Origin of the sequence: Pseudomonas fluorescens (assembly GCF_019212185.1) — a bacterium.
In the GTDB taxonomy this organism is placed as follows: domain Bacteria; phylum Pseudomonadota; class Gammaproteobacteria; order Pseudomonadales; family Pseudomonadaceae; genus Aquipseudomonas.
Window position 1 is genome coordinate 2,625,540 of record NZ_CP078138.1, and the last position, 57,671, is coordinate 2,683,210.

The 57,671-nt window shown below is 62.0% G+C and carries 47 protein-coding genes, 3 pseudogenes and 2 riboswitches (2 of these 52 cut by a window edge); of the genes and pseudogenes, 29 read left to right on the forward strand and 21 right to left on the reverse strand.

The genetic code is table 11. The features are described from left to right. On the forward strand, nucleotides 1-516 hold the 3' portion of the coding sequence (locus KW062_RS12010; RefSeq protein WP_027620380.1) for a YeiH family protein. 495 nt of this gene lie to the left of the window's left edge; only the last 516 of its 1,011 coding nucleotides appear in the window; the start codon falls outside the window, past its left edge; its stop codon occupies nucleotides 514-516. A gap of 1,205 nt (nucleotides 517-1,721) precedes the next feature. On the opposite strand, the gene KW062_RS12015 is transcribed toward KW062_RS12010, so the two are convergent. Then, on the reverse strand, nucleotides 1,722-2,735 hold the full coding sequence (locus KW062_RS12015) for an AraC family transcriptional regulator (RefSeq protein ID WP_027620379.1): 1,014 nt from the start codon (nucleotides 2,733-2,735) through the stop codon (nucleotides 1,722-1,724). A 345-nt stretch (nucleotides 2,736-3,080) separates the two neighbouring features. On the opposite strand from KW062_RS12015, the gene KW062_RS12020 reads away from it, so the two are divergent. The 7 genes from KW062_RS12020 to KW062_RS12050 all read left to right on the forward strand — a co-directional run bounded on the left by KW062_RS12020 (nucleotide 3,081) and on the right by KW062_RS12050 (nucleotide 14,414). Next, nucleotides 3,081-3,647, forward strand: coding sequence for an RBBP9/YdeN family alpha/beta hydrolase (locus KW062_RS12020; protein WP_105755623.1), 567 nt, complete (start codon nucleotides 3,081-3,083; stop codon nucleotides 3,645-3,647). A 126-nt stretch (nucleotides 3,648-3,773) separates the two neighbouring features. Then, the gene (locus tag KW062_RS12025) at nucleotides 3,774-5,777 is read left to right on the forward strand and encodes a DUF1302 domain-containing protein (protein ID WP_027620377.1); all 2,004 of its coding nucleotides are present in this window, start codon (nucleotides 3,774-3,776) and stop codon (nucleotides 5,775-5,777) included. Between the two features lie 42 nt (nucleotides 5,778-5,819). Beyond that, nucleotides 5,820-7,178, forward strand: coding sequence for a DUF1329 domain-containing protein (locus tag KW062_RS12030; RefSeq protein WP_105755622.1), 1,359 nt, complete (start codon nucleotides 5,820-5,822; stop codon nucleotides 7,176-7,178). Nucleotides 7,179-7,333: 155 nt separating this feature from the next. After that, nucleotides 7,334-8,422 carry a WD40/YVTN/BNR-like repeat-containing protein gene (locus KW062_RS12035; RefSeq protein WP_027620375.1) on the forward strand — a complete coding sequence of 363 codons (1,089 nt, stop codon included), beginning with the start codon at nucleotides 7,334-7,336 and terminating at the stop codon, nucleotides 8,420-8,422. A gap of 16 nt (nucleotides 8,423-8,438) precedes the next feature. Then, on the forward strand, nucleotides 8,439-10,958 hold the full coding sequence (locus KW062_RS12040; RefSeq protein WP_105755621.1) for an efflux RND transporter permease subunit: 2,520 nt from the start codon (nucleotides 8,439-8,441) through the stop codon (nucleotides 10,956-10,958). Between the two features lie 7 nt (nucleotides 10,959-10,965). After that, nucleotides 10,966-12,744 (forward strand): acyl-CoA dehydrogenase C-terminal domain-containing protein, encoded by a 1,779-nt coding sequence (locus KW062_RS12045; RefSeq protein ID WP_105755620.1) that lies wholly within the window; start codon nucleotides 10,966-10,968, stop codon nucleotides 12,742-12,744. 23 nt (nucleotides 12,745-12,767) lie between these two features. Next, nucleotides 12,768-14,414 (forward strand): fatty acid--CoA ligase, encoded by a 1,647-nt coding sequence (locus tag KW062_RS12050; protein WP_105755619.1) that lies wholly within the window; start codon nucleotides 12,768-12,770, stop codon nucleotides 14,412-14,414. Between the two features lie 39 nt (nucleotides 14,415-14,453). Here KW062_RS12050 and KW062_RS12055 read toward each other — a convergent pair whose 3' ends face one another. The 9 genes from KW062_RS12055 to KW062_RS12095 form a co-directional block, all read right to left on the reverse strand. Continuing rightward, nucleotides 14,454-15,200, reverse strand: a complete 747-nt coding sequence (locus KW062_RS12055) for a hypothetical protein (RefSeq protein WP_105755618.1) — start codon at nucleotides 15,198-15,200, stop codon at nucleotides 14,454-14,456. A gap of 882 nt (nucleotides 15,201-16,082) precedes the next feature. Beyond that, nucleotides 16,083-16,472, reverse strand: coding sequence for a hypothetical protein (locus KW062_RS12060; RefSeq protein ID WP_027620369.1), 390 nt, complete (start codon nucleotides 16,470-16,472; stop codon nucleotides 16,083-16,085). A gap of 97 nt (nucleotides 16,473-16,569) precedes the next feature. Continuing rightward, nucleotides 16,570-16,929: a hypothetical protein gene (locus tag KW062_RS12065; protein ID WP_256350990.1), complete on the reverse strand. Its 360-nt coding sequence runs from the start codon at nucleotides 16,927-16,929 to the stop codon at nucleotides 16,570-16,572. Nucleotides 16,930-17,394: 465 nt separating this feature from the next. Further along, nucleotides 17,395-17,691, reverse strand: coding sequence for a hypothetical protein (locus KW062_RS12070; RefSeq protein WP_256350991.1), 297 nt, complete (start codon nucleotides 17,689-17,691; stop codon nucleotides 17,395-17,397). A gap of 313 nt (nucleotides 17,692-18,004) precedes the next feature. Then, nucleotides 18,005-18,352 carry a hypothetical protein gene (locus KW062_RS12075; protein ID WP_105755613.1) on the reverse strand — a complete coding sequence of 116 codons (348 nt, stop codon included), beginning with the start codon at nucleotides 18,350-18,352 and terminating at the stop codon, nucleotides 18,005-18,007. Nucleotides 18,353-18,557: 205 nt separating this feature from the next. Then, on the reverse strand, nucleotides 18,558-18,947 hold the full coding sequence (locus KW062_RS12080; RefSeq protein WP_105755612.1) for a hypothetical protein: 390 nt from the start codon (nucleotides 18,945-18,947) through the stop codon (nucleotides 18,558-18,560). A 77-nt stretch (nucleotides 18,948-19,024) separates the two neighbouring features. Then, the gene (locus tag KW062_RS12085; RefSeq protein ID WP_256350993.1) at nucleotides 19,025-19,402 is read right to left on the reverse strand and encodes a hypothetical protein; all 378 of its coding nucleotides are present in this window, start codon (nucleotides 19,400-19,402) and stop codon (nucleotides 19,025-19,027) included. Between the two features lie 8 nt (nucleotides 19,403-19,410). Then, entirely contained in the window at nucleotides 19,411-20,814 is a 1,404-nt protein-coding gene (locus tag KW062_RS12090) for a PAAR domain-containing protein (protein ID WP_105755610.1), read from the reverse strand. 316 nt (nucleotides 20,815-21,130) lie between these two features. After that, nucleotides 21,131-22,018, reverse strand: coding sequence for a LysR family transcriptional regulator (locus KW062_RS12095; protein ID WP_027620365.1), 888 nt, complete (start codon nucleotides 22,016-22,018; stop codon nucleotides 21,131-21,133). Between the two features lie 149 nt (nucleotides 22,019-22,167). On the opposite strand from KW062_RS12095, the gene KW062_RS12100 reads away from it, so the two are divergent. Then, the gene (locus tag KW062_RS12100) at nucleotides 22,168-22,941 is read left to right on the forward strand and encodes a glucose 1-dehydrogenase (RefSeq protein ID WP_027620364.1); all 774 of its coding nucleotides are present in this window, start codon (nucleotides 22,168-22,170) and stop codon (nucleotides 22,939-22,941) included. 41 nt (nucleotides 22,942-22,982) lie between these two features. Continuing rightward, entirely contained in the window at nucleotides 22,983-24,281 is a 1,299-nt protein-coding gene (locus tag KW062_RS12105; protein WP_105755609.1) for an MFS transporter, read from the forward strand. Between the two features lie 52 nt (nucleotides 24,282-24,333). Here the strand turns inward: KW062_RS12105 and KW062_RS12110 are convergent. Further along, a pseudogene (locus KW062_RS12110) lies at nucleotides 24,334-24,537 on the reverse strand (hypothetical protein); the annotation flags it as partial. Nucleotides 24,538-24,715: 178 nt separating this feature from the next. On the opposite strand from KW062_RS12110, the gene KW062_RS12115 reads away from it, so the two are divergent. The 4 genes and pseudogenes from KW062_RS12115 to KW062_RS12130 all read left to right on the forward strand — a co-directional run. Next, a complete protein-coding gene (locus tag KW062_RS12115) occupies nucleotides 24,716-24,928 on the forward strand; it encodes a hypothetical protein (protein WP_105755608.1) in 213 nt (70 codons plus the stop codon). 96 nt (nucleotides 24,929-25,024) lie between these two features. Beyond that, nucleotides 25,025-25,498 carry a hypothetical protein gene (locus KW062_RS12120; protein ID WP_105755607.1) on the forward strand — a complete coding sequence of 158 codons (474 nt, stop codon included), beginning with the start codon at nucleotides 25,025-25,027 and terminating at the stop codon, nucleotides 25,496-25,498. Between the two features lie 73 nt (nucleotides 25,499-25,571). Continuing rightward, entirely contained in the window at nucleotides 25,572-26,468 is an 897-nt protein-coding gene (locus tag KW062_RS12125; RefSeq protein WP_177433273.1) for a hypothetical protein, read from the forward strand. 257 nt (nucleotides 26,469-26,725) lie between these two features. Continuing rightward, nucleotides 26,726-27,067, forward strand: a pseudogene (locus KW062_RS12130) (cupin domain-containing protein); the annotation flags it as partial. Nucleotides 27,068-27,364: 297 nt separating this feature from the next. Here the strand turns inward: KW062_RS12130 and KW062_RS12135 are convergent. Further along, nucleotides 27,365-28,084, reverse strand: coding sequence for an SDR family NAD(P)-dependent oxidoreductase (locus tag KW062_RS12135; RefSeq protein ID WP_105755606.1), 720 nt, complete (start codon nucleotides 28,082-28,084; stop codon nucleotides 27,365-27,367). A gap of 186 nt (nucleotides 28,085-28,270) precedes the next feature. Then, on the reverse strand, nucleotides 28,271-30,163 hold the full coding sequence (locus KW062_RS12140; protein ID WP_027620361.1) for a sigma-54-dependent Fis family transcriptional regulator: 1,893 nt from the start codon (nucleotides 30,161-30,163) through the stop codon (nucleotides 28,271-28,273). Nucleotides 30,164-30,494: 331 nt separating this feature from the next. On the opposite strand from KW062_RS12140, the gene KW062_RS12145 reads away from it, so the two are divergent. The 5 genes from KW062_RS12145 (at nucleotide 30,495) to KW062_RS12165 (ending at nucleotide 35,874) form a co-directional block, all read left to right on the forward strand. Then, the gene (locus tag KW062_RS12145) at nucleotides 30,495-31,571 is read left to right on the forward strand and encodes an ATP-NAD kinase family protein (protein WP_027620360.1); all 1,077 of its coding nucleotides are present in this window, start codon (nucleotides 30,495-30,497) and stop codon (nucleotides 31,569-31,571) included. A 2-nt stretch (nucleotides 31,572-31,573) separates the two neighbouring features. Continuing rightward, nucleotides 31,574-32,551, forward strand: coding sequence for a thiamine pyrophosphate-dependent dehydrogenase E1 component subunit alpha (locus KW062_RS12150; RefSeq protein ID WP_105755605.1), 978 nt, complete (start codon nucleotides 31,574-31,576; stop codon nucleotides 32,549-32,551). 33 nt (nucleotides 32,552-32,584) lie between these two features. Continuing rightward, entirely contained in the window at nucleotides 32,585-33,601 is a 1,017-nt protein-coding gene (locus KW062_RS12155; RefSeq protein WP_027620358.1) for an alpha-ketoacid dehydrogenase subunit beta, read from the forward strand. Continuing rightward, nucleotides 33,601-34,713 (forward strand): acetoin dehydrogenase dihydrolipoyllysine-residue acetyltransferase subunit, encoded by a 1,113-nt coding sequence (locus KW062_RS12160; protein WP_105755604.1) that lies wholly within the window; start codon nucleotides 33,601-33,603, stop codon nucleotides 34,711-34,713. Before KW062_RS12155 ends, KW062_RS12160 begins: the two co-directional genes overlap by 1 nt. A gap of 87 nt (nucleotides 34,714-34,800) precedes the next feature. Then, nucleotides 34,801-35,874 (forward strand): 2,3-butanediol dehydrogenase, encoded by a 1,074-nt coding sequence (locus KW062_RS12165; RefSeq protein ID WP_256351120.1) that lies wholly within the window; start codon nucleotides 34,801-34,803, stop codon nucleotides 35,872-35,874. A gap of 49 nt (nucleotides 35,875-35,923) precedes the next feature. Here the strand turns inward: KW062_RS12165 and pdxR are convergent, their stop codons facing one another. Next, the gene (pdxR, locus tag KW062_RS12170; protein ID WP_105755603.1) at nucleotides 35,924-37,411 is read right to left on the reverse strand and encodes a MocR-like pyridoxine biosynthesis transcription factor PdxR; all 1,488 of its coding nucleotides are present in this window, start codon (nucleotides 37,409-37,411) and stop codon (nucleotides 35,924-35,926) included. Between the two features lie 127 nt (nucleotides 37,412-37,538). Here pdxR and KW062_RS12175 point away from each other — a divergent pair. Next, nucleotides 37,539-38,742 (forward strand): annotated as a pseudogene (locus KW062_RS12175) (benzoate/H(+) symporter BenE family transporter). A 121-nt stretch (nucleotides 38,743-38,863) separates the two neighbouring features. Here KW062_RS12175 and KW062_RS12180 read toward each other — a convergent pair. After that, a complete protein-coding gene (locus KW062_RS12180; protein WP_027620353.1) occupies nucleotides 38,864-39,289 on the reverse strand; it encodes a glycine zipper domain-containing protein in 426 nt (141 codons plus the stop codon). Between the two features lie 218 nt (nucleotides 39,290-39,507). Further along, the gene (gene metH / locus KW062_RS12185) at nucleotides 39,508-43,218 is read right to left on the reverse strand and encodes a methionine synthase (protein ID WP_105755720.1); all 3,711 of its coding nucleotides are present in this window, start codon (nucleotides 43,216-43,218) and stop codon (nucleotides 39,508-39,510) included. Between the two features lie 156 nt (nucleotides 43,219-43,374). Between metH and KW062_RS12190 the strand changes: the two genes are divergently transcribed. Further along, complete coding sequence (locus tag KW062_RS12190) at nucleotides 43,375-45,666, forward strand: fatty acid cis/trans isomerase (protein WP_105755721.1); 2,292 nt, start codon at nucleotides 43,375-43,377, stop codon at nucleotides 45,664-45,666. A 103-nt stretch (nucleotides 45,667-45,769) separates the two neighbouring features. Further along, nucleotides 45,770-46,354, forward strand: a complete 585-nt coding sequence (nfuA, locus tag KW062_RS12195) for a Fe-S biogenesis protein NfuA (protein WP_007912592.1) — start codon at nucleotides 45,770-45,772, stop codon at nucleotides 46,352-46,354. Between the two features lie 140 nt (nucleotides 46,355-46,494). On the opposite strand, the gene cobM is transcribed toward nfuA, so the two are convergent. From cobM to KW062_RS12215, 4 genes are all read right to left on the reverse strand, one after another. Further along, nucleotides 46,495-47,241, reverse strand: coding sequence for a precorrin-4 C(11)-methyltransferase (gene cobM / locus KW062_RS12200; RefSeq protein WP_027620350.1), 747 nt, complete (start codon nucleotides 47,239-47,241; stop codon nucleotides 46,495-46,497). Between the two features lie 131 nt (nucleotides 47,242-47,372). Further along, entirely contained in the window at nucleotides 47,373-47,786 is a 414-nt protein-coding gene (locus KW062_RS12205; RefSeq protein ID WP_027620349.1) for a cobalamin biosynthesis protein, read from the reverse strand. Next, a complete protein-coding gene (locus tag KW062_RS12210; protein WP_027620348.1) occupies nucleotides 47,783-48,490 on the reverse strand; it encodes a CbtA family protein in 708 nt (235 codons plus the stop codon). The genes KW062_RS12205 and KW062_RS12210 overlap by 4 nt, the downstream gene beginning before the upstream one ends. Before the next feature lie 11 nt (nucleotides 48,491-48,501). Continuing rightward, complete coding sequence (locus KW062_RS12215) at nucleotides 48,502-48,693, reverse strand: CbtB domain-containing protein (protein WP_027620347.1); 192 nt, start codon at nucleotides 48,691-48,693, stop codon at nucleotides 48,502-48,504. A gap of 97 nt (nucleotides 48,694-48,790) precedes the next feature. After that, nucleotides 48,791-49,016: riboswitch (cobalamin riboswitch) on the reverse strand. Between the two features lie 117 nt (nucleotides 49,017-49,133). Further along, nucleotides 49,134-49,342: riboswitch (cobalamin riboswitch) on the forward strand. Nucleotides 49,343-49,441: 99 nt separating this feature from the next. On the opposite strand from KW062_RS12215, the gene cobW reads away from it, so the two are divergent. The 4 genes from cobW to KW062_RS12235 are packed head-to-tail and all read left to right on the forward strand — an operon-like array spanning nucleotide 49,442 to nucleotide 56,027. Then, nucleotides 49,442-50,509 carry a cobalamin biosynthesis protein CobW gene (gene cobW / locus KW062_RS12220; RefSeq protein WP_027620346.1) on the forward strand — a complete coding sequence of 356 codons (1,068 nt, stop codon included), beginning with the start codon at nucleotides 49,442-49,444 and terminating at the stop codon, nucleotides 50,507-50,509. 3 nt (nucleotides 50,510-50,512) lie between these two features. Then, nucleotides 50,513-54,346 (forward strand): cobaltochelatase subunit CobN, encoded by a 3,834-nt coding sequence (gene cobN / locus KW062_RS12225; RefSeq protein ID WP_105755722.1) that lies wholly within the window; start codon nucleotides 50,513-50,515, stop codon nucleotides 54,344-54,346. Between the two features lie 20 nt (nucleotides 54,347-54,366). Then, complete coding sequence (locus KW062_RS12230; protein ID WP_105755723.1) at nucleotides 54,367-55,374, forward strand: ATP-binding protein; 1,008 nt, start codon at nucleotides 54,367-54,369, stop codon at nucleotides 55,372-55,374. A 53-nt stretch (nucleotides 55,375-55,427) separates the two neighbouring features. Beyond that, nucleotides 55,428-56,027, forward strand: coding sequence for a vWA domain-containing protein (locus KW062_RS12235; protein WP_027620343.1), 600 nt, complete (start codon nucleotides 55,428-55,430; stop codon nucleotides 56,025-56,027). A gap of 14 nt (nucleotides 56,028-56,041) precedes the next feature. Here the strand turns inward: KW062_RS12235 and KW062_RS12240 are convergent, their stop codons facing one another. Continuing rightward, nucleotides 56,042-56,293: a DUF2790 domain-containing protein gene (locus KW062_RS12240; protein WP_027620342.1), complete on the reverse strand. Its 252-nt coding sequence runs from the start codon at nucleotides 56,291-56,293 to the stop codon at nucleotides 56,042-56,044. A 179-nt stretch (nucleotides 56,294-56,472) separates the two neighbouring features. Here KW062_RS12240 and KW062_RS12245 point away from each other — a divergent pair, with 179 nt between their 5' ends. The 3 genes in view from KW062_RS12245 to KW062_RS12255 are tightly spaced (at most 24 nt apart) and all read left to right on the forward strand, a layout consistent with a single transcriptional unit that may run on beyond the window. Then, nucleotides 56,473-56,862 (forward strand): RidA family protein, encoded by a 390-nt coding sequence (locus KW062_RS12245; protein ID WP_027620341.1) that lies wholly within the window; start codon nucleotides 56,473-56,475, stop codon nucleotides 56,860-56,862. A gap of 7 nt (nucleotides 56,863-56,869) precedes the next feature. Continuing rightward, nucleotides 56,870-57,634, forward strand: coding sequence for an IclR family transcriptional regulator (locus KW062_RS12250; protein WP_105755724.1), 765 nt, complete (start codon nucleotides 56,870-56,872; stop codon nucleotides 57,632-57,634). 24 nt (nucleotides 57,635-57,658) lie between these two features. Further along, a protein-coding gene (locus KW062_RS12255; RefSeq protein WP_105755725.1) for an amino acid deaminase crosses the window boundary here: on the forward strand, nucleotides 57,659-57,671 show its start. It continues 1,202 nt past the right edge of the window; the window shows 13 of its 1,215 coding nt (coding positions 1-13); its start codon is at nucleotides 57,659-57,661; its stop codon lies beyond the right edge, outside the window.

Below are 57,671 nucleotides of genomic sequence, written 5' to 3' on the forward strand. Positions count from 1 at the left end.
GCGCTGTCGACCATGGCGATGATCGTCTATCCGATGATCGCCAACTGGCTGCACCTGTCGCCGCAGGTCGCCGGGGTGTTTCTTGGAGCGACCATTCACGACGTGGCCCAAGTGGTGGGTGCCGGCTACAGCATGTCGACCGAGACTGGCGATACGGCCACGGTGGTCAAGCTGATGCGGGTGGCGATGCTGGTGCCGGTGATCGTCACCGCCGCAATGATCACCCGCATGCAGGGCGCCGACCCGACGGGCAAGCGTCCGCCGTTGCTGCCGTGGTTCGCCGTGGGCTTCCTGATTCTCGCCTGCATCAACAGCACCGGCTGGGTTGCACCGGCGGTGCAGGGCTCGATCAACGAACTGTCGCGCTGGTGCCTGGTGATCTCCATCAGCGCCCTGGGCATGAAGACTCGCCTCAAGGAACTGGCCTCGGTGGGTATCAAGCCGATTCTGTTGATGGTGGGGGAGACGGTGTTCCTGGTGGTGTTGGTGCTGTTGTTGCTGCGCTGGGGGTTCTGAGGGCTTTGCCTGTGTATGGCAGGGCTGCACGGTGTTGACTCCTCACGCCGTGCGGTGACGACTGGTGTTACAAGCACCCGTTTTTTATACGGCGACCGTACCAGCGGTTGCCGTTTTTTTTTGGTTTTTTTTGGGAGGGCGCGAGTTAATTCTGTGGGAGCTGGCTTGTCGGGCCGCCGCCCCGCAGCGATGGCGATCTGTTTGTGTACCTATCCATCCCTGCGGTAACGGCCACCTATGGTTTCGCCCTTACGGCGAGTCCCTTTTCCAAACGCCGAAAAGGAACCAAAAGGCTTTGCCCCAACGTCCGGCCCCTCGCCTAGGCTCGGGGTCCCTTCGCTCCAGTATCCATCCGTGGGTCATCGCCTCCGGTTGGCTTCGCTGGCACCTCCTCTCGATGACTGCGGCTGCGCCGCAGCGCGCTACGCGCTCCCCGCGGATGAATACCTGCGCTCAGCCTCCCGACGGGGCCTGTGAATCAAGATCAAAAGCGGCAGGCGAGCTAACGCTCGGCCTGTTGAGTGGTAACGACGAACGAGGCGGCCTGCCAGCCGACCTGATTGTTTGCGCCGTTCACCCCCTGTAGGAGCGAGCCTGCTCGCGAAAAACCTGAGGTCGCCGCGTGCATTCTGGATGCACGCGTTATCGTTAACGATCTTCGCGAGCAGGCTCGCTCCCACAATTTCCGTGGCCGATCGCAAAATCTGCATGCACCGCAGATCCACTGTAGGAGCGAGCCTGCTCGCGAAGAGCCTGAGGGCGCCGCGCGCATTCAGGCAGTACGCGTCATCGTTCACGACCATCGCGAGCAGGCTCGCTCCTACAGTAGAACTGCGGGCAACCTGCCAGATCAGGCCGCCTCGGCGGCTTTTGATTTTGATTCACCGGCCCCATTACCGACGGCTGAGTGGAGGCATTCATCCAAGGGGAGCGCGTAGCGCGCTGCGGCGAAGCCGCAGACATCGAGAGGAGGTGCAGCGAAGCCAACCGGAGGTGATGACCCTGGGATGGATGCCGGAGCGAAGGTACCCCGAGCCTAAGCGAGGGGGCCGGACACTGAGGGGCTTGTAAAAAAGGGAGGCGCCGTAAGGGCGCAACCATAAGCGGCCGTTACCGCAGGAATGGATATGTACTCCGTTATGACGTCATCGCTGGCAAGCCAGCCCACAGTGAAGTATGTACACCGACAGGCGACCGCCACCCCCTTACAACTTCCCCGCACCATGTTTCTGCGCCCGCCACGTCGCCGGCGGCATCCCAAACTGAGTAATAAACCACCGCGTAAACGAACTCGCCATCGAATACCCCAGCATGTCGGCAATCCGCCCCAGCGAGTAATTCGGATTGTCCAGATACCGCAGCACCAGATCCCGGCGCACGTCATTGATCACGTCGTTGAACGCGCATCCATCATCCTTGAGCCGACGCTGCAAGGTGCGCACGTTCATGCCCTGACTCTGGGCGACCTGTTCGATGGTGGCGCGGCCCATGGGCAGCAGCAGATAGATGGCCTTGCGCACTTCGAACAGCATCGAAGCGCCTTCGTTGCTCTGCAACGAGTCGAGGTAGCTTTGGGCGTAGCGGGCCATGGCCGGGTCGGCATTGGGGTTGGTCATGTCGAGGCTGGCGTCGGAGCAGACGATGCCGTTGAACTCGCTGCCGAACTCCAGGTTGCAGCCGAACAGGCGTCGGTGCAGTTGTAGATTGTCCGGTGCCTGGTGCATGAAATTGACGCTGTAGGGGTGCCAGTGCGCACCGAGCAGGGCAGAGCAGAGGCGGAACATTACCCCGATCGCCAGCTCCATGGCCTGCCGGCTGGGCATCGGCGACTCGGTGACCACCTCTTCACGAATGATCACCATCTTGCCGGCTTCTTCGATGAAAATCGCCAAAGAGTCATTCATCAGGTGACGGTAATGCACCACCACCTGCAGCGCGTCGCGCAGGGTTCGTTGATGGCTGAGCAGCAGGCTGACCACGCCAAAGTCTGAGAGCTGGCGCGACTCGGCCATGCTCAGGCCGAAGGTCTGGCAGCCGCTGGCGGCAGCGGAATCTTCCAGCAGGCGCACGGCGGCATCGATCGGGATGCGATGTTCCGGGGTTTGCAATTGAGCCCTGCTCAAGCCGACACCGGCCAACACATCGCGCGGATTGAATCCCAGGTACTGAGTGACCTCCAGGTAGTTGGTCAACACGGCGGCGCGGACAAGCTTGGGCATGCGTAATTTCTTCTTATTGGCCGATGGCAGATGGCAAGTGCGAGGCGACTATATCCAGCGTTTCGAGCGTTGAACAGTTGTCTGTTGGTCGATGAATGGCGTCGTCAGCAACGCTCGCTCATCCGGCCATTTCGCGTCATGCGTTGATTACAGTGAGCTCGCGGCGAGTCGTATGGATTCTAGACCAGCGGTCGGCCCTTGGCCTTGTCGGACAATTTGTCATCAAAAGAAAAGTGCCTGACGTCCAATGTAAAGCACCCCTGGCCGCCGCTCTTTAATGTCGACACAACAAAAAGAGTCTGGCGAAAGAGCCAGTCGAGTCATCGAGAAAGTGAAGGTGTTGACGTGGATAAACTGCAAACAGCCGCCACCGTGCTGATCGTCCCAGGCCTGCGCGAGCACGTTGCCGAACATTGGCAGACATTGCTTGAATCCAGGCTGGCCAAGGTCCGCAGCGTCCCACCGCTGGAAACCGACAAGCTCGACTGCAACGCCAGGGTCCGCGCCATCCAGCACCAGCTGGAACAGATCGACGGCCCGGTAATCCTCGTCGCCCACAGTGCCGGCGTGCTGATGGTCGCCCATTGGGCGGCGCAGCACAGCGCGCAGATCAAGGGCGCCCTGCTGGCCGCGCCGCCGGACCTCGACGCCGAATGGCCACCGGCCTATCCGTCTTCCACAACCCTTGCCAGCCACGGCTGGACACCACTGCCGCAAACAGCGCTGCCCTTTCGCAGCATCGTCGCCGGCAGCCGAAACGATCACCTTGCCAGTTTTACTGCCGTGACTCGCATGGCCGAAAGCTGGGGCGCCGAATTGCTCGATCTGGGCGATGTCGGCCATCTCAATCCGGCCGCAGGATTTGGCCATTGGCAGCAAGCCGAGGCACTCATCCTGCAGCTGGACAGCTAGTACAGGAGCCGGCCTGACAGCTCGTCAGCCGGTATTTGCCCTCACTCCTGAAACCGCAGCCCCGAAGAGGTCTGCGCGAGGGCGGCTGCGCTTAAAACAACTACAAAAAGGCGGAGAAACAACGCAATGCACAACAACAAAAGTCACGGGTTCACCACCTTCCACTACAGCCTGCTGGCCTCGGCCATCCTCGCGGCCACGGCGCCGATGGCCCATGGGGTCGAGATAGATACGGGCAACCCGGACTGGAACGTCCGCCTGGACAACACCGTCAAGTACAACTACGGCGTGCGCACCGAAAGTGCCGACACGCGCATGTTGGCGACGCCGAACAACAACGACGGCGACTACAACTTCCGCAAGGCCGGGACCAACATCACCAACCGCATCGACCTGTTGACCGAAATGGATGTGGTTTACAAGAACAACATGGGCTTTCGCGTCAGCGCCGCCAGTTGGTACGACAAGGCCTACGAGAACGCCGGCTCCAACTCCAACCCGTTCGTCAACGGCAACGATGCGCGCTCCGGGCTGGTGGCCAACGACCCACGCCTGGCCGGCGTCACCGGCGACAACGTTGGCAATGGCAGCCCGCACCTGAGCAACTATGCCCAGCGTTACTACACCGGTCCGTCCGGGGAAATCCTCGATGCTTTCGTGTTCTACAGCACCGAAGTCGGCGACGAGTCGATCCTCAGCCTCAAGGCCGGCCAGCACAACGTGTTCTGGGGCGAGACCATTCTCAACCCGGTGCACTCGATCAGCTACGGCCAGTCGGGCCTGGACCTGGCGAAGCTGGCGGCATCTCCTGGCACCGAGGCCAAGGAGCTGTTCGTCCCGCGTAACCAGCTGTCGATGACCTTCACCGTCAACCCGGAGCTGACCGTCGGCGCCCAGTACTTTCTCGACTGGAATGCTGCTCGCCTGCCTGAGGCCGGCACCTATTACGGCGGCTCCGACCTGGTCGGTTTCGGTGCGCAATCGTTCCTCCTTGGCAATACCAACGCTGTTGTGCCTGGCAGCCCTCTGGGTTGCGGCCTGGCACCGTGCAATGCACTGACCAACGTGCGTCGCGGGCATGACCTGACGCCGGACAAAAGCGGTGACTGGGGCGTCATGGCCAAGTGGTCGCCGGCGTGGCTGGACGGCACCCTTGGCGTCTACTACCGCGAAACCTCGGAAATCCTCCCGCAGGCGTACCTCGATGCGCGCGGCTTGACCTCGGCCAACCCCAACGGCACCCGTCCGGCCGGGCAAGTGCCGGCGGTGATCAACACCCTCAACTCCCTGAGCACCGCCACCTACCAGATGGCCTACGCGGACAACATCAAGATCGTCGGCCTGAGCCTGTCCAAGGAGATCGGCGGGGTCAGCGTCGGTTCCGATTTGAACGTGCGCCACAACATGCCGCTGGCGAGTATTCCGGCGATTGTCAGCACCAACAGCCCGCTGGGTCTGGGCCAGGGCCTGGGCCTGTTGCCAGCGCGCAGCGCGGCCTCCGGGGTGGTCTATGACACCCCGCAGAAGGGCGACAGCATGGCCGCCACCGGCGACACCCTGCACTGGACCCTCAACGGCCTGATGACCCTGGCCAAGACCCCGGTGTTCGACTCGGCGACCCTGCTCGGCGAGCTGTACTACAGCAACCTGCTCAAACTCGATAGCCATAACGAAGCGCTGTACAAGGGCAAGTCGACCTATCACGGGATCGACGCGCCGACCCGCGACAACTGGGGCGTGGCGGTCAACTTCACGCCGACCTGGTACCAGGTATTCCCCGGCGTCGACCTCAATGCGCCGATGTCGGTCAACGTCGGCCTCGACGGTGTGTCGCCGGTCTCCGGTGGCGGTGCCAAGGACACCGGCAACTACGCGGTCGGCGTCGGTGCGGTGGTTTACAACAAATACTTTGTCGACCTGAAGTACGTCGACTCTTTCGGCCAGACCGACAAGTGCAATGTCAGCGGAGTGAGTACCGGTGCGACCGGTGGTGACGGATCCACGCCAAATGCCTTCAGCGGCAACGAAAACTACGCCTGTTATGGCGGCGGCTATTCGTCCTTCTCCGGTGGCGGAGCCACGACCGAGGACCGTGGCGCGCTGTACCTGACGATGAAAACCACTTTCTGATTCAAACACTGATTTGCTCAACGCAAGCAGGAGAATAACCCCATGACTTTCATTAAAACCGTGTTGGCCGCATCCCTGGCCATGGTCCTCGCCGCCCAGGCGCAGGCCGCCGTTTCCCCCCAGGAAGCGGCCAATCTGGGCAGCAGCCTGACCCAGGTCGGCGCCGAAAAAGCCGGCAACGCCGACGGCTCGATCCCTGCCTACAGCGGCGGCTTGACCACCCCGCCTGCCAGCTACAAGGCCGGCGACAGCATGCGTCCGGACCCGTTCGCCAACGAGAAGCCGCTGCTGGTAATCGACGGCAAGAACGTCGACCAATACAAGAACCTGCTCAGCGCCACCACCGTCGAACTGGCCAAGCGGTTCCCCAGCTTCCGGGTTGACGTCTACCCGACGCACCGCACCGTTTCCCTGCCGCAAGCCGTGCTCGATAACGGCGTGAAAAATGCCAGCGGCGCCAAGTCCCTGGAAGGTGGCCTGGCCATCGACAACGTGCTGCCGGGCGTGCCATTTCCGATTCCGCAGTCGGGCAACGAAGCCATGTGGAACTTCCTGCTGCGCTACCAGGGCGTCAGCATCAATTCCAAGTACGACTCGTGGAACGTCGACTCGGCCGGCGTGGCGAGCCTGGCAACCACCGGGCAGGCCTTCATCTCTTACCCGATCTACGAGAACCTCACACAGCCGATCAGCAGCGCCGACGTCTACTACCAGATGAAACTGGCCTACACCGGTCCTGCACGTCGCGCCGGCGAGGCGATCATGCTCAAGGACGCGGCCAACCCGCTGCAGCAACCACGCCGCGCCTGGCAGTACCTGCCAGGTCAACGTCGAGTGAAACTGGCGCCTAGCCTGGCCTACGACACGCCAAACCCGGGTACCGCCGGTGCGGGTACCTACGATGACGTGTTCGTCTTCAACGGTGCGCTGGACCGCTACGACTGGAAGCTGGTGGGCAAGCAGGAAATGATCGTGCCCTACAACACCTACAAGCTGACCTACGTGCAGGATCCGAAGTCGATCACCACGCCTAACCACCTGGCTCCGGACTTCGTGCGCTGGGAAAAACACCGCGTGTGGGTCGTCGAAGGCACGCTTAAGGCGGGCGCTCGTCACATCTACCAGAAGCGTCGCTTCTACCTCGATGAAGACAGCTGGACCGCTCTGGCATCCGACCAGTACGACGCCCGTGGCCAACTCTACCGTGGTTCGTTCGCCTTCCTCAGCCAGAGCTACGACAAGCAGGTGCCGGATTCCACGCCGTTCATGATCTACGACCTGGTGGGGGGGGCCTACAACATCAACGGCGTCGTCGGCCCGTACGGCGGCATCAAGTACATCGACCCGCTCTCCAAGGCCCAATGGTCCTCGGAATCCCTGGCTGGCAGCGGCATTCGCTAAACCCACCGCAAAAAATCGTGGGCAGAAGAAACCCTGTAGGAGCGAGCCTGCTCGCGAAAAACGTCAACGATAACGCAGGCTGTCTGGATGCCCGCGTCATCGTTCACGACCATCGCGAGCAGGCTCGCTCCTACAGTGTGTTGAGAGGACGCGGTATGGGTTCGAACAAAAAATATCTGAATCTGGCACTCGGTGTCGTGCTCGGTCTGTCGCAAGGCATCAGCCTTGCGGCCGATTACGTCGACGTGCTGGACCTGCCTGCCCGGGTCAGTGCCCTGGCGAGCAACAGCCCGTTGTCCGGCATGACCCGCGCCGGTGAGCGCGTGGTGACCGTTGGCCAGCGTGGCCATATTCTGTTTTCCGACGACAACGGCCAGCACTGGCAACAGGCGAGTGTGCCGGTCAGTGCCGACCTTACGGCGGTAAATTTCCCGACCATCACCCAGGGCTGGGCGGTGGGCAATGACGGCGTGGTGCTGCACAGCAGCGACGCCGGCGCGACCTGGAGCAAGCAGCTTGACGGTCGGCAGATCGGCGCCTTGCTGGTCGAGCATTACGCGGCGTTGGCCAAGGCCGAGCCGGACAACGAACAGTGGGCGTTGCTGGCCGAAGAGGGCCAGCGCCTGGTGGAGCAGGGCGCCGACAAGCCGCTGCTGGATGTGTGGTTTGCCAATGAGCAGACCGGCTACGTGGTTGGCGTGTTCAACCTGATCCTGCGCACCGACGACGGCGGCCAGAGCTGGACGCCCATGCAGGACCGCACCGACAACCCCCAGGGCTTCCACCTCAACGCCATCGCCTCTACCGGTGACGCGCTGTACATCGCCGGCGAGCAGGGCCTGTTGCGCAAGTGGGACACCGCCAGCCAGCGGTTTGCCGCGCTGCAAACACCCTATCAGGGCAGCTTTTTCGGCGTGCTCGGCAAGCCCGGCGAAGTGCTGGTCTACGGCCTGCGCGGCAACGTCCTGCGCAGTACCGATGGCGGGCAGAGCTGGACTGCACTGGACAGTGGCCTGCACATCAGCCTCACCGCTGGCCTGATCGATGCCCAGGGCAATTACCGATTGTTCACCCAAGGCGGACAGATGCTGGTCAGCCAGGGCAGCGGCGCGCAACTTAAGCTAATGACGCAACCGGCACCGATTCCGGTGGCCGGCGCGACGCAATCCGCCACGGGCGCGCTTGTGGTCGCGGGCAGCCGTGGCGCGCGCACGTTGGCGATCGATCCAGCCCTCGAACCCTAAGAGCGAGAACCCAGACATGGGCACTATCAAACAAGACGCCATGCCGGTCATTCGCGACCTGCGTGACTTCGATCGTAACTCCGGCAACCGCCTGGAACGCCTGGTGTTCAACTACCGGCCGTTGTTCATGCTGCTGATGGCCGTGGCCACGGTGGTGTTCGCGTTCATGGCGGTGACCCGCCTGGAGCTGCGCCCCAGCTTCGAAAAAATGATCCCGCAGAGCCAGCCGTACATCCAGAATTTCCTGGAAAATCGCGCCTCCCTGCGCGGCCTGGGCAACTCGGTGCGGGTGGTGGTGGAGAACACCCAGGGCGATATTTTCGACCCCGGTTACCTCAACGTGCTCAAGCAGGTCAACGACCAGCTGTTCCTCACCGAAGGCGTCGACCGCGCCTGGATGAAGTCGCTGTGGAGCCCGGCGGTACGCTGGACCGAAGTCACCGAAGAGGGCTTCCAGGGTGGCCCGGTGATGCCCGACACCTACGAGGGCAAGCCGGAACAGATCGAACAACTGCGGCAGAACATTGCCCGCGCCGGCATCGTCGGCAGCCTGGTGGCCAGCGACTTCAAATCGAGCATGTTGATCATCCCGCTACTCGACAAGGCCGCCGCCGGTGGCCAGCCGATCAACTACCACGCCTTCTCGCGGATGCTTGAAGAAGAGCTACGGGACAAGATCGAATTCGCCGGCGACAGCGCCGCGCGCAAGGCCGGGGAGGAGGGCAAGGGGCCGTACAAGGTGCGGGTGATCGGTTTCGCCAAACTGATGGGCGACCTGATCGACGGGCTGATCCAGGTGATGATGTTCTTCGCCCTGGCGGTGGTCACTTCGCTGGTGATCATTTATGCCTACACCCGTTGCGTGCGCAGCACTTTGCTGGTGGTCGGCTGCTCGCTGATCGCGGTGGTCTGGCAGCTGGGCATCGTCGCCTGGCTCGGCTACGTGATCGACCCGTACTCGGTGCTGGTGCCGTTCCTGATCTTCGCCATCGGCGTGTCCCACGCCGCGCAGAAGATGAACGGCATCATGCAGGACATCGCCCGTGGCACCCATAAACTGATCGCCGCGCGCTACACCTTTCGCCGCCTGTTCATCGCCGGAGTCACCGCGCTGCTGGCCGACGCCGTGGGGTTCGCGGTGCTGATGCTGATCGATATCCCGGTGATCCAGGACCTGGCAATCAGCGCCAGCATCGGTGTCGCGGTGCTGATCTTCACCTCGCTGCTGCTGATGCCGGTGGCGCTGTCCTATGTCGGCGTCGGCGCCAAGGCTGCCGAGCGCGCGCTGAAAATCGACAGCCGCGCCGACCACCACAAGGGCTTCGGCAAACTCTGGGACCTGCTCGACCGCTTCACCACCCGCAAGTGGGCCACCGGTGCGGTGCTGGTCGGGCTGTTGATGGGCATCGGCGGCTTCATGGTCAGCCTGCACCTGAAGGTCGGCGACCTGGAAAGCGGTGCTCCCGAGTTGCGCGCCGACTCCCGCTATAACCGCGACAACGCCTACATCACCCAGCACTACGCGCTGTCCAGCGACCTGTTCGCGGTGATGATCAAGACCCCGCCGGAAGGCTGCCTCAACTACCAGACCCTGGTCCTCGCCGACCGCCTGGCCTGGGAACTGCAGCAGTATCCGGGGGTGCAGGCCAGTGCTTCGCTGGTTAACGCGGTACGCCAGATCACCGCCGGCACCTACGAAGGTAACCCCAAACTCAACAGCATCCAGCGCAACCAGGACGTGTTGAACTACGCCGCGCAGCAGGCCTCGGTCAACTCGCCGGAGCTGTTCAACAACAACTGCTCGCTGATGCCGGTGATCACTTTCCTCAAGGACCACAAGGCCGAAACCCTCGACGCCGTGGTCGCCATCGCCGACAAGTTCGCCAAGGAGAACAGCAGCCCGGACCGCCAGTTCCTGCTGGCCGCCGGCAGCGCCGGGATCGAAGCTGCGACGAACATCGTCGTGCGCGAGGCCAACCGCAGCATGCTGTTGTACGTGTATGCGGCGGTGACCCTGTTCTGCCTGATCACCTTCCGCAGCTGGCGCGCGACCCTGGTGGCGCTGCTGCCGCTGGTACTGACCTCGATCCTCTGCGAAGCGCTGATGGTCGCTATGGGCATCGGCGTCAAAGTCGCCACACTGCCGGTGATCGCCCTCGGCGTCGGCATTGGCGTCGACTACGCGCTGTACCTGCTCAGCGTGCAACTGCACTTCCAGCGGCAGGGCCTGCCGTTGTCCGAGGCCTACCGCAATGCGGTGTCGTTCACCGGGCGGGTGGTCGGGCTGGTGGGCATCACCCTGGCCGCTGGCGTGGTGTGCTGGGTGTGGTCGCCGATCAAGTTCCAGGCCGACATGGGCATCCTGCTGACCTTCATGTTCCTGTGGAACATGCTCGGCGCGCTGATCCTGATTCCGGCGCTGTCGTACTTCCTGTTGCGCGAGCGCGTGCCTGCCGTGGCCCCCGTCACGCCCGCCGTCTTCACCGAAACCACTGAACGTCCTGGCGTGCCCCATGCCATGACCACTTCCGAGTAAGCCAACAATGTCTGACTACAAAGCTCCCCTGCGCGACATGCGCTTCGTACTCAACGAGGTTTTCCAGGTGTCCCGGCTGTGGGCCGGTTTGCCCGGGCTGGCCGAGGTGATTGATGAAGAGACCGCTGCGGCGATTCTCGAAGAGGCCGGCAAGCTCAGCGCCGAAGTCATCGCCCCGCTGAACCGCGCCGGCGACGAACAGGGTTGCACCTGGAACAACGGCCAGGTGACCACCGCCGACGGTTACGTGGCGGCCTACCAGGCGTTCGCCGAGGGCGGCTGGGGCGGTGTCGGCGGTGATCCGCAATACGGCGGCATGGGCATGCCCAAGGCGATTTCGGCCCAGGTCGAAGAGATGGTCAATGGTGCGAGCCTGGCCTTCGGCCTGTTCCCGATGCTCACCGCCGGGGCCTGCCTGTCGCTCAATGCCCACGCCAGCGAAGCGCTGAAAGCCAAGTACCTGCCGAACATGTACGCCGGCACCTGGAGTGGTTCCATGTGCCTGACCGAGGCCCACGCCGGCACCGACCTGGGCATGATCCGCACGCGCGCCGAACCCCAGGTCGATGGCAGCTACAAGATCAGCGGCAGCAAGATCTTCATCACCGGCGGCGAACACGACCTCAGCGAAAACATCATTCACCTGGTGCTGGCGCGCCTGCCGGATGCGCCGGCGGGGCCCAAGGGCATCTCGCTGTTCCTGGTGCCCAAGGTGCTGGTCAACGATGACGGCTCGCTGGGCGAACGCAACGCGCTATCCTGCGGCTCCCTCGAGCACAAGATGGGGATCAAGGCATCGCCCACCTGCGTGATGAACTTCGACGGCGCCACCGGCTGGATCGTCGACGCGCCGAACAAGGGCCTGGCGGCCATGTTCACCATGATGAACTACGAACGCCTGGGCGTCGGCATCCAGGGCCTGGCCCAGGGCGAGCGCTCCTATCAGAGTGCCGTCGAATACGCTCGCGAGCGCCTGCAAAGCCGTGCACCGACCGGCGCGCAGAACAAGGACAAGGCGGCCGACCCGATCATCGTCCACCTGGATGTGCGGCGCATGTTGCTGACCATGAAGGCCTTGAACGAAGGCGGTCGCGCGTTCTCCAGCTATGTCGCCCTGCAACTGGACATCGCCAAATTCAGCGAGGAGGTCGATATCCGCAGTCGCGCTCAGGATCTGGTGGCGCTGCTGACTCCGGTGGCCAAGGCATTTCTCACCGACATGGGCCTGGAAACCACCCTGCACGGGCAGATGATTTTCGGCGGCCACGGCTACATCCGCGAGTGGGGTCAGGAGCAACTGGTGCGTGATGTGCGCATCACCCAGATCTACGAGGGCACCAACGGCATCCAGTCGCTGGATCTGGTCGGGCGCAAAATCGTCGGCAGCGGCGGGGTGCTCTATCGCCGTTTTGCTGCGGAAATTCGCCACTTCAGCGCCACCGCCTGCGCCGACCTCAAGGAATTTACCCAGCCGTTGAATGCCGCGGTCGATACCCTCGACGAACTGACCGACTGGCTGCTGGACCGGGCGCAAAACGACCCGAACGAAATCGGCGCGGCCTCGGTCGAGTACCTGCAGGTCTTCGGCTACACCGCCTATGCCTACATGTGGGCGCGCATGGCCAAGGCGGCCCTGGGTGGCCCGATCGAGGACGATTTCTACAGCGCCAAACTGGCCACTGCGCGCTTCTATTTCGCCCGTCTGCTGCCGCGCATCCATTCGTTGAGTGCCTCGGCCAAGGCCGGCAGCCAGTGCCTGTTCGGTCTGGACGCAGCGCAGTTTTGAGTGCCAGGACAAGGAACCCCCGCATGATCACCACCAAAATCATTCCGCCGGCCGAGGGCGCCTACGCCTACCCGTTGCTGATCAAGCAATTGCTGCTGTCCGGCGTGCGCTACGAGCCGGGCCGCGAGATCGTCTACGCCGACAAACTGCGCTACAGCTACCAGACCCTCAACCAGCGCATCCGCAAACTGGCCAACGCCCTGACCGCCGCCGGGGTCAAGGCCGGCGACACCGTGGCCATGCTCGACTGGGACAGCCATCGTTATCTGGAGTGCTTCTTCGCCGTGCCGATGATCGGCGCGGTGCTGCACACGGTGAACATTCGCCTGTCAGCGGAGCAGGTGCTCTACACCATGAACCACGCCGAGGACGACCTGGTGCTGGTGCATGATGACTTCCTGCCGCTGATGGAGCAGATCCAGGACCGCCTGACCACGGTCAAAGGCTTCGTGCAACTGAGCGACGACCCGCAGCCGACCCGCACGGCGCTGCCGGTGCTCGGTGAGTACGAGCAACGGCTGGACGCCGCGGTCGACCAGTACGACTTCCCCGACTTCGACGAAAATTCGGTGGCGACTCTGTTCTACACCACCGGCACTACTGGCGACCCGAAGGGCGTGTACTTCAGCCATCGGCAACTGGTGCTGCACACCCTGAACGCCGTCGGCACCCTGGGTGCCTATCAGGGCCAGCCGCTGCTGCGCTCCGACGACGTGTACATGCCGATCACCCCGATGTTCCATGTGCACGCCTGGGGCGTGCCCTACGTCGCCACGCTGATGGGGCTGAAACAGGTCTATCCGGGCCGCTACGAACCCAACCGCCTGGTGCAGTTGTACCGCGAGGAAAAGGTCAGCTTCTCCCACTGCGTGCCGACCATCCTGCAGATGATCCTGCACTGCGACGAGGGCAAGCAGGCCCGTTTCGACGGCTGGAAAATGCTCCTCGGCGGCAGCGCCTTGCCCTTGGGCATCGCCAGCGAAGCCAGCGCCAAGGGCATACGGGTGCACGCCGGCTACGGCATGTCGGAGACCTGTCCGCTGCTGTGCCTGACCCACCTGCGCGACGCCGACCGGGCGTTGTCCATGGAGGAGCAACTGCCGACGCGGATCAAGACCGGCACCACGGTGCCCATGGTCGACCTGAAAATCATCGACGCCAATGGCAACGATGTGGTCCACGACGGTGAGTCACTCGGCGAAATCGTCGTCCGTGCCCCCTGGTTGACCCAGGGCTATTTGAAGGCGCCGGACAAGGGCGCCGAACTCTGGCAGGGCGGCTGGCTGCACACCGGCGACATGGCCTCGATCGATGCCTTGGGCGGGGTGGAAATCAAGGACCGGATCAAGGACGTGATCAAGACCGGCGGCGAATGGATCAGCTCCCTGGAACTGGAAAGCCTGATCAGCGAGCACGCAGCGGTGCTGTCGGTGGCGGTGGTGGGGATTGCCGACGATCAGTGGGGCGAACGGCCGATGGCCATGGTGGTGTGTGAACCCGGCCAGTACCTCGACCGCAAGATCCTCGAAACCCACTTGCAGGGCTTCGTCGAATGCGGGCGAATCAACAAGTGGGCGATTCCCAAGCAGTTCAAGTTCGTTGCCGAGATCCCCAAGACCAGTGTTGGCAAGATCAACAAAAAGTTGATTCGCGAAAGCGTGCTGGATTGACAGACCGTGTGGCGAGGTCATCCTCGCCACACGCCAGGTTTAAAAAACTACCCCCAGTTTGCCGCCAATTTCATCACGCACCTGTTTGTCGTAGTCGCTGTGAGTGAACTGCCCGTCAAGGTCATAGTTGAAGCGGTTGTAATACACCATGGCAATGATCGGCAGGTCGCCCTGTTGATTGAACAGCAGGCTGAGTTCGATGTAAGGGTCGGTACTGTCTTTCAAATCCTCGCGTTCATTGTCGACACCGTGGATATTCAGTTGCGCATCACCCTGGATCGACTGGCGAACACCGACTTCCACCCGAAAGGTCGCATCGCTGAACAGGTGGTTGTAACCCGCCGCCGCTTTAACGAAGGGCGTCCGACTGGTGAGATCAATGTCGTATTTGTTATAGCCCGGATCGAAGCGGTTCCACTTGTAACCCGCCCCCAGCAAACCATCGACAAAGTTGCTTGAATCCAGCGCCATTCGCCAGCCCACATCGAGGTCGACCTGACTGTCCTCAACCTTCTGTCCCTGCTTTTCCGAGTACTGCCCGGTGATCTCGGCCAGAAAAAACAGCCCGTCGTGGGCGGTCATCTTGTTGCCGTAATTCAGAAATAACCCGCCTTCTGGCATGCGCTCGGTTTGCGTGCTGCGTTGCCCTTTGAACTCGAGTTCGCTGTAGCTGCCCAGTACACCAAAGGACAGAACCGGATCCGCGGACAGTGCCGCATGACAAGTTGCGGGTGCATTTAAAACAACCAAAATGCAGGCAACAGCAATGGGAATGGATTTGTTCATAAGAACACCATTGACATGCCGCGGGTCCGGTGTGGATTCGCTCTTAAGTCGAATGTAGTTGGTTTCTGTAAGTTGTTTTTTTCGTGCAAGTAAATGGCGACGAACGGTGGTGGTATTCTGGATCCAAGTTGGGTTGGGTGCCTGTTTTTGTTGGGTGTGGACGGTTTATTTATTTTTTGTGGGTGGAGTTAGTTGAGGTGGTTGTGGGAGAGGGGGGTGGTTTTTTATTGGCGTCAGAAAGGGGAAGTGTCTGGTTTTGTGTAACGTGGGTGGTACGTAGGGTGCTCAGAGATATTGCCTCTATGTCGCGAGCCAAGGCGTTCGTCAGACCAGTCTCTGGCCGATGCGAGGGGGGTGTGGAGTTATTTCAGAATTCCTGATTTTCTGAGAAAAAGTAGTACGAACATGCCAATGAGTAAAATGATGAATGTCCAGTGGATGATAATCATTTTGCTTTTTAGTTCCGCTGGGAAGTTTTTTATGTCATCTGCTTGGACGGTGCCATGCTTGATGTACAGATTTGGAAATGTGAGGGCTCCAGAGATTTCACCAATCAACAGAAACTTCCCCCAAGGCCCTATTTCACTTAGTGGAATCAATGTTTTGCTCATTGAGCATTTTTTTAGGTGGTCCAGCATATACTCCAACTTAGTGTATGCCAGGTGTAGGCTAACACCTATCATTATGAAAATACCTCCGAAGTCCAATAGTCCTAAGGTGACGAATATTTTGTCGGCTGTGCTTATAGTCATGTTTTTACCTTGTACAGCGTGAAGTGTTTATCTGTTGAATTCGCGAAAGTGTTGATAGAGTTGGAGGGGTTGAGCGATTTCTGCAATAAGGGTCAGAGAATATAGGTGGTTGATTTTTTCTGGGTGGCTGTCAGAGCTCATAGGCTTCTATTATTTCCGCTAAGCCTACAAACATTGTCAAAGAGGTTAAAAGGGTTAAAGCGCTCCAGTGCAATGCGACGAGTTTTTTCTTTATAGGACTTGGAAGGCGCTCTAAATCTTCGGTACGGATACCTCCGCGCTTAAGGTAAAAGCCAGGGAAGGTCACGATTCCTGAAATTCCTCCGATCAGCAGTAATCTTCCCCATGGGCCGCCGGAGTTGAGAAATGCTCGGTCCCTGATTGCTGAACTATCCCTCAGAAGGTCCAGCAACAAGTCCATCTTGGTGTAAGCCATGTGTAGCGCTATCGCAATCCAAATCCACATTCCAACAATAGCTAGCCCACAGAGCAAACTGACAACAGTCATGGCGGTGGTCATATGATATGCTCATGGATTAGTTCGATCATGTATTTTCATTAGTTTCACTGAGAGTCTCCCTGCAATACTAAGTTATTTTCTGCAAAGGGTTAGGTCGTTAATAGGAAATGGCAAGCATCCAGGCTGCACTTACCATTAGCATCGTTATTTCGATCTTAAGCAGGCGTTTCAAGTGAGGGGGGAAGTTGGATACATCATCGCGGTCAAAATCCCCTAGGCGAATATAAGACGTCGGAAACATGATCATTCCTGCGATTTTATTGATCAGAAGCATGCCTCCGAACCAGCCCTGTTTTCGTAGAGTCTTACCCCAGATATACATGTAGCGGCTGTTGGGGAGGGCGCTAATCATGGAGTCTAGGTGTCGACGGATCAGGTACAGGTTGAACAGGATTTTAAAGGTGAATAAAAAAAATGGTCCGGCTAAAAGCAAGAGTGATAACCATGATGTCTCCATTGTCATGTCTCTGGACTCTATCCTTTCACTATTGGCGGCCCGCATGGGGCAAAAAGCCAAACACCACTGATCACCAGTATGACTGCCTTGATTTTCAAAAGTCGCTTTAGGTGAGTTGGGAGGTTTTTTTCATCATTAGGATCCAGATCCCCCATGCGAATTGAAATGCGGGGCATCATTACCATGCTCGCAATCTTCGCCACGAGCATTAGGCATCCCAACCACCCTTGGTTCCGTAAGCCAGGTCCCCAAATGTAGATGTGACGACTATTCTTCAGAGCCTCCATCATCGTGTCCAGATGACGGCCCAGGTACAGGGAGTACGCGATCCCTAATGTCCCCAACAAAAGCGGTCCTCCGTTGCAGGCGAGGACCGCCCATGTCGGCCAGTTATTACTCATCGAGTAATTTCATCCGAACAATGTGTAAAAGAATGGGTTGATCTCCCGTAAAGTTGTCTAGCGCTCATCTGAACTTAAGTAGAGTAGAGGCCACCAAAAACCAGGCGATACTTCCAATCAGCATCGCTGTATCGATTTTCAGAAGGCGCTTCAGATGGGGAGGGAAGTTGGCAATATCATCTTTGTCAAAGTCGCCAGTGCGGATATTTGACTTCGGAAACACAATCATTCCTGCGATTTTGTTGACCAGAAGCATGCCTCCGAACCAGCCCTGCGTTCGTGCTCCACGCCAAATGTAGATGTAGCGGCTATTTGGGAGGGCGTCCATCATGGCGTCGAGGTGGCGGCGGATCAGGTACATGTTGAATGCGATATTTATATGCATTAACAAGATCGGACCTGCTAATAAGCAGATAAATAACCACGACGTCCAGAATGTCTCCCTTGTCACAACGTAGTCTCCCTATTATTTGACGGCGGCAGTGCGCATGAAGTGAAAGGCCGAAATGACCACTTGTCATCAGCAACTCCACCTTGATTTTAGAAGCTGCTCGATGCGACTCCCATCAATCTTATAGCAATGGTCCTCTCTTGCATGTGAGGGCCACCCATGTCGGTCACTTATAAAACTAATGGGTTGGCCTTTTGCTCAGTTGAAGAGTATAGACTAGTAGTCACTTGAATTTAGATAGTGCATAGCCGGCAAGCATCCACACTGCCGTGCCAATTAGAATTGCACAGTCGATTTTGAGAAGACGTTTCAAGTGGGGCGGGAAGTTAGCAATGTCAGCGCTGTCCACATCACCCAATTTTATATACGCCTTCGGCCACATCACCATGCCACCAATTTTGGAGAGCAGAATCATTCCTCCGTACCAACCCTGTTTCCTCAGGCTCTCGCCCCAAATATAGATATAACGACTATTCGGTAGCGCGTCTATCATGTCGTCCAAATGGCGACGGACTAGATATAAGTTGAATACGAGCTGTATATAAATTAATAAGAGCAGACCTGCGCGCATCCAAAAATTCAGCTAAAAATTCCAATGCTCATCGTCGATCAATTTATTGCTCGCTCGAAATCATTTCACCTGGGTTCTCACTCCGTAATCCGGTATATGCCCCGCGCCACCAGCTTATCTCAGTGACGTAGCAGGCTTCGAGCTCTGCGAAGCCCGCTAAGGTTCTCGTGCGATAAATTTTTGCCATTGCAAAGCAATTTTAAGTTTATTTTAGTATTCCCGATTTTCTGAGAATAAATAGTGTGAACAACCCGATGAGTAGCGTGATACACACCCAATGGAGAACTACTAGTTTTCGCTTGAGTAGCGCAGGAAAGTTCTTTATGTCATCTGCATCGGCGTTTCCGCGCTTGATGTACATCCCTGGGAATGTGAGAACTCCGGAGATGCCACCAACTAACAGGAATTTTCCCCACGGCCCACCTTGATTTAGCGGAGTTAAGGTTTTGATCAGGGAGCAGTTTTTTAGATGCTCCAGCATATAGTCCATCTTGGTGTATGCGAGGTGAAAATTAACACCCATCCAGATGAAAATGCCTCCGAAGTCCAGTAGTCCGGCAGTAAGAAATATTTTGTCGGCAAGACTTATGCTCATTTGAATATCTCGCGAATTACCCTAAATGCCGCAAGCTAGCTTGCTCGTGAACTTCTGAGTTGATCCGATATGGGTTTTTAGATTTCGAACGCTTCTATGATTTCTGCTAAAGCCACAAATATCGTCGTAGAGGTCAGTAATGCGATTACGCTCCAGTGTAGTGCTATAAGTTTTTTCTTCATTGGCAATGGAAGATTAGCTAGATCTTCGGTGCTGATGCCGCCTCGCTTGAGAAAAAAACCAGGAAAGGTAACGATGCTTGATACTCCCCCAATCAATAGCAACTTTCCCCACGGGCCGGAATTGTTGAGAAAGGCACGCTCCCTGACTGCCGAGCTGTTTTTCAGAAGATCCAGAATCAGATCCATCTTCGTGTAGGCCATATGCAGTGCGACGGCTATCCATATCCAAATGCCAAGGACACCCAGACCACAAAGCAGGCTGATGATGGTCATGGCGGTAGTCATTTCACATTCTCATAAATCAGTTCGCCGATTCGCTCTCCAGCCTTTCCGATTGCTTTTCCTCCGACATATGATCCGACGCCCACAGTTACAATTCCACAGACTAGAGTTGCTATACCTACAGTGGGTACGCCGAGCCCTGCACAAATGAAAGCAGTAGTAGTTCCGGTCAAAGCGGCGCCTGCCGCCGCGTTTCCACCGAGACCACCCAGAAAGCTCCCTGTCTCAGTAAACTTCACTTTTTCGCATGCCTCCGCATTCCCGGCAGAGCACACTTCCTGGACCTTTAAGACCGAAGCCCCTCCACCAATAGCCGTACCCACCCAGCCACCGTATTTAACAATCTTGGAAGCTTTCGCCACGCCATCAATATGAGTGGAATACCCCGGAATTTGTCCCGCTCCTCCCGCTTGGGTCCATTGGTGAACCAGGCTGCGGCTGGAGATGCCCAATGCGCTTCGCAAATTCGGGTGATCAGGAAATCCGATGTTTTTACGAATCATGCCGTCGAGGTGCAGATTGAGTTTTCCAAGCAGCTCTTTACGCTCGGCGAAAAACGTTGCAGAGCGCAGGTGCCCGTCTACCTGAAATGAACGTTGATGCAGGGATTCGATATCGCTCAGGATGGTTTTCACATTATTCAGATGGCTGGTGAGCATGGATCCCCTGATACCGATGGCGTCCGAACCCAAGGTTAGAATGGCGGCTATCTCATTTCGATGACTGGCCATGAAATCAGCTTCGTCGGTGCTGAGTGGCGCCAGTGCTTCCCACGCCTGAGCCGACGCCTGCATCAACAACGCCTCCTCCTTTGTGCACTGAAAATTACGCGGATCACTCAGCACAATCATCGACCCCGCCTTCACCTCTCCACGATGAGGATTGAGCGCCTGGAATTTGCGCATCACCACCGGGTCGCGGGTGGGGAAGAGGGTGGCTTCGAGGGCTTCGCGGGTGGTGCTTTTGGGCACGATGTAGAAGCCGGGTTCGGCGCCGGCGAATCCGCTGATGGGCGCGGCGGCGGGTTGGCTCGACAGGGTGAAGCTGGACGGCTGCGGCGTCGGTCGCGGAGCGGATGTCGGGGTGGCTTCGGTGGTGCGGCGCATCGGTTGCGCGGCTGAGGGTTGTTTGACGTATCGCGCGGTGTAGACCGAGGGCGTCAGCGTGGCTTTGCAGGGGCAATTGCTGCGGCTGTCGAGGGTGCCGGCCATCAGCCTGCCGTGGCTCTCCATGTGGGAAATACCGCCGACGATGCGGTAGGTTTTGCCGTTTATCCCGCAGGTCACCCGATCGCCTTCGCAGGCATGCAGCAAGCCGTACAGGTTGATTCGCGGATCACCGTCCAGTACTTCGCCGCCGCAACTGGTTTTATCGCCCAGGCCAATGAAAAATCCTTCACTCATGGATGTTGCTCCCTGTTAAGTGACCGAGTTCAAATTGATTGCGGTCGTGCTTCAAGTTCTATGCAACAGGCATCGATCGACCATTGGCTAGTTCTTGTAGCTACAGGTCGTTGCTGTCGCGGCGTCGGCAAGCAGGGCGCTAACATGGCGATGAATGTATTCGAAGTAAATAGGACGTTTCCGAGACTAATGTAGTCCGCAGGAAATAACTTGCGTAGTGGTGCCTCGGCAATACTTGATTGCGATCTGTCAGTGAAACTATGAGTTATCTGTAAGTTAAATGACGTAATTACTAATCAGAGAGAAAATTCCCACATCAACTATCCGCCGCAAACAAACTACTGATCAAATTGAATGCATTAACTTTCACCGCACTCTCCAACCCCATCCACGCCAACCCGGTGGTCGCCCGATAGTCCCCCAACTCCAGTGGCCGCGAGATGACGTTGGCGGGGAGGGCGCGGCCGGCGTTGGCGGGGAGCAGGCCGACGCCGAGTCCGGCGGAGACCAGGGCGAGCATGGTGGTGAATTCGCCGAGTTCGGCGCCGATTTGCAGTTGTGTGCCCTGGGCGGCCAGGGCCTGCATCAGGCCGTCGTGGAAGCCGGGGGCGTAGCGGCGGGCGAGGATCAGTAGCGGGATGTCGGCCAGATCGCTCGGATGCAGGGTTTCACGGGTGGCCAGGGGATGATCGCTGGGGAAGGCGACGAGGAAGGTTTCCCGCAGGACTTCCAGGGTCTGAATGCCGGGGATCACGGCGGGCAGGCGCATCAGGCCGAAGTCCAGTTGGCCGCTTTTCAACGCTGCCGCTTGCTCGGGGCCGGACATGTCCTTGAGTTGCAGTTCGATGCGTGGAAAGCGCTCATGCAGGGTGCGGATCAGGGTCGGCAGCAGTTGCGGCAGGACTGAGGAGACGAAGCCCAGGCGCACCCGACCGATTTCGCCGCGCCCCGACGCCCGGGCGATATCTGCTGCGTGAGCCGCTTGATGCAAAGTCGCCTGGGCTTCGGGGAGGAAGATCGCGCCGACCTCGGTTAGCGCCACCGAGTGCCGATTGCGCTCGAACAGGCTGACGCCCAGTTCCTCCTCCAGCAGCTTGATCTGCATGCTCAGGGCCGGCTGCACGATGGACAGGCGGCGCGCGGCGCGACCGAAATGCAACTCTTCGGCGAGGGTCACGAAGGAGCGCAGGTGTTTGATTTCCATGGGGCGGCACCGGGTCGGCAAGGGCTAAAAAACGGTGATCATAGATTTTGATCAGCAGATCAGCAATGACGATTGGACGCTGCGCAGCCGCTGCGGTGAACTGGCGCACAAGGCCGCTAAATGTTCAAAGGCCATTTGTGGAGAACAGTATGTCATTCGATAACAATAGCTTCCGCCTCGACGGACGCAGGGCATTGATCACCGGTTCCGCCAAGGGCATTGGCCTGGAACTGGCCCGAGGGCTGGCGGCAGCGGGCGCCACGGTGGTGATCAATGATCGCAATCCTGAAAAAGCCGCGCACATCGCCAGCCAGTTAAGGGACGAAGGACTGAGTGCCGAGTCGGCGGCCTTCGATGTCACTGATCGCCATGCCTTGGGCGAGGCAATCGAACAGATCGAACGCCGCAGCGGTGCCATCGACATCCTCATCAACAACGCCGGGATCCAGCGCCGCGCGCCGCTGGAAGACTTTGACGCCAATGACTGGCACGAGCTGATGCGGGTCAACCTCGACGGGGTGTTCCATGTGTCCCAGGCGGTGGCCCGGCACATGATCGGTCGCGGTCGCGGCAAGATCATCAACATCTGCTCGGTGCAGAGCGAGCTGGCGCGGCCGACCATCGCGCCCTACGCCGCGTCCAAGGGCGCGGTGAAGATGCTGACCAAGGGCATGTGCGCCGAATGGGCGCGCCACGGCATTCAAGCCAACGGTCTGGCGCCGGGCTACTTCGCCACCGAGATGAATCGCGCGCTGGTGGCCGACCAGAACTTCTCCGACTGGCTATGCAAACGCACGCCAGCCGGGCGCTGGGGACGGGTCGAGGAGTTGTGCGGTGCTGCGGTGTTTCTCGCCTCACCTGCGTCGGACTTCATCAATGGCCAGACCCTGTTCGTCGACGGAGGCCTGACCAGCGTGGTTTGACCGAACACCGGTAGTCAAAACAAAAACAACAGGGGACACCCATGAGCACACTCAAGCAGCAAGCACTGCCGCTGGCTGACGACAGCCGTCCACGCAGTACGGTCAAGGGCTTCGCCAGCAAGCGCTGGTGGTACCTGATACCGCTGATTTTCATCACTTACAGCCTGGCCTATCTGGACCGCGCCAACTACGGTTTCGCCAGTGCCGCCGGGATCGAGCAGGACCTGGGCATCACCAAGAGCACCTCGTCGCTGATCGGCGCCTTGTTCTTCCTCGGCTACTTTTTCTTCCAGGTGCCGGGGGCGATCTACGCGCAGAAATACAGCGTGCGCAAGCTGGTGTTCTGCAGCCTGATCCTCTGGGGCATCTGCGCCATGGCCACCGGGCTGGTGACCAATATCCCGATGCTGATGGTGATCCGCGTGTCGCTGGGCATTGTCGAAGCCGCGGTGATGCCGGCCATGCTGATCTTCATCAGTAACTGGTTCACCCGCAAGGAACGCTCGCGGGCCAACACCTTCCTGGTGCTCGGCAACCCGGTGACGGTGCTGTGGATGTCGGTGCTTTCGGGCTACCTGATCCAGGCCTGGGGCTGGCGCGAAATGTTTGTCATCGAGGGCGCGCCGGCGGTGCTCTGGGCGTTTGTCTGGTGGCGCATGGCGCGGGACAAACCGGAGCAGGTCGACTGGCTGACCCGCCAGGAAAAAGACCAGTTGGCCGAGACTCTGGCGCAAGAGCAGAAGGGCATGCAGGTGGTGCGCAATTATCGCCAGGCCTTTACCCGCCCGGTAGTGTTGCAACTGTGCGCCGTGCATGCGCTGTGGAGCATCGGTGTCTACGGTTTCATCATGTGGTTGCCGACCATCATCAAGCAGGCGGCTGCCGCCGATATCGTCACTGTCGGCTGGTTGAGCGCCGTGCCTTACGTGGCTGCGGTCGCCGCCATGCTCGCGGTGTCCTGGGCGTCGGATAAAACCCAGCAGCGCAAACACTTTGTCTGGCCGCTGCTGGCCCTGGGGGCGCTGGCGTTTTTCTGCTCTTACCTGCTGGGTTCCAGTCACTTCTGGTTGTCGTTTGCCTTGCTGACCATCGCCGGTGCCGCGTTGTACGCACCCTATGGGCCGTTCTTTGCGCTGATCCCCGAGCTGCTGCCGGCCAATGTGTTCGGCGGCGCGATTGGCCTGATCAATGCTTGCGGTGCACTGGGCGCCTTCATCGGCTCGTGGATCGTCGGCTATCTGATCGGCCTGACCGGCAACCCCGGCGCGGCCTATATCTTCATGACCGCCGGTGTGCTGTCGTCGGCGCTGCTGATGGCCTGGGTCAAGGTCCGCCGCTAAATACCCAACGGGCACTCCCTGGAGTGCCCGTTGGCTTATTGCCCGTCGGTGTTTACGCGCTGGCAGGTGCCAGGCGCCCGAGGCGCAGCCAGCCGATGATCACCGCGGCAATCAGCAGGAAGCCCAGGTAGCCGAACAGCGGGTAGACCTGGCCGACCAGGCTGATGAAGCCCACCAGGCTGCCGACGAAAGCCAGCGCACTCGCCGCTGCCGAGCCGAGGCGAAATTTTCGTGTGCCGGCCGGCAGCAACCCAGCGCCCGCGATCTATTGGAAGTCTTAGCCTCGATGTCGTTTGCAAACAGGGCCATTGATGCGGTAGGCGCAGTCATGCCGAGAGTCGAGCGAGACGCCCGGGCAGCCTGTTGAACCGACGAGGAAGCCGCTGCGTTTCTGGTGGAGCTGAGCAAGTCGATCAACCAAGAGTTAGAAGATCATGGATAATCCAAAATACACACCTGAACGCGTCCAAGGTATCGCTGCAATCCTGAGCAACGAGAGTCGCCCGACCGATGTCCGCTTGTTGGCAGACGCCGACCTGCTGGGCATCGCCGAGCCTGAGCTAGTCCATCAGTTGGCGGCGCCCTACGCAAAGGAAGCGCACGACTTGTACAACGAGCTGCGGGCCCTAGTTGGCGACGATGAGTAACGCGATGGCCTCGACGCTGCCAAGTGATAAGTTCCCAGGGCGCACGCGCATGTTCGTCCTGCTTCACCTATTGCGTTGCGCAGAGGGGGATTTGCCATGCAAGGGATAGTTATTTGGGCACAAAACGGCCACCTCCTTGGAGAGCTGTTGAAGCATGGCGTTCGGTTCCTGGTCGTGGGCGGCACCGCTGTCCATCTTCATGACCCATCCCGAGACATCGCGGGTGCAGACTTGGATCTATTGATCGAGTCGAGCCCTGAAAACGCCAAGCATCTCATGTGTGCCTTACATGCACTGCAAGTCACACCGAATTTCACTGAGGCAGAAATCTCAACCCCGGTTCATCCACGTCAGCAGATCAAGTTGGATTGCTGGGGCTTATTCACCGACATCCTCACTACTGGGCCCGACACCCACTTTGAGGACGAGTGGAGCGGTGCAGGCGAGGCATTCATAAACGGGCACCAGGTGCGTTTTGCATCTGTAGACCTTCTTCTTGCAATGAAGGGTGGAACGGGACGCGCCAAGGATTTGAACGATATTGAGCGGTTGGAGGCGCTTCAGATCTGATTTCCATATCCTGACCGCCGCCGCTATGATCGCTGGCTATTTGCCACGGACGGAGTGGCGTCGAGCGAGTGGGATGGCAATGGTGAGTTTGTGGGAGCCTGTCGGGGGCGTGTTCTGGAGCGCACCACCTGTGGTCGCACCGGATGAAGGATGGGCGTATTGGCCAACAATCCTTGTACTTTTAGCACTAGTCATCGCCAGCCTCATCGTGTGGCAGCGAATCAGAGCGAAACGCCAGCAGCCTGACTGGAATCTGCGCCAGCACATAACCGAAATTGGCACCGCACTTACGGCGGTTTATCTGTTCGGCATGCTCGTACTGATCTGTGCACGTGGGGGTCAAGTATTAATCATGCCCCTCAATGAAGTGGGTGATTTCCTCGCTGGCGTGTTCGGCCCGGTGGCGTTCCTCTGGCTTGTCCTTGGCTTCCTGCAGCAAGGCGAAGAGCTAAGGCAGAACACCAAAGCTCTTGAGCTTCAGGGCAACGAATTGAAGTTGAGCAGCGAAGCGTTGTTGATGCAGGCGGAAGAACTAAAAAATTCTGTAGAACAGCAGACTATCATGGCGACGGCTGCGATCGAGCAGAGGGATGCGCTTCGTGTGGCGTCGGAAGTGGAGCGCAAAAAACGGGAACAAGAGGTCAAGGTAATCTTTTCAATGCGCACTCTTAGTAGCGGTGCCACGGGGGCGGGCGGCACAGTTATGAACGAGATTAGGATCAGCAACGACGGGCACCATGCCTACAACGTCGTTCTACACTTGGAAGCACCGATTTTAGATTGTGAGGCGGTTCGGATTGGTCACGTCAAAGCCAACAGTAGTGAGACACTCAAAGTGTTTTTGATCCGTTCAATCGGTTCGACACCTGGCAAAGCCATCTTGAGGTATGAGGACGCTGACGGTAATGACAAGACTGAGAGCTTTGACTACCTCATCTCCAACAGTCGCGTTGAGTTCGGAATACTTTGACGGGCGTCCCTACCCACCCTGCACGCTGTCATTTCCCCCTGCGACCTTTCCCTCGGCCGGTTTTCGCTTGGCTAGCGGCAGGGTTTGTGGGAACTGTGTTTGATCCTTAACAGCCATCTGCTGGTGCTTGGTTTTTCGTCAAGTGTCATAGTCGATCACCTCTGCTAGGCGCCGTGGGCGCCCTCTACGGTTCGATTTTTCTGCACAGTCGGCCTGCTACGCGCGGATCAGTCGAGGGAAAGCATTAGGCCCAACCCACCGTGGTCAGCACCGCCATCGACAGTGCAGCGGGCTACAGCACCGGCAATTACGATTACCACCCGATGGCTGGCGATTTCCCCGGGCGCAGCATGACCCCCATGTACGCGCGGATTTTTGCCCGCGAACTGACCCAGTTCGAAGACTACATTCGGCACCCCGGGCAAGAGTTCGCCCTGGTGCTGTCGGGGCGTGTGCGGATTCAATTCGAGACCGGCGAATCGATCACCATCGGCTGCCGCGAAACCGCCTACTTCAACAGCAGCATTGGACATATCTACCTGGCGCTGGGCGAGGATGGGGCGGATGCGGAAGTGATGGTGGTGATGTCGGAGCGTTGAACACAACATTGCAGGAGAGAGCTTGCTCGCGATGGGGCCAGCCGCTACACCGCATCAACTTCATCGCCAGCAGGCTGGCTCCTACAGTGGGATTTGCAAGCTCCCCGGAATCTGTGACCAACACAAAACCCACTGTGGGAGCGGGCTTGCCCGCGATGGGGCCAGCCGCTTCACCGCATCAACTTCATCGCCAGCAGGCTGGCTCATACAGGGGAATGCGACAGGACAACACAACATTGCAGGAGCGAACCTGCTCGCGAAGATTGCACAGACGCCCCGTTCATGGCCGTCAAGCTGTCAGAAACGCTCATCCAACAGTGCCGGAAGGGTGATCTCCCTGACGTAGCTGGCCGCGGACAGGCTCAGTACCGTGCGCACCACCTGCACCACATCGTGCAGCGGAATCAGTTGGCCGTCGCCGCGCTGCTCGGCGATTTCACGTGGAGTACTCAGCGGGTCTTCGGTGTTGAGGTAGCCGAGGTTCAGGCACGTCACCGCCAGGCGCTGCTGCCGGTAGCCTTCGCGCAAGGCGTCGGCCATGCCGTGCAGGGCGAACTTGGAGGCGCCGAAGGCCACTTCCGGTCGACCGCTTTGCGCCAGGCCGGAGGTCGAGCCGGTGAGGATGATTCGCGGGTTGGCGCTGCGCAGCAGTGTCGGCAGCAGGCGTTTGATCAGCAGCAGCGGGGCGGTGATGTTGCAGTTGACGATGGCTTGCAACTGGTCGTCCTGGTCGGCGAGGAAGTTGTAGGCCGGATCGAAGGCGCGTTCTTCCCAGATGCCGAGGTTGTAGATCAGGGTGTCCAGGCCTTCATCTGCCACGGCTTGTTCGATGACCTGCGCGGCGGCGGCCGGTTCGCTGAGATTGGCGGCTACCCAGCGCAGTTCGACCCCCGGGCGCGGGTGCAGGTTTTGCGGGCAGCCGCGTGACACGCCGATCAGGCTGTCACCGGCTTCACCCAGGCCCTCGATCAAAGCCCTGCCCAGGCCCTGGCTGGCACCGACCACCATGGTTTTCATTGTTTGTCTCCTTGACTGAATGAACATGCAGCGCGGATGCAAACAGAGCGGGTGGGGGATGGCAATGGGGAGGTGTTTCTGGATGTGTATCCATTGTTCAGCGCACACCGTTCAACGGTAGGAGCGAGCTGGCTCCGGGCGGCGGCCCGACAAGCCAGCTCCTACAAGGGGTACACCGCAGGCCGGCTACGCCGGACTTCTCCCCGGCATTTCAATCCCATGCTGACGCACCCTGCGGTACAGGGTGGCGCGCGAGATGCCGAGGGCCTGGGCGGTGGCGCTGGGTTTCCAGCGGTGGCGGATCAGCGCATCGATCAGGGTCTGGCGTTCCGGGCTGCTGCCTTGCTCCGCAATGTCGTCGGCCGGTGGGGCGAGCAGGCCGGGGCTGCGCAAGGCTTCTGGCAAATCAGCCAATTGAATCACCGGGCCTTCGCACACCGCGCAGGCGTAGCGCAGGACATGGCGCAGTTGCCGCACATTGCCCGGCCAGCGATAACCGAGCAGGCATTCCAGGGCGGCGTCGCCCAGTTGCAGCGGCGCTGTGCTGTGCGCCGATTCTTCTTCGACGATGCGGTTGATCAACGCCAGTCGGTCGCTGCGTTCGCGCAGCGGTGGTAAGGGGAAGCGCGCACCGGCGAGGCGAAAGTACAGGTCCTCGCGAAATGCTCCGGCGCTGACCAAGGTTTCCAGGTCGCGGTGGCTGGCGCAGATCACCTGGATGTCCACTGCCTTGCGCCGCGATCCACCCAGCGGCGCCACTTCACCTTCGGCCAGCACCCGCAGCAGCCGTGTTTGCAAACTCAGCGGCATGTCACCAATTTCATCGAGGAACAGCGTGCCGCCATCGGCCTGTTGCAGCAGGCCTTGCATGCCTTTGCTGGCGGCGCCGGTAAAGGCCCCGGCGACGTAGCCGAACAGTTCGCTCTCGATCAGGCCTTCCGGAATCGCCGCGCAGTTGATCGCCACAAAGGGCTGCTCGCGGCGTTGGCTGGCCTGGTGCAACTGACGGGCGAAGACTTCCTTGCCACTGCCGGTTTCGCCCTGGATCAGTACCGGCAGGTTGCGGTCCTTGACCCGCACCGCCAGGCGCAGACTTTCTGCCAATCGTGGGTCAAGTTCGGCAGGCGACAGCGCCAGGCGCGGGCGATTGCGCGGCAGGCGACGCGGCGCGCTGAGGCGTCCGTGCAGGACCTGGCCGAGGCCCGGGCTGGGCAACAGGCACAGGGCTTCGTCGCGGGCGGCGTGCAGGCGCTGCTGATCGAAGACCTGGCTGATGTGTTCGGGTAAGCGGCCAAAACCCTGCAGCAGCAGATGCCGCGCCGCCGGGTTGAGGGCCTGCAGGCGGCCGTCGTCATCCCAGGCCAGCAGATAGTCCGGCTGGCTGTCGACATAGCCCGGGCTGCTGTGGGCACGGAGGATCCAGTACCCCTCGGCGCTGTTCATGAAAAACGCCTGTTCGATCTGCCGTGCGCTCTGCACCACCATTTGCCGGATCAGGTGCTGTGAACGGCGTTCATCGGGCGAACGCACCGCCGACACATCGAGCACCCCGAGCAGTTCGCCGCGGGGATCGAACACCGGCGCGGCGGAGCAGGTCAGGCCGATAAAGGCGGCGCGAAAGTGATCGCGCTTGTGCACCGTCACCGGCGCCCGGGCGGTCAGCACCGCCGCCACCCCGCAGGTGCCTTCCTCGCCCTCGGACCAGCAGGTGCCGAGGTACAGGCCGGCCTTCTGGCAGTCGTTGCGAATGGTGCTTTCGACCCGGTAATCGATGGTCTGGCCCTGGGCATCGGTGAGCAGCACGCAGTAGTCGGCATCGCGCACGCGGCCGTGCAGGCGCGCGACTTCTTCGCTGGCGATGCGCAAAAACAGTTCCGAGCGTTCGCGGCATTCCTGCAGCACATGCTGGGAGAGGATGCGCGGCCCTTGCAGCGAACCGGGGTCCAGATGGTGTTGCTCCATGGAGCGGCGCCAGGAGTCGAGTATCAGGTCGGGCACCGGCAGTTGTGGCAGGTGGTCGGCGTTCTTCAGGACACGGCTGACGCAATCCACGTGCGCCCTTGAGTGTGCGGAAAGCATTAAGGCCTCCGAGTGCAGCTTCTTGTCGTTGTGCGGTCATTAAGCGCCGTTCCCCGGCCGCCGACAAGCGCCAGGCGGCGTACGGCGGCGCGTGAGACGCGACGTCTCAAGGTCGCGCCGACCCACCGTGCAGCCTGACATCCGACGTCTCAGTCGCGGCCGTCGCGGGCATCTGTTGCGCACGACGAAAGCGCTCTAAAACAGGCTTTTCCAGTGGGTTTTTGCGAACTGGCACCGGCCTTGCTCAAGCCACGGCAAGACCAATAATAATTCGAGGTGCCTGTATGTCCTGTCCCTGTGAGTGGCTGCCCGTTGCCCGGCGGAGCGCCCCATGAAGCACGCACCGCTGACCGTCGGCATCATTGCCAACCCGGCATCGGGCCGAGATGTACGGCGCCTGACCGCCAACGCCGGATTGTTCTCCAGCACCGACAAGGTCTCGGTGATCCAGCGCCTGCTCGCTGCCTTTGGCGCCACCGGGATCGAGCGGGTGCTGCTGCCCACCGACATGATTGGCATGGCGGCGGCGATCCTTAAGAACAGCCACAGTCGCCAGGCCCGCGACAGTCACTGGCCGGCCCTGGAGTTCCTCGATTTCACCCTGCGCCAGAACGTCAGCGATACCCGTCAGGCCGCGCGCCTGATGGCCGAACGCGAGGTGGCGCTGATCGCCGTGCTCGGCGGCGACGGCACTCATAAGGCGGTGGCCGCGGAAGTCGGCGATATCCCGCTGCTGACCCTGTCCACCGGCACCAACAATGCCTTCCCGGAACTGCGCGAAGCCACCAGTGCCGGCCTCGCGGGCGGGTTGTACGCCAGCGGGCGGATTCCACCGGAGATTGCTCTGCGGCGCAACAAGCGCCTGCTGGTGCGCGAGGCCCGCCGTGGCCTGTGTGAACTGGCGCTGGTGGACGTCGCAGTGTCGTCGCTGGCCTTTGTCGGCGCGCGGGCGATCAGTCGCGCGGCGGACCTGGCGGAAGTCTTCGTGACCTTCGCCGAGCCGCAGTCGATTGGGCTCTCGGCACTTTGCGGGCTCTGGCTGCCGGTGCCGCGCCAGGCGCCGCACGGGGCCTGGATGCGCCTCGATCCTCAGTCGCCCGAAGCCTTGCTGGTGCCGCTGGCCCCCGGCTTGCTGCAAGGCTGCGGGGTGGCGGCGGCTGGTCGCCTGGAGCCCGGCGTCGCCCATGGCCTGGCGCTGGCCAGCGGCACCCTGGCCCTGGATGGCGAGCGGGAAATCGAATTCAACGTGCATGACCGCCCCACGGTCACCCTCGATGCCGGCGGCCCGCTGAGCATTGATGTCGAGGCGACCCTGGCCTGTGCCGCGCAGCAACGCCTCCTGGCCATCGGCCGCGAGCATCCGCAACACCCCATGAACCTTCAGTCCCAAGACACTCCTGGAGAATAAAAATGTCGACACCGCTGACTGCTGAGCAATTGCTGCATGCCTATCAGGTGATGCGCACCATTCGCGCCTTTGAAGAGCGCCTGCATGTGGAGTTCGCCACCGGCGAGATTCCCGGATTCGTCCACTTGTATGCCGGCGAAGAGGCGTCGGCCGCCGGGGTCATGGCGCACCTGCGCGATGACGATTGTATCGCCTCCAACCACCGTGGCCACGGCCATTGCATCGCCAAGGGCGTGGATGTGTTCGGCATGATGGCCGAGATCTACGGCAAGAAAACCGGGGTCTGCCAGGGCAAGGGCGGCTCCATGCACATCGCCGATTTCGAGAAGGGCATGCTCGGCGCCAACGGCATCGTCGGCGCCGGTGCGCCGCTGGTGGTGGGCGCGGCGCTGGCAGCCCGGCTCAAGGGCACCGACGCGGTGGCGGTGGTGTTCTTCGGTGACGGCGGCTCCAACGAAGGCGCGGTGTTCGAGGCGATGAACATGGCCTCGGTGTGGAACCTGCCGTGCCTGTTCATCGCCGAAAACAATGGCTACGCCGAGGCTACGGCGTCCAACTGGTCGGTGGCCTGCGACCACATCGCCGACCGCGCCGCCGGCTTCGGCATGCCCGGGGTCACGGTGGACGGTTTCGACTTCTTCGCCGTCCACGAAGCCGCCGCTGCCGCCGTCGAGCGCGCACGGGCCGGGGAGGGGCCGTCGCTGATCGAGGTCAAGTTGACCCGTTACTACGGCCACTTTGAAGGCGACGCCCAGACCTACCGCGCGCCTGACGAGGTGCGGCATTTCCGTGAGCACAGCGACTGCCTGATGCAGTTCCGCGAGCGCACCACCCGCGCCGGTCTGCTCGAGGCCAGCCAGCTCGACCGCATCGATCAGGAGGTCGAGACGCTGATCGAGAACGCCGTGCGCAAGGCCAAGTCCGACCCCAAGCCGAGCGCCGCCGACCTGCTGACCGATGTCTACGTCGCTTATCCCTGAACGCCCCCTATAACAAGAATCGAGAACTCAATCATGGCGAGAAAAATCAGTTATCAGCAGGCAATCAACGAAGCCCTGGCCCAGGAAATGCGCCGCGATCCAAGCGTGTTCATCATGGGTGAAGACGTCGCCGGCGGCGCCGGTGCGCCCGGGGACAACGACGCCTGGGGCGGTGTGCTGGGGGTGACCAAGGGCCTCTATCACCAGTTTCCCGGACGGGTGCTCGACACGCCTTTGTCGGAGATCGGTTATGTCGGCGCGGCGGTGGGGGCGGCTAGCTGCGGCGTGCGCCCGGTGTGCGAGTTGATGTTCGTCGACTTCGCCGGCTGCTGCCTGGACCAGATCCTCAACCAGGCCGCCAAGTTTCGCTACATGTTCGGCGGCAAGGCGACCACGCCGCTGGTGATCCGCACCATGGTCGGTGCCGGCCTGCGCGCCGCCGCCCAGCACTCGCAGATGCTCACCTCATTGTGGACCCACATTCCCGGGCTCAAGGTGGTCTGCCCGTCGTCGCCCTATGACGCCAAGGGCCTGCTGATCCAGGCGATTCGCGACAACGATCCGGTGATTTTCTGCGAGCACAAGATGCTCTACAGCATGCAGGGCGAAGTGCCGGAAGAGCTCTACAGCATACCTTTCGGCGAGGCCAACTTCCTGCGCGACGGCAAGGACGTGACCCTGGTGTCCTACGGGCGCACGGTCAATACCGCGATGGACGCCGCCCGCAGCCTGGCCGGGCGCGGCATCGACTGCGAGGTAATCGACCTGCGCACCACCAGCCCGATGGACGAAGACAGCATCCTTGAAAGCGTCGAGAAAACCGGGCGTCTGGTGGTGATCGACGAGGCCAACCCGCGCTGCTCGATGGCCACCGACATCTCGGCGCTGGTCGCGCAAAAAGCCTTCGGTGCGCTCAAGGCACCGATCGAGATGGTCACCGCGCCGCACACCCCGGTGCCGTTCTCCGACGCCCTGGAAGACCTGTATATCCCTGACGCGGCGAAGATCGAGAGCGCCGTGCTCAAGCTGATCGAGTGGAGCAAGCGCTGATGAGCCAGATCCATACCCTGACCATGCCCAAGTGGGGCTTGTCGATGACCGAGGGCCGGGTAGATGCCTGGCTCAAGGAAGAAGGCCAGGCCATCAGCAAGGGCGACGAAGTCATGGACGTCGAAACCGACAAGATCTCCAGCAGCGTCGAAGCGCCGTTCAGCGGCGTGCTGCGTCGGCAGATCGCCCGTCAGGACGAAACCCTGGCGGTCGGTGCGCTGCTCGGCATCGTCGTCGAAGGCGAAGCCAGCGAGGCCGAGATCGACGCCGTGGTCGAGCAGTTCCAGGCCTCGTTCGTGCCCGGTGACGGCGCCGAGGAAGACCTCGGTCCGAAGCCGCAGAAGGTCGAACTCGATGGCCGCACGATCCGCTATTTCGAGCGCGGCAGCGGCGGCATTCCGCTGTTGCTGGTGCACGGCTTCGGCGGCGACTTGAACAATTGGCTGTTCAACCACGAAGTGCTGGCGGCGGGGCGCCGGGTGATCGCCCTCGACCTGCCCGGGCATGGCGAGTCGAGCAAAGCCTTGCAGCGTGGCGATCTGGATGAGTTGAGCGCGGTGCTGCTGGACCTGCTCGATCACCTGGACATTCCGCTGGCGCACCTGGTGGGGCACTCCATGGGCGGCGCGGTGTCGCTCAACGCCGCACGCCTGGCCCCGCGCCGCGTGTGCTCGCTGACCCTGATCGGCAGTGCCGGCCTCGGCCAGGAGATCAATGGCGATTATCTGCGAGGCTTTGTCGAGGCGAGCAATCGCAATGCGCTCAAGGCGCCGCTGATGCAACTGTTCTCCGACGCCGAGCTGGTCAACCGGCAGATGCTCGAAGACATGCTCAAGTACAAGCGCCTCGAAGGCGTGGATGACGCGCTGCGGCAATTGTCAGTGAGCTTGTTTACCGATGGCCGCCAGCAGGCCGATCTGCGCGCCGTGGTGCAGCAGGGCGAGCGTCCGGTGCTGGTGATCTGGGGTGATGCCGACGCGATCATTCCGGCGCGTCACAGCCAGGGCCTCAACGCTCGTGTCGAGATCCTCCCGGGCCAGGCGCACATGGTGCAGATGGAGGCGGCCGAGCAGGTCAACCGGCTGATCCTGGACTTCGTGCAGACCCTTTGAACCGTTGCCCGGTGAGCGGCAACGGTGACCGGGCCGATCCGATTTCATGGAGATGTGAAGATGAGTGCAATCAATCCTGTGCAAAGCATGCGTGCCGCCGTCTGGCATGGTCGCAACGATATCCGCGTCGAAGACGTGCCGCTGCCGATCGCGCCGCCCGCCGGTTGGGTGCAGATCCGTGTCGAGTGGTGCGGCATCTGTGGCTCCGACCTGCATGAGTACGTGGCCGGGCCGGTGTTCATTCCGGTCGAGGCGCCGCACCCGCTCACCGGGATCAAGGGCCAGTGCATCCTCGGCCACGAGTTCTGTGGCGAGATCGTCGCGCTCGGTGCCGGGGTCGAGGGCTTCAGCGTTGGCGAAGCGGTGGCCGCCGATGCCTGCCAGCACTGCGGTACCTGCTATTACTGCACCCACGGCCTGTACAACATCTGCGAGAACCTGGCCTTTACCGGGCTGATGAATAACGGCGCGTTCGCAGAGTGGGTCAACGTGCCGGCCAATCTGCTGTACAAGCTGCCGGCCAACTTTCCCGCCGAGGCCGGGGCCTTGATCGAGCCGCTGGCGGTGGGCATGCATGCGGTGAAAAAGGCCGGCAGCCTGCTGGGGCAGAATGTGGTGGTGGTCGGTGCCGGGACCATCGGCCTGTGCACCATCATGTGCGCCAAGGCCGCCGGCGCGGCCCAGGTGATCGCCCTGGAAATGTCCGGCGCACGCAAGGCCAAGGCGCTTGAAGTCGGCGCCAGTCATGTGCTCGACCCCAAGGAGTGCGACGCCCTGGCCGAGGTCCGGCGCCTGACCGGCGGGCTAGGAGCCGATGTCAGCTTCGAGTGCATCGGCAACAAGCACACCGCCAAGCTGGCCATCGACCTGATCCGCAAGGCCGGCAAGTGCGTGTTGGTGGGAATCTTCGAAGAGCCCAGCGAGTTCAACTTCTTCGAACTGGTGGCCACCGAGAAACAGGTGCTCGGTGCCCTGGCCTACAACGGTGAATTCGCCGATGTGATCGCCTTCATTGCCGACGGCCGCCTGGACATCACGCCGCTGGTGACCGGGCGCATCCAGCTTGAGCAGATTGTCGGCCAGGGCTTCGAAGAGCTGGTCAACAACAAGGAACACAACGTCAAGATCATTGTTTCACCGAGCCGTACGTTCAGCGCCTGAAGCGGGCGACTTGGCGATGGCCGGCAGCGGCCATCGCATTTTTTATTGCTCAGCGCTGGCCTGGCTGCGCGTCGATCAGCCGGCACAGCGTCTGTACCGCGCCGCGCATCGACCCCGCCGGCGTGTTGCCAAAGCCCAGCAACAGTCCTTGTTGCACCCGGGAATGATGGCCGACGTATAACCTGGACAAGGCCCCGGCGCCGATCTGCCGGTGGCGTGCGGCGTGGGTCAGGGCCTGGTCGTCGCAGCTGTCCGCCAGGTGCCCGAGCAGATGCAAGCCGGTGCTGGCGTTGCTGACCGTCAGCAGGCCGTGAGCCTCGCTGGCCAGTGCCGCGAGCAAGGCGTCGCGACGTTCGCTGTAGAGGGCCTTGGCACGGCGGATGTGGCGGCCCAGATGACCCTGGCTGATGAACTCGGCGGCGGTGGCTTGCAGGGCTTTCGGCACGCGGTATCCACTGCCGTTGCGCACCCGCTGCAGCACGTCGACCCAGGCGTCCGGCGCCACCAGGAAGCCCAGGCGCAGGCCGGGTATCAGCAGCTTGCTCAGGGTGCCGATGTAGATCACCCGGCCGTGATTAGCGTCCAGCGCCTTGAGCGCCGGGGTTGGGGCGCAGGCGTAGCGGAATTCGCTGTCGTAGTCGTCTTCGAGAATCATTGCGTCGGCCTGGTCCGCCCACTTCAGCAGGGCCAGGCGGCGTTCCAGGCTCATGGTCACGCCGCTCGGGTATTGGTGAGAAGGCGAGACCAGCGCCAGCCGGGCCTCGGGCGCCAGCCGGCGGCCGGCCTCGACATCCAGGCCCTGGGCGTCAACCGGCACTCCCACACTGTCGAGCCCGGCCAACGCCAGGCTGCGGTGAGTGGCGTCATAGCCGGGGCTTTCGACCCAGGCCTGCTGCCCGTGATCGGCAATCGCCAGCGCGGCGATCGACACCGCTGCCTGGGCACCGGGGGTAATGATGATGTTGTCGGCACGGCAGGCGATGGCCCGTGACGCGCCCAGGTAATCGGCCAGGGCCTCGCGCAGGGAGAGCAGGCCCTGGGGATCGCCGTAGGCGGAGTGGGCCGCTGCCTGGTTGCGCCAGAAACGTCCCTCGAGCTTGCCCCATAAGGCATGGGGGAAGGCATCCAGCGCCGGCAGACCGGGGGTCAGCGGCCAGTCGGGAAGAGCCAGCGACATCGAGTCCAGTCCCGTCAGCAGGCGGCCGCGCTGAGAGCCGCGCAGGGCGGCGTGTGCGCTGGGCAGATCGGCAGGTACGGGAGCATCGATGCGTGCCGCGATATAGGTGCCAGCGCCTTGGCGCGCCTCGAGGAAGCCTTCGCCGATCAACTGCTCGTAGACCCCGGTCACGGTCATGCGCGACACGCCCAGTTCGTCCGCCAGCAGGCGCGAGGCGGGCAGGCGCACGCCGGCTGCCAGGCTGCCCTCGGCGACCCCCTTGCGCAGGAAGCGCAGCAGTTGTTCGCGCAATGGCAACGGGCTGTCGGGGGCGGGGAGAAAGGCGTTCCAGACCGGGTAGGCGGTGGCGCGGGTTTTCATAGGGGCCGTCCTGGCAATTGAAAGTGGTCTAATTCAATGAGCAAAAGTGGATATTTTAAGTAAGCCATTTTGACTCAATACTCGCGCCCTTGGTAACCCGTCATGCGCAACAGAAGGCCCTGCATTCATGAAAACCACCGCGCTCACCCTGCCCATCAAATCCAGCGACCTGCTGCACCCGATTGTCGCCGCGCTGATCTCGGTGATCGTCAACTACGGCGGCACTTTCATTCTGGTGTTCCAGGGCGCGAAAGCCGCCGGACTCAGTCCCGAACAGACGGCGTCGTGGATCTGGTCGATCTCGATTGGCGTGGGTGTGACCGGAGCGTGGCTGAGCTACCGCTATCGCGCGCCGATCATCACCGCCTGGTCGACACCCGGTGCGGCGTTCCTGATCACCGTGCTGCCGGATGTGCCCTATGGCGAAGTCATCGGCGCCTACCTGCTGTCGGCGCTGGGTTTTGTCCTGCTGGGGTTGTCGGGCTGCTTCGAGCGGGTGGTGCGCCTGATTCCGCCAGGCATCGCGGCGGGCTTGCTCGCGGGCATCCTGTTGCGCTTTGGTGTGGACGCCTTTGGCGGGGCGAGTGTCGATCCGCTGCTGGTCGGCGTGCTGGTGCTCGGCTATGGGCTGCTGCGCCGGTTCACCGCGCGCTACGCGATCGTCGGCGTGTTGCTGATGGGCATCCTGTTGCTGCTCGGGCTGGGGCAGGTGAATTTCTCCGGCGTCGCGTTGAGCCTGGCCGAGCCGCTGTGGACCACCCCGCAGTTTTCCCTCAAGGCGCTGCTCAGCGTCGCCATCCCGTTGTTTGTGATCACCCTCACCGGGCAATACATGCCGGGCATGCTGGTGCTGCGCAACGACGGTTACGGCACCAGTGCCAATCCGATTCTCACCGCGACGGGGCTGGGCTCGCTGCTGATGGCGCCATTCGGCTCCCATGCGTTTAACGTGGCGGCGATCACCGCTGCGATCTGCACCGGTCCGCAAGCCCATGAAGAACCAGGCAAGCGCTACATCGCGGGCCTGGCCTGTGGTGTGTTCTATGTGCTGGTGGGGATTTTTGGCAGCACCCTGGCGACCTTGTTTGTGATCTTGCCGGCGACCTTTATCAGCACCCTGGCTGGGTTGGCGTTGCTGGGGGCGATTGGCGGCAGTTTGGCGACGGCGTTGGGCGATGTGCGTGGACGTGAAACGGCGTTGATTACCTTTCTCTGGCGACCGCGGCGAATGTCACGCTGTGTGGGGATTGGGTGGGGCGTTTTGGGGGCTGGTGCTGGGGCTGCTGATGCATGGATTGATCCATGCTCGGCGCGGCAGTTCAGGGGGTTGAGACACCTCTGGGAGCGGGCTCGCTCGCGAATAACTAGAGCCCGCCGCGTGCATTACGGCAGTGCGCGTTATCGTTCACGCTCTTCGCTAGCAAGCTCGCTCCCACAGTGACCGATCAAGCCTCAGTGATGCTTGTGCTTGTTTTTATGTTTGTGCTTGCCGTTATGGCTGTTGTGGCTGGAGTGGTTGTCGTCATCGGCCAGGTTGTTGCCGACGGCGCCACCCGCTGCGCCGCCGAGGCCGGCGCCGATGGTCGAACCGGTCGAGCCACCCAGCGAATTACCGACCACCGAGCCACCCGCGGCACCCAGGCCACCGCCGATGGCGGCTTCGTTGCGGTTGCCTTTGGGCGCGGCGATCGCGCCACCCGCCGCACCGCCGACGCCGGCACCAATAGCCGCGCCGGTGCTGCCGCCGAGCTGGCCGCCCACCACGTTACCCAGCGCACCACCCAGCCCGCCGCCGACCGCCGCGCTACCGTCGCCGGCAGCCAGCGCGCCTTGGGAGATCAGGATGCCCATGACCAAAGCAGAGAATGTCAGACGCATGATGAGGTTTTCCGTGTGTGAGGGTGTTGCAGATGTAGAGTGTGGCGGCGTGGCAAAGTTCGATTCGAGGCTTGACGCCGATCACTGGATATCTCTAAACACCGCGCCCACTGTCGGAGCGAGCCTGCTCGCGATGAGGCCGTCAGTAACACCGCATCAGCCTCATCGCCGGCAAGTCGGCTCCCACAGGGACAAGTGGGAGCACGCTCAAGCGCGTATCAGCTGTCATACCCCAGGTTCGGCGCCAGCCAGCGTTCGGTCACGCTCAGTTCCTGGCCCTTGCGCGCGGTGTAGCTCTGCACTTGGTCCTTGTCGACCTTGCCGACGGCGAAGTACTGCGCTTGCGGGTGGGCGAAGTACCAGCCGCTGACGGCCGCCGCCGGGAACATTGCGTAGTGCTCGGTGAGGAACACGCCGCTGCGTCCAGCCTTCAGCTCGTGGGCCTCGGGGTCGAGCAGCTTGAACAGCGTGGCCTTTTCGGTGTGGTCCGGGCAGGCTGGGTAGCCGGGTGCCGGGCGAATGCCGCTGTACTGCTCCTTGATCAGCGCTTCGTTGTCCAGCGCCTCATCCTTGGCATAACCCCAATGCTCTTTACGCACCTGCTGGTGCAGCCATTCGGCACAGGCCTCGGCCAGGCGGTCGGCGAGGGCCTTGACCATGATCGAGTTGTAGTCGTCGCCCGCGTCCTGATAGGCCTTGGCCACTTCTTCGGCACCGATGCCGGCGGTGGTGATAAAACCGCCGACGTAGTCAGTCACCCCGCTGTCCTTGGGCGCGACGAAGTCGGCCAGGGAGAAGTTCGGCTTGCCGTCGGTCTTGATGATCTGCTGGCGCAGGTGATGCAGGCGGGCGAGGGGCTTGCCGTCGTCGCCATAAACTTCCAGATCGTCGTCATGCACCTGGTTGGCCGGCCAGAAACCGAACACCGCCCGGGCGCTGATCAGCTTTTCGTCGATCAGCTTGGCGAGCATCTCCTGGGCATCGGCATAGAGCGCAGTGGCAGCTTCACCGACCACCTCATCCTCGAGGATGCGCGGGAATTTGCCGGCCAAGTCCCAGGAAATAAAGAACGGCGTCCAGTCGATGTACTCGGCCAGGACCTTGAGGTCGATATTGTCCAGCACCTTGGCACCGGTAAAGGTCGGCACCACCGGCTGGTAGCTGTCCCAGTCGAACTGCGGTTTCTTGGCGATCGCCGCCGGGTAGCTCAGGCGTTCGGTACGGGCGCTGCGGTTGGCGGTGCGCTCACGGACCTCGATGTATTCCTGGCGGGTTTTCTCGACGAAACCGGCCTTCAGTTCCTTGGACAGCAACTGGGTGGCCACGCCGACGGCGCGCGAGGCGTCGGTGACGTAGACCACCGCGTCATTGCTGTACTTGGGCTCGATCTTCACCGCAGTGTGCGCCTTGGACGTGGTCGCGCCGCCGATCATCAACGGCAGGTGGAAATCCTGGCGTTGCATTTCGCGGGCGACGTGGACCATTTCGTCCAGCGACGGGGTGATCAGCCCGGACAGGCCAATGATGTCGCACTTCTGCTCCTTGGCCACCTGGAGGATCTTCTCCGCCGGGACCATCACCCCGAGGTCGACGATGTCATAGCCGTTACAGCCCAGCACCACGCCGACGATGTTCTTGCCGATGTCGTGCACGTCGCCCTTGACCGTGGCCATCAGGATCTTGCCCTTGGCCTCCGGCTTGTCGCCTTTTTCCAGCTCGATGAACGGGATCAAGTGGGCCACTGCCTGTTTCATCACACGGGCGGATTTCACCACTTGCGGCAGGAACATTTTGCCGGCGCCGAACAGGTCGCCGACGATGTTCATGCCCGACATCAGCGGGCCTTCAATAACCTCGATTGGCCGCGCGAACGACAGGCGCGACTCTTCGGTGTCTTCAACGATATGGGTGGTGATGCCCTTGACCAGCGCGTGTTCCAGGCGCTTGTTGACGTCCCAGTTGCGCCACTCTTCGGTCTCGGCTTCCTTGACGCTGCCGTCGCCCTTGTACTTGTCGGCGATGGCGAGGAGGGCGTCGGTGCCTTCCGGGGTGCGGTTGAGGATCACGTCCTCGACCGCGTCGCGCAACTCCAGCGGAATCTGGTCGTAGATTTCCAACTGGCCGGCGTTGACGATACCCATGCTCAGGCCGCTGCGGATCGCATACAGCAGGAACACCGAGTGGATCGCCTCGCGCACCGGGTTGTTGCCACGGAACGAGAAAGACACGTTGGACACGCCGCCGGAGGTCAGGGCGTACGGCAGCTCGTCACGGATGTAGGCGCAGGCGTTGATGAAGTCGACCGCGTAGTTATTGTGCTCCTCGATACCGGTGGCCACGGCAAAGATGTTCGGGTCGAAGATGATGTCTTCCGGCGGGAAATCGACTTCGTTGACCAGGATGTCGTAGGAGCGTTTGCAGATTTCTTTCTTGCGCGCTTCGGTGTCGGCCTGGCCGGCTTCGTCGAAGGCCATCACCACCACCGCAGCGCCGTAGCGCTTGCACAGCTTGGCGTGGTGGATGAACTGCTCGACGCCTTCTTTCATGCTGATCGAGTTGACGATGCCCTTGCCCTGGATGCACTTGAGGCCGGCTTCGATCACGTCCCACTTCGAGGAGTCGATCATGATCGGCACGCGGGAGATGTCCGGCTCGCCGGCAATCAGATTGAGGAAGGTGACCATCGCCTTCTTCGAATCGAGCATGCCCTCGTCCATGTTGATGTCGATCACCTGGGCGCCGGCCTCGACCTGCTGCAGGGCAACTTCCAGGGCTTCGGTGTAGTTGTCCTCGCGGATCAGCCGGGCGAACTTGGCGGAACCGGTGATATTGGTGCGCTCGCCGACGTTGACGAACAGCGAGCTGCGGTCAATGGTGAACGGCTCGAGGCCGGACAGGCGGCAGGCCTTGGGAATGTCTGGAATCTGCCGTGGTGCGTAGCCGGCGACCGCCTTGGCGATGGCTTCGATGTGCCCCGGGGTGGTGCCGCAGCAACCGCCGACAATGTTCAGGAAACCGCTCTGGGCGAATTCTTCGATGACCCGCGCAGTTTCCGCCGGCAACTCGTCGTACTCGCCGAATTCGTTGGGCAGGCCGGCGTTAGGGTGCGCCGAAACGTGGGTGCTGGCCTTGTTCGACAGCTCTTCGAGGTACGGCCGCAGCTCGCTGGCGCCGAGGGCGCAGTTCAGGCCGACGGAAATCGGCTTGGCGTGGGCGATGGAGTTCCAGAACGCTTCGGTGGTCTGGCCCGACAGGGTGCGGCCGGAGGCGTCGGTGATGGTCCCGGAAATCATGATCGGCAGCTCGAAGCCGAGTTCCTCGAACACGCCCTGCACGGCGAAAATCGCTGCCTTGGCGTTGAGGGTGTCGAAAATGGTCTCGATCAGGATCAGGTCCGAGCCGCCTTCGATCAGGCCCTTGGCGGCCTCGGTGTAGTTTTCCACCAGTTCATCGAAGGTGACGTTGCGGTAGCCCGGGTTGTTGACGTCCGGCGACAGCGAGCAGGTGCGGCTGGTCGGACCGATAACGCCGGCGACGAAACGCGGCTTGTCCGGGGTTTCCAGAGTCTTGGCATCGGCCACTTTGCGCGCCAGGCGTGCGCCTTCTACGTTTAACTCGTACGCCAGGCCCTGCATGCCGTAGTCGGCCAGGGACACTTGGGTGGCGTTGAAGGTGTTGGTCTCGAGAATGTCGGCACCGGCGTCGAGGTAGGCTTTTTCAATCGAGCCGATCACGTCCGGGCGGGTCAGCACCAGCAGGTCGTTGTTGCCCTTGACGTCGCTCGGCCAATCGGCGAAGCGTTTGCCACGGTAGTCCTGTTCCTCCAGCTTGTAGCTCTGGATCATCGTGCCCATGCCGCCATCGAGAATCAGGATGCGCTCTTTGAGGGCTTGCTTGAGAACGTGGAGGCGAGCGCTGCGATCGGACATGAAGGACTACCTGGTAAGCCTATTACGAAGGGCGGGAATCATAGCAAACCTGTGCGCTATTGGAGCATAAGGCGCTTTTGCATGAATATCGCTCATGTTGGGCAGGGTGCTGGCCCGGTAGAATCGCGACGATTTTTCACGATCGGGACCCGGGACATGTCGTATCGCATTTTCACCAGCCTTTTTGCGCTGCTTATCAGCAGTTTCGCGGCAGCGCAGGACAGCGCCCCGGCGATCTCCTATACCCGCGATATCCAGCCGATCTTCACTGAAAAGTGCGTGGCCTGCCACGCCTGCAACGACGCCGCCTGTCAGCTCAACCTGGGCAGTGGCGAAGGCGCGGCGCGCGGGGCGAGCAAGGTCCCGGTTTATGACGGTGATCGCAGTACGGCGTCGAGCCCGACGCGGATTTTTTACGACGCCTTTGGCAAGCAAGCCTGGCAGAACAAGGGCTTCTACCCGGTGGTCGAGACCCAGGGCAGCCAGGCCGCGTTGATGGCGCGGATGCTCGAGCTGGGGCACCAGACCCCATTGCAACCCAATGCCAAGCTGCCGGACGAAATCGTCCTGGGGCTCAACCGCAATAACATGTGCCCGCAGCCGGCGGAATTCGACGGCTATGCCAGCCAGCACCCGAAAGAAGGCATGCCGCTGGCGGTCACCGGGCTGACCGACGCGCAATACCAGACCCTGCAACGCTGGCTGGCCTCGGGCGCGCCCATCGATGAACAGGCCCTCGCGCCGAGCGCGCAAGAAGCCGCGCAGGTGGTGCAATGGGAAAACTTGCTGAATGCCCCAGGCGCCCGGGAAAGCCTGGTGGCGCGCTGGCTGTACGAGCACTTGTTTCTCGCCCATGTCTACTTCAAGGGTGGCGAGCCCGGGCACTTCTTCCAGTGGGTGCGTTCGCGCACCCCGACCGGCCAGCCGATCGACCTGATCGCCAGTCGCCGCCCCAACGATGACCCGGGCACCCAGGTGTACTACCGCCTGTGGCCGGTGCAGGGGGTGATCGTGCACAAGACCCACATCAGTTATCCGCTGAGCCCGGCCAAGCTGGCCCGGGTCAAGAGCCTGTTCTACAGCGGCAACTGGCAAGTCGACGCCTTGCCCGGCTACGGCCCGGAGCGCCGCGCCAACCCGTTCGAGACCTTCCAGGCGATTCCGGCTCAGGCGCGTTACCAGTTCATGCTGGATAACGCCGAATACTTCGTGCGCACCTTTATTCGCGGTCCGGTGTGCCGTGGGCAGATCGCGACCGATGTGATCCGCGATAACTTTTGGGCGCTGTTCCAGGCGCCCGAGCATGACCTGTACATCGTCGACCCGAACTACCGGCGCCAGGCCACGCCGCTGCTGGCGATGCCTGGGCAGAACGATGATGTCGGCAGCGTTCTGAGCCTGTGGCACACCTACCGCGACAAACGTAACGATTACGAAGCCCTGCGCCGCGATAGCTACGCCGACGCGCCGGCGCCGAGTTGGTCGACCCTGTGGGCGGGCAACAACAACTCGTTGCTGAGCATTTTCCGCCACTTCGACAGTGCCTCGGTGACCAAGGGCCTGATCGGCGATGTGCCGCAGACCATGTGGCTGTTCGACTACCCGCTGCTGGAGCGTACCTACTACCAATTGGCGGTGAACTTCGACGTTTACGGCAACGTCTCGCACCAGGCGCAGACGCGGCTGTATTTCGACCTGATCCGCAACGGCGCCGAGCTGAACTTCCTGCGCCTGATGCCGGCCGACTCGCGGGATGCCTACCTCGACGACTGGTACCAGAACAGCGGCAAGCTGAAGATGTGGATGGACTATGAAAACATCGACGATGACACCCCGACCGCGCTGAGCCTGGATGCCAAGGACCCGATGCGCGACTTCACCCACCAGTTGCTGGCACGCTACGGCGACCTGAATGCCCGGCCGGATCCGATCAACCGCTGCGACGGCGCCTATTGCTCGCGGGCCAATATCGACCCGGCCCTGCAGGGCGCCGAGCAGGTCCTGAGTCGTCTGGTGTCGCGCCCGGCGGCAGGCTTGAAGGTGATTGACCAATTGCCGGAAGCGACCATGCTGCGCATCGAAGTTCCTGGCGGCAAGCGCGAGATCTACAGCCTGCTGCGCAACCGCGCTCACAGTAATGTGGCGTTCATGCTCGGCGAATCGCTGCGCTATCAGCCGGGGCTCGACACCCTGACGCTGTATCCCGGCGTGCTCAGCAGCTACCCGAATTTCATGTTCAATATTCCGGTGGCCGATGTGCCGGAATTCGTCGAGGACATGGAAAACGCCAAGGACGCCAACCGTTTCGAGCGCATTGTCGAGCGTTGGGGCATTCGTCGCAGCCATCCGCTGTTTTGGGTGTATTTCCACGATTTGAGCCGCTATATCCACGAAACCGACCCGGTGGAAGAGGGCGTGCTGGACATGAATCGCTACGAGAACCTGTGATTGAACGCGGATTAAGGTCCGCGCTTTAACCCGACAAAAATACTGGGACTTTGTCCGGCGCCACGTTTGGCGTAAACTGCGCCCAAGCCTGCGAGGAAATTCCATGACCGCTATTACCATCACCGACGCCGCCCACGATTACCTGGCTGATCTGCTGTCCAAGCAGAACACCCCGGGCATCGGCATCCGCGTTTTCATCACCCAGCCTGGCACCCAGTACGCCGAGACCTGCATTGCCTACTGCAAGCCGGGCGAGGAAAAGCCGGAAGACACCGCGCTGGGGCTGAAAAGCTTCACCGCCTACATCGATCACTTCAGCGAAGCTTTCCTGGACGATGCAGTCGTCGACTACGCCACCGACCGCATGGGCGGCCAGTTGACCATCAAGGCGCCGAACGCCAAAGTGCCGATGGTCAACGCCGACAGCCCGGTCAACGAGCGCATCAACTACTACCTGCAAACCGAAATTAACCCGGGGCTGGCCAGCCACGGCGGCCAGGTCAGCCTGATCGATGTGGTTGAAGACGGCATCGCCGTGTTGCAGTTCGGCGGCGGCTGCCAGGGCTGCGGCCAGGCGGACGTAACCCTGAAGGAAGGTATCGAGCGCACCCTGCTCGAGCGCATTCCGGAGCTCAAGGGCGTGCGCGACGTGACCGATCACACGCAGAAAGAAAACGCCTACTACTAAGGCGTTCGCTGCGACTAAAAAAACGGCGTCCGTGAGCGCCGTTTTTTTATGCCCTGTAGGAGCATCTGGCTTTACGCGTCATCGTTGACGATTTTCGCTGGCAAGCCAGCTCCGACAATGGCCGTGGTAGAGCAGAAACATTACGGCCTATACAAATGCGCATGCCCCGCCCGATACAGCGATGACTCGCTGAAACTGTCACTGGCCAACACCCGGCCCACCAGAATCAGTGCCGTACGCCGGAACCCCTTGGCCTGCACTTTCTCGGCGATATCGGCGAGGGTTCCCAGCACCCAGTCCTGATCCGGCCAACTGGCCCGGTGTACCACGGCGATCGGGCAATCCGCGCCGTAATGGGGCAGCAGTTCGGCGACGATTTTCTCCAGGTGATTGACCCCCAGATGAATGGCCATGGTGGTGCCGTGGGCGGCCAGGCTGCTGAACGACTCGCCGGCGGGCATGCTGGTCTTGTCGGCGTAGCGGGTGAGGATCACGCTCTGGGCGATGTCCGGCAGGGTCAGTTCAGCCTCCAGCAACGCCGCGCAGGCGGCGGTGGCGGTGACGCCGGGGATGATTTCGAAGGGGATGCCCAGCGCCCGCAAGTGGCGGATCTGCTCGCCGATGGCGCCGTACAGGCTCGGGTCGCCGGAATGCACGCGGGCCACATCCTGGCCCTGGACGTGAGCCACGCGGATCAGCTCGATGATCTGTTCCAGGTGCAGTTCGGCACTGTTGATCACGTGTTCGGCCTGGTGGCCTTCAAGCGCGGCAGCCGGCACCAGCGAGCCGGCGTAGATGATCACCGGGCAACTGCGGATCAGCCGCTGGCCCTTGACGGTGATCAGTTCCGGATCGCCGGGGCCGGCGCCGATGAAGTAGACGGTCATGGCCGGCTCCTGAGGGTTCTAGGGAAGGGGCAGATGAGCGATGCTCATGATGAAAAGGGAATTATCGCAAGAATTGAAGGGGGCTAACGCAGGAACTCGCTCGCTCCTACAGGTGTGCGGGGTATTGCCCATTATCCGGCACACGCCAACGCAAAGGTCGCTTGCGCATACTTCTGTCGGGAAATCAGCAAGGTCGCTGGCGCCTGGGCCAGTGCTTCGGCAAGGGCGAGGGCAGCGCTTTCGGCGACGCCGTAACAACCCGTGCGCTCGAAAGCGATCTGGGACTGGTGGCTAAGCCGTGCTTCGTAAGCGGACAATTGCTCGCTGCTGAACACGGTCAGGGGCAAGCCCAGTTGCTCAGCCAGTTCGATAAGCCCGGGTTCATCACGTTTCAGGTCGATGCTCGCCAGCGCCGTGATCGATTGCAGATCGATCCGCTGTGCCTGCAAGGCCTGGTCGAGTAACGCGCGCAGCGTGCTGGCCGGGCAGCCGCGTTGGCAGCCCAGGCCGACCACCAGGGTCGGCGCTGCGCGCGTTTCACTCATGCCTGATAGTGGCCTGCGCTTTTGCGCCGGAACAACCAGGCACTGATCAGCCCAAGGGCCAGCCAGAACGCCACGTTGGTCAGATGCGAAGCGATCTTGAACTGCGCTTCGAGGGCCTCGGGGGCGAGCATCGAATGCACTTCCGGTTGCGGCGCGCCGACGATGTGCGGCACCGCCAAGATGGCCACGCCGAGTGCCTTCAGCAGCCAGTTCTTGCCGAAGGCGATCAGGGCGATACCGGCAGCAGTAGACGCGGCAGTACCGATCCACCACATCTGCCGCTGCGCCAGATCCGCGGCGGCGGTGCCCGGCAACTCCGGCGGCAGGCCGAGGGTCGGCGCGAGGACGAAGGTGGCGTAGCCGGCCAGGCCCCAGAGCAGGCCCTGGGACGTGCGGGTCGGGGTGCGCAGGGTGTAGAGTCCGGCGAGCATCAGCGCGAAACCGACCGCCACCACCAGGTTACCGCCGGTGGTCGACAGCACGCGCTGCCAGCCGTCTTCCGGCTCCCAGGCCTCGGCGTCGTGGCTGTGGGCAGCCATCGCCGAGTCGGCATGTTCATGCACTTGCTCGACGGCGGGCTCGGATTTCTCGTAGGTCTCGGCCTGCAAAATCAGCGGCGAGACCCAGAAGCTTTGCAGCAGGGTCAGCAGAAGGGCGGCCAACAGCCCGCTGAAACCTGCGGTTTGAGCAATACGCTTGATCATCTGGGCAGGTCTCAGTGGCACGGGAAAGCGGCGCTGTGCCGGGTGTCGTGAGCGGCGTTGTGCACGGCTTCGATGTGCGAGAAGCCGGCGAAGTACACCAGGCACGCACCGAGGATCGAGGCGCTGAGGGCGGCGACCAGGCGTTGGCCCAGTGTGGTGGTGCCGGCGGCGGTGGCGTGGCGAGTGCTGCTGATGGTCGACATGGCGCTTACCTCTGGTCAGTCAGGGGTGATCCGTGCGCATGCAAGCCTCCGCGAGCAGGCCGCGGAAACTGAAACAGCGCCCGCCCACCGCGGGTTTGTTATTCAAGTATTGCGGGCCGGTCTCCGGGCTCACGAGGGGCTGGCGTTGGCCAAACCTTCAAGAATCGCCTTCCCATGCTGTACATCAGGCACAGTGGCTGTGATTCTTCACTCGCTTACCGTTGCGGGGGCAGCACCGGACTGACATGGGCTTGAAGTAAAGCTCATGATTCACCGGTTTCCCGTTTCACCCTGTGAAGGGCACCCGTAACAAGGTGTGTAGGAGAGCATGGGCGGGTGCTGGCGTCAATCTTGATACCGAGTTGACCCCTTCGCGAGCAGGCTCGCTCCCACAATGGATTTGCGGTCACCAGAACCATTGACCGAGCCCAGTACGATGCGTAGCCTTGCACCTTCGAGGTTCTTCGGCCCCTGCGCCGAAGCTAAGAAGGGAACGCGGTCGATGCCGCGGCTGCCCCCGCAACTGTGAACGGTGTCGTTGCTGCCAGGCCACTGCACGCTCTTCCGAGCGGCGGGAAGGCGCAGTAATCGCCAGTCGAAAGACCGGCCCACCGTCAGCCAGGAGACCTGCCTCGATCCAGATTCTCACTACAACCGGGCGGGGTGATCCGGTGGCGAACTGCTCCCGCGCGCGTCTGCGTCGCTGGTTCTCGTCCCGTATGCCCGCCACCTTGCCAAAGGGCATCCGATGAAAACACTGGCCAAACTCCCCGTCACCATCGTTACCGGCTTCCTTGGCTCGGGCAAAACCACCTTGCTGCGGCACATGCTCGACAACGCCCAGGGCCGGCGCATCGCGGTGATCGTCAACGAATTTGGCGAGCTGGGCATCGACGGCGAAATCCTCAAGCAGTGCTCCATCGGCTGCACCGAAGAAGAAGCCAGCGGCCGGGTCTACGAGTTGGCCAACGGTTGCCTGTGCTGCACCGTCCAGGAAGAATTCTTCCCGGTGATGCGCGAGCTGGTGGCGCGCCGTGGCGACCTCGACCACATCCTCATCGAAACCTCTGGCCTGGCCCTGCCCAAGCCGCTGGTCCAGGCTTTCCAGTGGCCGGAAATCCGCAGCGCCTGCACGGTTGACGCGGTTATTACCGTGGTCGACAGCCCGGCCGTCGCCGCCGGCACCTTCGCCGCCTTCCCGGACCAGGTTGACGCCCAGCGCAAGCTCGACCCGAACCTTGACCACGAGTCGCCGCTGCACGAACTGTTCGCTGACCAACTGGCCAGCGCCGACCTGGTGATCCTCAACAAGACCGACCTGATCAACCCCGAAGACCTGGCCCGAGTGCGCCAGGAAGTCGCCGAGGAACTGCCGCCGGCGGTGAAAATCATCGAGGCCAGCAGCGGTCGCGTGCCGCTGGACGTGCTGATCGGCCTGGGTGCCGGCTCCGAAGAACACATCGACAGCCGCCACAGCCACCACGATCACCACCATGACGGCGACGATCATGAAGACCACGATCACGACGCCTTCGATTCGATCTCCATCGAACTGCCGCAAGCCGATGAAAGCCTGCTGCTCGATGCCCTGACCCAACTGGTGGTGCAGCACGGCATCCTGCGGGTCAAGGGTTTCGCGGCGATCCCGAACAAACCGATGCGCCTGCTGATCCAGGGCGTGGGCACTCGTTTCGACAAGCACTTCGACCGTCAGTGGGGCGCTGAAGAAGCGCGCATCACGCGCCTGGTGCTGATCGGCCAGGAACTGGACGCGGCCTTGCTCGAAGCGCAACTGCGCGCCGCCCTCAGCGTCTGATCCATGCACCTGCTCAGGACCCAGCCCGGCGGATTCGTCTCCGAGGACAACATTGCCGATCTCGGGCAAACCCCCGCCGAGCTGGTGATCCTGTGCAGCGGTGACTCCAGCCTGGCGCTGCTGGCCGAGGCGGCGCAGCAACTGCCCGAGGACTACCCGAGCCTGCGCCTGGCCAACCCGATGCAGGTGCAGAATCACGCCTCGGTCGACCTGTATGTCGATCAGGTGCTGCGCCACGCCAAGGTGATCCTGATCTCGCTGCATGGCGGGATCGCCTATTGGCGCTACGGCGTCGAGCGCCTGATGGAACTGGCGCAGCGCGGTGTGCAACTGATTCTGGTGCCGGGCGACGACCGTCCCGACCCGGAGCTCAGCGACTTGAGCACCGTGCCGGCGGAAGACCGCGAGCGGCTCTGGCACTTCCTGCGTCAGGGCGGCAAGCACAATGCTCTGGAGCTGTATCGCTGCCTGGCCAGTCGCTGGCTTGACCGCGACTATGCCTGGGGCGAGCCGCAAGTGCTGCCACGCACGGCGATCTATCATCCGCATCACGCCCAGCCGAACCTGACCGATTGGCAAGCCGACTGGCGGCCCGGTCAGCCAGTGGCGGCGCTGCTGTTCTACCGCTCGCACTTGCAGGCGGCCAACACCGCGTTCGTCGATGTGTTCTGCCAGCGCTTGCAGGTGGCCGGACTCAATCCCTTGCCAATCGCCGTCGCCAGCCTCAAGGAGCCCGGCTGCCTGACGGTCGTCGAAGACTGGCTGGACGAGGTGCAGGCCGCGCTGATTCTCAACACCACCGGCTTTGCCCAGTCCAGCCCCGAGGCGCCGCACCTGCGGCCGTTCCGCCGCGATATCCCGGTGATCCAGGCGATCTGTGCCCAAGACAACGAGCCGGGCTGGAGTGCCAGCGAACAGGGGCTCGGCCCGCGTGACCTGGCGATGCACATTGCCTTGCCGGAACTGGATGGGCGGATCATCAGTCGGCCCATCAGCTTCAAGGACCTGGCCTGGCGCAGCGAGCGCAGCCAGTGCGATGTGGTCTGTTACCGGGCGCACCCCGAACGCATGGATTTCGTCGCCGAACTGGCCCGGCGCTGGGCCGAGTTGGCGCGCGTGCCGAACGGCGAGAAACGGGTGGCGCTGATTCTTGCCAACTATCCGACTCGCGATGGACGCATTGGCAACGGTGTCGGCCTGGACACCCCGGCAGCGGCCTTGAATATTCTGCGAGCGCTGCAGGAGCAAGGCTATCCGCTGCCGGTCGAACTGCCCGTCAGCGGCACCGCGTTGATCCAGCAACTGCTCGGCGGGGTCAGTAACGATCTCGACAGCATCGACCTGCGCCCCTGCCAGCAAAGCCTGGCGCTGGAGGATTACCGGGCGATGTTCGAGGCCTTGCCGGAAGCTAACCGCAGCGCGGTGCTGCAACGCTGGGGCGAGCCGAGCGCGGACCCGATGTACCGCGACGGGCGGCTGATGATCGCCGGCCTGCGCTTCGGCCTGACCTTTGTCGGCATCCAGCCGGCGCGCGGTTATCAGGTCGATCCGAGCGCGGTCTACCACGACCCGGACCTGGTGCCGCCCCACGCCTACCTGGCGTTCTACTTCTGGCTGCGCAAGGTCTACGGCGCCCATGCGCTGATCCATGTCGGCAAACACGGGAACCTAGAATGGCTGCCGGGCAAGGGTGTTGGCCTGTCCGAGCAGTGCTGGCCGGATGCGCTGCTCGGGCCGCTGCCGAACATCTACCCGTTTATCGTCAACGACCCGGGCGAGGGCGCCCAGGCCAAACGCCGCACCCAAGCGGTGATCATCGACCACCTGATGCCACCCCTGACCCGCGCCGAAACCTACGGCCCGCTGCGCAATCTGGAGTTGCTGGCCGACGAATATTACGAAGCGCAACTGCTCGACCCACGGCGGGCTCGCGAACTGCAGCGCGACATTCTGGCGCTGGTGCGTGAGACCCACATTGACCGTGAGCTGCAACTCGATAGCGACGCCGACGCGGCGATCTGGCTGCCGCGCCTGGACACCTACCTGTGCGACCTCAAGGAATCGCAGATTCGCGATGGGCTGCATGTATTCGGCGAGTCGCCGAGTGGGCGTTTGCGCATCGACACCTTGCTCGCGTTGTTGCGCATTCCCCGGGGGGATGGTCGGGGGGCGCAATCGAGCTTGTTGCGGGCGTTGAGCAAAGCCTTTGCGCTGGGGTTTGATCCGCTGGATTGTGCCCTGGCCGAACCCTGGAGCGGACCGCGCCCGGAGGTGTTGGCCGCGATTACCGACGAGCCCTGGCGCACTGCGGGGGATAGCCGTGAGCGGTTGGAGTTGTTTGCCAGCCAACTCATCTCCCAGACATTGAGCCCTGATACCTGTAGGAGCGAGCCTGCTCGCGATGGTGTATCAGACACATCGCAGTCGCCTGACACTCCATCGCGAGCAGGCTCGCTCCTGCAATGGTCTGCATCGGTAGAAGTCGAAGCCATCCTCGACCACCTGCGCGAAGTCGTCGCCCCGCGCCTGGACGCCTGCGGCCCGGCGGAAATGCACGGTTTGCTCAGCGCCCTCGCCGGACGTTTCGTCCCCGCCGGCCCCAGTGGTGCGCCAAGTCGTGGGCGCCTCGATGTGTTGCCCACCGGGCGTAATTTCTACTCGGTGGACGTGCGCAACCTACCGACCACCACCGCCTGGCGCATCGGTTTTCAATCGGCCAACCTGATTCTCGAACGGCACCTGCAGGACCACGGCGATCACCTGCGCCAGCTCGGCCTGTCAGTGTGGGGCACGGCGACCATGCGCACCGGCGGCGACGACATTGCCCAGGCCATGGCGCTGATGGGCGTGCGTCCGGTGTGGGCCACGGGCAGCCAGCGGGTCGATGACTTCGAAATCCTGCCGCTGAGCCTGCTCGACCGGCCACGGGTCGACGTGACCTTGCGCGTGTCCGGATTCTTCCGCGATGCCTTCGCCAACCTGATCCGCCTGTTCGACGCCGCCGTGCAAGCGGTGGCCGCGCTGGACGAGCCGGATGACCTCAACCCGCTGGCGGCCAAGGTGCGTCAGGAGCGCGAGACGCTGCTGCAGTCCGGACTCGATGCCGATGCGGCGGCGCGCCAGGCCGGCTGGCGGATTTTCGGTGCCAAGCCCGGTGCCTACGGTGCTGGCGTGCAGGGCGCGATCGACGGGCGCCTGTGGCAAAGCCGCGACGACCTGGCCGAGGTCTACCTGAACTGGGGCGGCTACGCCTATGGCGGCGCCGACGAAGGTACGGCGGCGCGCACACAGTTTGCTCAGCGCCTGAGCCAGGTGCAGGCGGTGGTGCAGAACCAGGACAACCGCGAGCACGACCTGCTCGATTCCAACGACTACTACCAATTCCAGGGTGGCATGCTCGCCGCCGTGGAAAGCCTCAGCGGTGCAGCGGCGGCCAGTTATCACGGCGATCACAGCCAGCCGGACCTACCGAAGATCCGCACCCTCAAGGAAGAACTGAACCGGGTGATTCGCTCGCGGGCTGCCAATCCGAAGTGGATTGAGGGGGTTAAGCGCCACGGCTATAAAGGTGCGTTCGAGCTGGCGGCGACCGTCGACAACCTGTTCGCCTTCGATGCCACCACGCAGCTGATCGACGATCACCAGTACGCCTTGCTGGCGGATGCCTACCTGCTCGATCCATCGACCCGAGCGTTCGTCCAGCAGCATAATCCCCATGCCCTGCGCGACATGACCGAGCGCCTGCTGGAAGCCCAGCAGCGCGGCTTGTGGCAGGAGCCAGGGGCCTACCGCGAAGCGCTGGAACACCTGCTGCTGGATATCGAGGAAGAGAGTTGAACCCAAGTACGAGAGCCGAGATGACTGACGTCCCGCATTTTCCGCTGTCCGCCGTGGTCGGCGCCGATGCCTTGAAACTGGCGCTGTGCCTGAGCGCAATCGACCCGAAAATCGGCGGTGTGCTGATCGAGGGACCGCGGGGCATGGCCAAGTCGACCCTGGCCCGGGGCCTGGCCGATCTGCTGGCCAGCGGGCAGTTCGTCACCTTGCCGTTGGGCGCTACCGAAGAGCGGCTGGTCGGCACCCTCGACCTCGACGCGGCGCTGGGCGAGGGTCGTGCGCAGTTTTCCCCGGGCGTCTTGGCCAAGGCTGACGGTGGCGTGCTCTACGTCGATGAAGTCAATCTGCTGCCCGATCACCTGGTGGACCTGCTGCTCGATGTCGCCGCCAGCGGTACCAACCTGGTGGAGCGCGACGGCATTTCCCATCGGCATCCAGCGCGCTTCGTGCTAATCGGCACCATGAACCCGGAGGAGGGCGAGTTGCGTCCGCAACTGCTCGACCGCTTCGGCCTCAACGTCGCCCTCGACGGTCACACTGAACCGCTGGAGCGTGGGCAGATTATCCGTCGCCGCCTGGACTTCGACAGCGATCCGCAAGGCTTCTGCGAACAATGGCAAGAAGCGCAACAGCAACTGCGCGAGCGCTGCCAGCGTGCCCGTGAGGGGCTGGCGGCGATACCCCTGGACGACACGGCCCTGGCGCAGATTACCGAACGCTGTTTTGCCGCCGGAGTCGATGGCCTGCGCGCCGACCTGGTCTGGCTGCGTGCCGCGCGCGCCCATGCCGCCTGGCGCCGTGCTGCAGCCATCAGCGAAGAAGATATCGACGCGGTGGCCGAGTTTGCCCTGCGTCATCGTCGACGCAACCCATCTGCGCAAAGCCACAGCCAGCCACCGGCCACCCAAGCCTCGCCCAACCAATCATCACGGCCCGACGAAGGCCAGGGCCAGTGGGGCGAGTTGCCGGCCCAGGCACTGCCCACTGGCGCTCGCCGTGAGGTGCCGAGCTGGCCAAAAAAGCCCTAGGCATTCGCCCTCGTGCAACGGCGGGGGCGAATGCCAGGCCCCGCGCCGGGCACTTGAAACATGGCCGCCAGGGGCAACGTCAGGCCGCCAGCAGCGGCACGGTGAACTGGCCAGGGACCTTGCTCAATGGCCGTCCCCGGCAACGCGACGACCTGTTGTTTCACCTGCGTACACGCAGTCCTCATGAGTTGTGGCTGGTGATTGTCGACGCCTCGGCCTCGACCCGTCGCCATCACGCTTTGAGCGATGCCAAAGGCTTGTTGGCGCAGTTGTTCGACGACGCCTACCGCCAGCGCGCGCGGCTGGCCTTGCTCACTGCCAGCGGCAGCGCGCCGCGTTGGCAAGTGCAAGGCCTGAAAGCCTCGGCCAGCTTGCGTGACTGGCTCGATGCGCTGGGGGCGGCGGGCGGGACGCCGTTATCGGCGGCATTGGCTGAGGCCGAGACCTGGCTGGCGCGCCGGCAAAAGCGTTATCCGGCCGAACAGCAGCGCATCCTGCTCTTGACCGATGGCCGGCTGAAATCGATGCCCGAGGTGCCGGCCTTCGCCTGCCCGAGCCTGCTGGTGGACATCGAGCGCGGGCCGATCCGCCTCGGTCGGGCGCAAACTCTGGCTCGCGCGTTGAACGCCGAATATCGGCATATCGACGACTGATTCGGCCTCAACGGCTAGCTGCCCTGATCGATGCAACCATCGCCATAAGCCTGATAGCGCAGGGTGTGCACCACGCCCTGGGAGTCAGCGTACGTCAGTTCCCGCGTGCCGATCCCGCAGTACCCGTAGTCGGAGGTCGAGATCACCCGGGCGATATCCAGGTGCATCCCCCAGTGATAGTCCTCTGCAGCAGGTGCCGGGGCGGTGGCGGCTGATACCAGGGGGCTCAGGCTGAGCAGGGCCAGGCCAAGCAAGGCGGTTTTCATGATGGGGTTCCTGTCTAGGCGTTTGAAGGATTTCAACGCCAGTACGACGTACCCCGAGGAGGTTTATTCCCGGATTGAGCAAGCAAATGCATCGGGATTTATGGCAGACTTTCTCGATTAATTCCGTTAATGCGAACATGATTCCGCTATAGCGGAATCTATAGCCAGGAGAAAGCCCCATGAGCATCACCCGATACGGTACCGGCAGCACCGCTGGTGGCGGCCAGCCACGTCCTTTCGCCCGCGCCGTCGAAGCCGACGGCTGGCTGCATGTGTCGGGCCAGGTGCCGGCGCTGGATGGCGAGATCATTGCCGGCGGCATCGTCGAGCAGACCCACCAGACCCTGCGCAATCTGATCGCGATCCTCGAAGAAGCCGGTTATGGCCTGGAAGACGTGGTGCGCACCGGCGTCTGGCTCGACGATCCGCGAGATTTCTGGAGTTTCAACAAGGTCTTCGCCGAGTACTTCAGCCCCGAGCACGCGCCGGCCCGCGCCTGTGTGCAGGCGAGCATGATGGTCGACTGCAAGGTCGAGATCGATTGCATCGCCTACAAGAAAAAGGCCTGAGCCGGCCATGAGCGAAGACCCGATCAAGCGCCGGGCCCGTGGCCTGGACCGGGCGTTCGATATCCTCGATTTCCTCAAGGAAATCGGCCAGCCGCTGCGGCCCAACGACATTGCCAACGCTATCGGCAGCCCCAAGTCCACGGTCTATGAGCTGGTGGCGTCACTGCTTGAGCGACGCATCCTCGAGCCGGTGGGCAAGGACGGTCACGTCTACCTCGGACGCCAGCTGTATTTCCTCGGCCAGGCGCACCTGCGTCATTTCGACCTCAGCCGCGAGGCGGACCAGGCCCTGCAGGAGATCGTCCAGCAGACCCGCGAAACTGCGCAGATGTGCCTGCTCAATGGCCGCAAGTACACCGTGGCGCTGATGAAAGAGGGCGAGCGGCATTTCCGCATCTCCTCGAATATCGGCGAGAGCGCGCCGATTCCCTGGACCGCCTCCGGTCGCCTGCTGCTGGCGCATCTGAGCGACCAGCAGATTGCAGAGCTGATCGACGACGAGGATTTCATCCTGCCCGACGGCCAGCGTCTACCGCTGGAGCAGTTCCTTGCACAAATCCGCCAGGCCGGCGCCGAAGGATTTTTCTCCTTCGACAGTGTCGCTGACACCTTCACCCATTGTTTTGCCGCCCCGGTCAAAGATCCCGGCGGCGTGGCGATTGCCACGCTGTGCATCGTCGCCCCAAGGGCCGACGCCGAACGCAACCATGATGACTACCGCCGGGTGCTGATCGACAGCGCCAACCGCCTGGCCCGTCGCATCAACGAATAACCCTGCCGAGCAAGGAGTTAACCCATGTCTTCAACAG

Coding starts and splice junctions, on each gene's coding strand:
- KW062_RS12015 (WP_027620379.1), bottom strand. CDS start 2,735: ATGCCCAAGCTTGTCCGCGCCGCCGTGTTGACCAACTACCTGGAGGTC.
- KW062_RS12025 (WP_027620377.1), top strand. CDS start 3,774: ATGCACAACAACAAAAGTCACGGGTTCACCACCTTCCACTACAGCCTG.
- KW062_RS12030 (WP_105755622.1), top strand. CDS start 5,820: ATGACTTTCATTAAAACCGTGTTGGCCGCATCCCTGGCCATGGTCCTC.
- KW062_RS12035 (WP_027620375.1), top strand. CDS start 7,334: ATGGGTTCGAACAAAAAATATCTGAATCTGGCACTCGGTGTCGTGCTC.
- KW062_RS12040 (WP_105755621.1), top strand. CDS start 8,439: ATGGGCACTATCAAACAAGACGCCATGCCGGTCATTCGCGACCTGCGT.
- KW062_RS12045 (WP_105755620.1), top strand. CDS start 10,966: ATGTCTGACTACAAAGCTCCCCTGCGCGACATGCGCTTCGTACTCAAC.
- KW062_RS12050 (WP_105755619.1), top strand. CDS start 12,768: ATGATCACCACCAAAATCATTCCGCCGGCCGAGGGCGCCTACGCCTAC.
- KW062_RS12055 (WP_105755618.1), bottom strand. CDS start 15,200: ATGAACAAATCCATTCCCATTGCTGTTGCCTGCATTTTGGTTGTTTTA.
- KW062_RS12060 (WP_027620369.1), bottom strand. CDS start 16,472: ATGACCACCGCCATGACTGTTGTCAGTTTGCTCTGTGGGCTAGCTATT.
- KW062_RS12065 (WP_256350990.1), bottom strand. CDS start 16,929: ATGGAGACATCATGGTTATCACTCTTGCTTTTAGCCGGACCATTTTTT.
- KW062_RS12070 (WP_256350991.1), bottom strand. CDS start 17,691: ATGTACCTGATCCGCCGCCACCTCGACGCCATGATGGACGCCCTCCCA.
- KW062_RS12075 (WP_105755613.1), bottom strand. CDS start 18,352: ATGCGCGCAGGTCTGCTCTTATTAATTTATATACAGCTCGTATTCAAC.
- KW062_RS12080 (WP_105755612.1), bottom strand. CDS start 18,947: ATGAGCATAAGTCTTGCCGACAAAATATTTCTTACTGCCGGACTACTG.
- KW062_RS12085 (WP_256350993.1), bottom strand. CDS start 19,402: ATGACCATCATCAGCCTGCTTTGTGGTCTGGGTGTCCTTGGCATTTGG.
- KW062_RS12090 (WP_105755610.1), bottom strand. CDS start 20,814: ATGAGTGAAGGATTTTTCATTGGCCTGGGCGATAAAACCAGTTGCGGC.
- KW062_RS12095 (WP_027620365.1), bottom strand. CDS start 22,018: ATGGAAATCAAACACCTGCGCTCCTTCGTGACCCTCGCCGAAGAGTTG.
- KW062_RS12100 (WP_027620364.1), top strand. CDS start 22,168: ATGTCATTCGATAACAATAGCTTCCGCCTCGACGGACGCAGGGCATTG.
- KW062_RS12105 (WP_105755609.1), top strand. CDS start 22,983: ATGAGCACACTCAAGCAGCAAGCACTGCCGCTGGCTGACGACAGCCGT.
- KW062_RS12115 (WP_105755608.1), top strand. CDS start 24,716: ATGGATAATCCAAAATACACACCTGAACGCGTCCAAGGTATCGCTGCA.
- KW062_RS12120 (WP_105755607.1), top strand. CDS start 25,025: ATGCAAGGGATAGTTATTTGGGCACAAAACGGCCACCTCCTTGGAGAG.
- KW062_RS12125 (WP_177433273.1), top strand. CDS start 25,572: ATGGCAATGGTGAGTTTGTGGGAGCCTGTCGGGGGCGTGTTCTGGAGC.
- KW062_RS12135 (WP_105755606.1), bottom strand. CDS start 28,084: ATGAAAACCATGGTGGTCGGTGCCAGCCAGGGCCTGGGCAGGGCTTTG.
- KW062_RS12140 (WP_027620361.1), bottom strand. CDS start 30,163: ATGCTTTCCGCACACTCAAGGGCGCACGTGGATTGCGTCAGCCGTGTC.
- KW062_RS12145 (WP_027620360.1), top strand. CDS start 30,495: ATGAAGCACGCACCGCTGACCGTCGGCATCATTGCCAACCCGGCATCG.
- KW062_RS12150 (WP_105755605.1), top strand. CDS start 31,574: ATGTCGACACCGCTGACTGCTGAGCAATTGCTGCATGCCTATCAGGTG.
- KW062_RS12155 (WP_027620358.1), top strand. CDS start 32,585: ATGGCGAGAAAAATCAGTTATCAGCAGGCAATCAACGAAGCCCTGGCC.
- KW062_RS12160 (WP_105755604.1), top strand. CDS start 33,601: ATGAGCCAGATCCATACCCTGACCATGCCCAAGTGGGGCTTGTCGATG.
- KW062_RS12165 (WP_256351120.1), top strand. CDS start 34,801: ATGCGTGCCGCCGTCTGGCATGGTCGCAACGATATCCGCGTCGAAGAC.
- pdxR (WP_105755603.1), bottom strand. CDS start 37,411: ATGAAAACCCGCGCCACCGCCTACCCGGTCTGGAACGCCTTTCTCCCC.
- KW062_RS12180 (WP_027620353.1), bottom strand. CDS start 39,289: ATGCGTCTGACATTCTCTGCTTTGGTCATGGGCATCCTGATCTCCCAA.
- metH (WP_105755720.1), bottom strand. CDS start 43,218: ATGTCCGATCGCAGCGCTCGCCTCCACGTTCTCAAGCAAGCCCTCAAA.
- KW062_RS12190 (WP_105755721.1), top strand. CDS start 43,375: ATGTCGTATCGCATTTTCACCAGCCTTTTTGCGCTGCTTATCAGCAGT.
- nfuA (WP_007912592.1), top strand. CDS start 45,770: ATGACCGCTATTACCATCACCGACGCCGCCCACGATTACCTGGCTGAT.
- cobM (WP_027620350.1), bottom strand. CDS start 47,241: ATGACCGTCTACTTCATCGGCGCCGGCCCCGGCGATCCGGAACTGATC.
- KW062_RS12205 (WP_027620349.1), bottom strand. CDS start 47,786: ATGAGTGAAACGCGCGCAGCGCCGACCCTGGTGGTCGGCCTGGGCTGC.
- KW062_RS12210 (WP_027620348.1), bottom strand. CDS start 48,490: ATGATCAAGCGTATTGCTCAAACCGCAGGTTTCAGCGGGCTGTTGGCC.
- KW062_RS12215 (WP_027620347.1), bottom strand. CDS start 48,693: ATGTCGACCATCAGCAGCACTCGCCACGCCACCGCCGCCGGCACCACC.
- cobW (WP_027620346.1), top strand. CDS start 49,442: ATGAAAACACTGGCCAAACTCCCCGTCACCATCGTTACCGGCTTCCTT.
- cobN (WP_105755722.1), top strand. CDS start 50,513: ATGCACCTGCTCAGGACCCAGCCCGGCGGATTCGTCTCCGAGGACAAC.
- KW062_RS12230 (WP_105755723.1), top strand. CDS start 54,367: ATGACTGACGTCCCGCATTTTCCGCTGTCCGCCGTGGTCGGCGCCGAT.
- KW062_RS12240 (WP_027620342.1), bottom strand. CDS start 56,293: ATGAAAACCGCCTTGCTTGGCCTGGCCCTGCTCAGCCTGAGCCCCCTG.
- KW062_RS12245 (WP_027620341.1), top strand. CDS start 56,473: ATGAGCATCACCCGATACGGTACCGGCAGCACCGCTGGTGGCGGCCAG.
- KW062_RS12250 (WP_105755724.1), top strand. CDS start 56,870: ATGAGCGAAGACCCGATCAAGCGCCGGGCCCGTGGCCTGGACCGGGCG.